The organism is Candidatus Halobonum tyrrellensis G22 (genome assembly GCF_000495475.1).
Lineage (GTDB): Archaea > Halobacteriota > Halobacteria > Halobacteriales > Haloferacaceae > Halobonum > Halobonum tyrrellense.
In genome coordinates this window covers 1-52,450 of the sequence record NZ_ASGZ01000027.1, presented here as the reverse complement: position 1 = coordinate 52,450, position 52,450 = coordinate 1, and the positions used below count along the sequence as shown (strand labels likewise).

The 52,450-nt window shown below is 71.3% G+C and carries 51 protein-coding genes, 2 tRNA genes and 2 pseudogenes; 30 read left to right on the top strand and 25 right to left on the bottom strand.

From position 1 onward, the window contains the following. Nucleotides 1–559, bottom strand: a pseudogene (locus K933_RS08050) (polymer-forming cytoskeletal protein); the annotation flags it as partial. Between the two features lie 104 nt (nt 560–663). After that, entirely contained in the window at nt 664–1,275 is a 612-nt protein-coding gene (locus K933_RS08045; protein ID WP_023394209.1) for a hypothetical protein, read from the bottom strand. A gap of 80 nt (nt 1,276–1,355) precedes the next feature. Here K933_RS08045 and K933_RS08040 point away from each other — a divergent pair, with 80 nt between their 5' ends. After that, nucleotides 1,356–2,354: a replication factor C small subunit gene (locus tag K933_RS08040; RefSeq protein ID WP_023394208.1), complete on the top strand. Its 999-nt coding sequence runs from the start codon at nt 1,356–1,358 to the stop codon at nt 2,352–2,354. Between the two features lie 97 nt (nt 2,355–2,451). Here the strand turns inward: K933_RS08040 and K933_RS08035 are convergent, their stop codons facing one another. Further along, entirely contained in the window at nt 2,452–3,417 is a 966-nt protein-coding gene (locus tag K933_RS08035) for a cation diffusion facilitator family transporter (protein ID WP_023394207.1), read from the bottom strand. Between the two features lie 200 nt (nt 3,418–3,617). On the opposite strand from K933_RS08035, the gene K933_RS08030 reads away from it, so the two are divergent. Beyond that, nucleotides 3,618–4,142 (top strand): metallophosphoesterase, encoded by a 525-nt coding sequence (locus tag K933_RS08030; protein WP_023394206.1) that lies wholly within the window; start codon nt 3,618–3,620, stop codon nt 4,140–4,142. A 252-nt stretch (nt 4,143–4,394) separates the two neighbouring features. Here the strand turns inward: K933_RS08030 and K933_RS08025 are convergent, their stop codons facing one another. Then, nucleotides 4,395–5,129, bottom strand: coding sequence for an ArsR/SmtB family transcription factor (locus K933_RS08025; RefSeq protein WP_023394205.1), 735 nt, complete (start codon nt 5,127–5,129; stop codon nt 4,395–4,397). A 108-nt stretch (nt 5,130–5,237) separates the two neighbouring features. On the opposite strand from K933_RS08025, the gene K933_RS18660 reads away from it, so the two are divergent. Together K933_RS18660 and K933_RS08020 are read left to right on the top strand one after the other, a co-directional pair. Continuing rightward, nucleotides 5,238–5,399: a DUF7859 family protein gene (locus tag K933_RS18660; RefSeq protein WP_200862304.1), complete on the top strand. Its 162-nt coding sequence runs from the start codon at nt 5,238–5,240 to the stop codon at nt 5,397–5,399. Between the two features lie 111 nt (nt 5,400–5,510). Further along, a complete protein-coding gene (locus tag K933_RS08020) occupies nt 5,511–6,707 on the top strand; it encodes an inorganic phosphate transporter (RefSeq protein WP_023394204.1) in 1,197 nt (398 codons plus the stop codon). 67 nt (nt 6,708–6,774) lie between these two features. Here K933_RS08020 and K933_RS08015 read toward each other — a convergent pair whose 3' ends face one another. Beyond that, entirely contained in the window at nt 6,775–8,178 is a 1,404-nt protein-coding gene (locus K933_RS08015) for a hemolysin family protein (RefSeq protein ID WP_023394203.1), read from the bottom strand. A gap of 114 nt (nt 8,179–8,292) precedes the next feature. Here K933_RS08015 and K933_RS08010 point away from each other — a divergent pair, with 114 nt between their 5' ends. Genes K933_RS08010 through K933_RS08000 form a run of 3 tightly spaced genes read left to right on the top strand, consistent with a single transcriptional unit; the run spans nt 8,293 to nt 9,726 of the window. Continuing rightward, the gene (locus tag K933_RS08010) at nt 8,293–8,601 is read left to right on the top strand and encodes a glutaredoxin family protein (RefSeq protein ID WP_023394202.1); all 309 of its coding nucleotides are present in this window, start codon (nt 8,293–8,295) and stop codon (nt 8,599–8,601) included. Beyond that, nucleotides 8,602–9,117: a redoxin domain-containing protein gene (locus K933_RS08005; RefSeq protein ID WP_023394201.1), complete on the top strand. Its 516-nt coding sequence runs from the start codon at nt 8,602–8,604 to the stop codon at nt 9,115–9,117. Nucleotides 9,118–9,123: 6 nt separating this feature from the next. Beyond that, on the top strand, nt 9,124–9,726 hold the full coding sequence (locus K933_RS08000; protein WP_023394200.1) for an L-threonylcarbamoyladenylate synthase: 603 nt from the start codon (nt 9,124–9,126) through the stop codon (nt 9,724–9,726). A gap of 1 nt (nt 9,727) precedes the next feature. On the opposite strand, the gene K933_RS07995 is transcribed toward K933_RS08000, so the two are convergent. Both K933_RS07995 and K933_RS07990 read right to left on the bottom strand, forming a co-directional pair. Then, entirely contained in the window at nt 9,728–10,438 is a 711-nt protein-coding gene (locus tag K933_RS07995; RefSeq protein WP_023394199.1) for a hypothetical protein, read from the bottom strand. Between the two features lie 197 nt (nt 10,439–10,635). Further along, nucleotides 10,636–11,238: a hypothetical protein gene (locus tag K933_RS07990; RefSeq protein ID WP_023394198.1), complete on the bottom strand. Its 603-nt coding sequence runs from the start codon at nt 11,236–11,238 to the stop codon at nt 10,636–10,638. Nucleotides 11,239–11,490: 252 nt separating this feature from the next. Between K933_RS07990 and K933_RS07985 the strand changes: the two genes are divergently transcribed. After that, a complete protein-coding gene (locus K933_RS07985) occupies nt 11,491–13,605 on the top strand; it encodes a (Fe-S)-binding protein (protein WP_023394197.1) in 2,115 nt (704 codons plus the stop codon). Nucleotides 13,606–13,644: 39 nt separating this feature from the next. On the opposite strand, the gene K933_RS07980 is transcribed toward K933_RS07985, so the two are convergent. The 7 genes from K933_RS07980 to K933_RS07950 form a co-directional block, all read right to left on the bottom strand. Beyond that, nucleotides 13,645–13,965: a 4Fe-4S dicluster domain-containing protein gene (locus K933_RS07980; RefSeq protein WP_023394196.1), complete on the bottom strand. Its 321-nt coding sequence runs from the start codon at nt 13,963–13,965 to the stop codon at nt 13,645–13,647. 153 nt (nt 13,966–14,118) lie between these two features. After that, nucleotides 14,119–14,907 carry a GHMP family kinase ATP-binding protein gene (locus K933_RS07975; protein ID WP_023394195.1) on the bottom strand — a complete coding sequence of 263 codons (789 nt, stop codon included), beginning with the start codon at nt 14,905–14,907 and terminating at the stop codon, nt 14,119–14,121. Nucleotides 14,908–14,989: 82 nt separating this feature from the next. Further along, nucleotides 14,990–15,679 carry a hypothetical protein gene (locus K933_RS07970; protein ID WP_023394194.1) on the bottom strand — a complete coding sequence of 230 codons (690 nt, stop codon included), beginning with the start codon at nt 15,677–15,679 and terminating at the stop codon, nt 14,990–14,992. 68 nt (nt 15,680–15,747) lie between these two features. Further along, on the bottom strand, nt 15,748–16,041 hold the full coding sequence (locus K933_RS07965; RefSeq protein WP_049947703.1) for a DUF7853 family protein: 294 nt from the start codon (nt 16,039–16,041) through the stop codon (nt 15,748–15,750). A 169-nt stretch (nt 16,042–16,210) separates the two neighbouring features. Continuing rightward, nucleotides 16,211–17,398: an acyl-CoA dehydrogenase family protein gene (locus tag K933_RS07960; RefSeq protein ID WP_023394192.1), complete on the bottom strand. Its 1,188-nt coding sequence runs from the start codon at nt 17,396–17,398 to the stop codon at nt 16,211–16,213. Between the two features lie 177 nt (nt 17,399–17,575). Then, nucleotides 17,576–18,292 (bottom strand): type 1 glutamine amidotransferase, encoded by a 717-nt coding sequence (locus tag K933_RS07955; RefSeq protein ID WP_023394191.1) that lies wholly within the window; start codon nt 18,290–18,292, stop codon nt 17,576–17,578. A gap of 81 nt (nt 18,293–18,373) precedes the next feature. Then, nucleotides 18,374–19,195, bottom strand: a complete 822-nt coding sequence (locus tag K933_RS07950) for an alpha/beta fold hydrolase (RefSeq protein WP_023394190.1) — start codon at nt 19,193–19,195, stop codon at nt 18,374–18,376. A gap of 596 nt (nt 19,196–19,791) precedes the next feature. Between K933_RS07950 and K933_RS07945 the strand changes: the two genes are divergently transcribed. Continuing rightward, the gene (locus K933_RS07945; protein ID WP_023394189.1) at nt 19,792–20,817 is read left to right on the top strand and encodes a threonine aldolase family protein; all 1,026 of its coding nucleotides are present in this window, start codon (nt 19,792–19,794) and stop codon (nt 20,815–20,817) included. A gap of 69 nt (nt 20,818–20,886) precedes the next feature. Here the strand turns inward: K933_RS07945 and K933_RS07940 are convergent, their stop codons facing one another. After that, nucleotides 20,887–21,396, bottom strand: a complete 510-nt coding sequence (locus tag K933_RS07940; protein ID WP_023394188.1) for a TspO/MBR family protein — start codon at nt 21,394–21,396, stop codon at nt 20,887–20,889. Between the two features lie 106 nt (nt 21,397–21,502). Beyond that, on the bottom strand, nt 21,503–24,283 hold the full coding sequence (locus K933_RS07935) for a GAF domain-containing protein (protein WP_023394187.1): 2,781 nt from the start codon (nt 24,281–24,283) through the stop codon (nt 21,503–21,505). A gap of 167 nt (nt 24,284–24,450) precedes the next feature. On the opposite strand from K933_RS07935, the gene alaS reads away from it, so the two are divergent. From alaS to K933_RS18655, 3 genes are all read left to right on the top strand, one after another. Next, entirely contained in the window at nt 24,451–27,219 is a 2,769-nt protein-coding gene (gene alaS / locus K933_RS07930; RefSeq protein WP_023394186.1) for an alanine--tRNA ligase, read from the top strand. 77 nt (nt 27,220–27,296) lie between these two features. After that, nucleotides 27,297–28,379 (top strand): aminopeptidase, encoded by a 1,083-nt coding sequence (locus K933_RS07925; RefSeq protein WP_023394185.1) that lies wholly within the window; start codon nt 27,297–27,299, stop codon nt 28,377–28,379. A gap of 126 nt (nt 28,380–28,505) precedes the next feature. Continuing rightward, nucleotides 28,506–28,658, top strand: a complete 153-nt coding sequence (locus K933_RS18655; protein ID WP_023394184.1) for a hypothetical protein — start codon at nt 28,506–28,508, stop codon at nt 28,656–28,658. A 56-nt stretch (nt 28,659–28,714) separates the two neighbouring features. Here the strand turns inward: K933_RS18655 and lrp are convergent, their stop codons facing one another. Further along, a complete protein-coding gene (gene lrp, locus K933_RS07920; RefSeq protein WP_023394183.1) occupies nt 28,715–29,179 on the bottom strand; it encodes an HTH-type transcriptional regulator Lrp in 465 nt (154 codons plus the stop codon). 126 nt (nt 29,180–29,305) lie between these two features. Between lrp and glnA the strand changes: the two genes are divergently transcribed. Then, nucleotides 29,306–30,682, top strand: coding sequence for a type I glutamate--ammonia ligase (gene glnA, locus K933_RS07915; protein ID WP_023394182.1), 1,377 nt, complete (start codon nt 29,306–29,308; stop codon nt 30,680–30,682). A gap of 257 nt (nt 30,683–30,939) precedes the next feature. Here glnA and K933_RS07910 read toward each other — a convergent pair whose 3' ends face one another. The 3 genes from K933_RS07910 to K933_RS07900 form a co-directional block, all read right to left on the bottom strand. Continuing rightward, nucleotides 30,940–32,262 (bottom strand): YihY/virulence factor BrkB family protein, encoded by a 1,323-nt coding sequence (locus K933_RS07910; protein WP_023394181.1) that lies wholly within the window; start codon nt 32,260–32,262, stop codon nt 30,940–30,942. 98 nt (nt 32,263–32,360) lie between these two features. Next, nucleotides 32,361–33,314, bottom strand: coding sequence for a YihY/virulence factor BrkB family protein (locus tag K933_RS07905; protein ID WP_023394180.1), 954 nt, complete (start codon nt 33,312–33,314; stop codon nt 32,361–32,363). 98 nt (nt 33,315–33,412) lie between these two features. Then, nucleotides 33,413–34,528: a tRNA (guanine(26)-N(2))-dimethyltransferase gene (locus K933_RS07900; protein WP_023394179.1), complete on the bottom strand. Its 1,116-nt coding sequence runs from the start codon at nt 34,526–34,528 to the stop codon at nt 33,413–33,415. 340 nt (nt 34,529–34,868) lie between these two features. Between K933_RS07900 and K933_RS07895 the strand changes: the two genes are divergently transcribed. Beyond that, entirely contained in the window at nt 34,869–35,186 is a 318-nt protein-coding gene (locus K933_RS07895; protein WP_049947705.1) for a hypothetical protein, read from the top strand. A gap of 13 nt (nt 35,187–35,199) precedes the next feature. On the opposite strand, the gene K933_RS07890 is transcribed toward K933_RS07895, so the two are convergent. Next, on the bottom strand, nt 35,200–35,883 hold the full coding sequence (locus tag K933_RS07890) for a hypothetical protein (RefSeq protein WP_049947702.1): 684 nt from the start codon (nt 35,881–35,883) through the stop codon (nt 35,200–35,202). Nucleotides 35,884–36,034: 151 nt separating this feature from the next. Between K933_RS07890 and K933_RS07885 the strand changes: the two genes are divergently transcribed. Both K933_RS07885 and K933_RS07880 read left to right on the top strand, forming a co-directional pair. After that, nucleotides 36,035–36,502 (top strand): TRAM domain-containing protein, encoded by a 468-nt coding sequence (locus tag K933_RS07885; protein WP_023394176.1) that lies wholly within the window; start codon nt 36,035–36,037, stop codon nt 36,500–36,502. An 86-nt stretch (nt 36,503–36,588) separates the two neighbouring features. Beyond that, on the top strand, nt 36,589–37,077 hold the full coding sequence (locus K933_RS07880) for a Tfx family DNA-binding protein (RefSeq protein ID WP_023394175.1): 489 nt from the start codon (nt 36,589–36,591) through the stop codon (nt 37,075–37,077). A gap of 29 nt (nt 37,078–37,106) precedes the next feature. On the opposite strand, the gene K933_RS07875 is transcribed toward K933_RS07880, so the two are convergent. After that, the gene (locus K933_RS07875; RefSeq protein ID WP_023394174.1) at nt 37,107–38,126 is read right to left on the bottom strand and encodes a mannose-1-phosphate guanylyltransferase; all 1,020 of its coding nucleotides are present in this window, start codon (nt 38,124–38,126) and stop codon (nt 37,107–37,109) included. A 102-nt stretch (nt 38,127–38,228) separates the two neighbouring features. Further along, on the bottom strand, nt 38,229–38,537 hold the full coding sequence (locus K933_RS07870; RefSeq protein WP_049947704.1) for a DUF7091 family protein: 309 nt from the start codon (nt 38,535–38,537) through the stop codon (nt 38,229–38,231). A gap of 245 nt (nt 38,538–38,782) precedes the next feature. Here K933_RS07870 and K933_RS07865 point away from each other — a divergent pair, with 245 nt between their 5' ends. The 4 genes from K933_RS07865 to K933_RS07850 all read left to right on the top strand — a co-directional run bounded on the left by K933_RS07865 (nt 38,783) and on the right by K933_RS07850 (nt 41,466). Beyond that, nucleotides 38,783–39,718 (top strand): replication factor A, encoded by a 936-nt coding sequence (locus K933_RS07865; RefSeq protein ID WP_023394172.1) that lies wholly within the window; start codon nt 38,783–38,785, stop codon nt 39,716–39,718. A gap of 1 nt (nt 39,719) precedes the next feature. After that, a complete protein-coding gene (locus K933_RS07860; protein WP_023394171.1) occupies nt 39,720–40,337 on the top strand; it encodes an RPA family protein in 618 nt (205 codons plus the stop codon). Nucleotides 40,338–40,653: 316 nt separating this feature from the next. Beyond that, the gene (locus K933_RS07855) at nt 40,654–40,956 is read left to right on the top strand and encodes a hypothetical protein (protein ID WP_023394170.1); all 303 of its coding nucleotides are present in this window, start codon (nt 40,654–40,656) and stop codon (nt 40,954–40,956) included. Between the two features lie 102 nt (nt 40,957–41,058). Then, entirely contained in the window at nt 41,059–41,466 is a 408-nt protein-coding gene (locus K933_RS07850) for a ribbon-helix-helix protein, CopG family (protein WP_023394169.1), read from the top strand. Nucleotides 41,467–41,479: 13 nt separating this feature from the next. Here the strand turns inward: K933_RS07850 and K933_RS07845 are convergent, their stop codons facing one another. Continuing rightward, entirely contained in the window at nt 41,480–41,935 is a 456-nt protein-coding gene (locus K933_RS07845; RefSeq protein ID WP_023394168.1) for a DUF5814 domain-containing protein, read from the bottom strand. A 199-nt stretch (nt 41,936–42,134) separates the two neighbouring features. Here K933_RS07845 and K933_RS07840 point away from each other — a divergent pair. Next, nucleotides 42,135–42,207 (top strand) — tRNA-His (locus K933_RS07840). Nucleotides 42,208–42,346: 139 nt separating this feature from the next. Here K933_RS07840 and K933_RS07835 read toward each other — a convergent pair. After that, nucleotides 42,347–43,525, bottom strand: coding sequence for a CBS domain-containing protein (locus K933_RS07835; protein WP_023394167.1), 1,179 nt, complete (start codon nt 43,523–43,525; stop codon nt 42,347–42,349). A 67-nt stretch (nt 43,526–43,592) separates the two neighbouring features. On the opposite strand from K933_RS07835, the gene K933_RS07830 reads away from it, so the two are divergent. From K933_RS07830 to K933_RS07790, 9 genes and pseudogenes are all read left to right on the top strand, one after another. Further along, entirely contained in the window at nt 43,593–44,051 is a 459-nt protein-coding gene (locus K933_RS07830; protein ID WP_023394166.1) for a cupin domain-containing protein, read from the top strand. Nucleotides 44,052–44,230: 179 nt separating this feature from the next. Next, nucleotides 44,231–46,282 (top strand): DEAD/DEAH box helicase, encoded by a 2,052-nt coding sequence (locus K933_RS07825; protein WP_023394165.1) that lies wholly within the window; start codon nt 44,231–44,233, stop codon nt 46,280–46,282. 51 nt (nt 46,283–46,333) lie between these two features. Next, nucleotides 46,334–48,202: an SLC13 family permease gene (locus tag K933_RS07820; protein WP_023394164.1), complete on the top strand. Its 1,869-nt coding sequence runs from the start codon at nt 46,334–46,336 to the stop codon at nt 48,200–48,202. An 89-nt stretch (nt 48,203–48,291) separates the two neighbouring features. Next, nucleotides 48,292–48,364, top strand: a tRNA-Pro gene (locus K933_RS07815). A gap of 307 nt (nt 48,365–48,671) precedes the next feature. Further along, complete coding sequence (locus K933_RS07810; protein ID WP_023394163.1) at nt 48,672–50,783, top strand: minichromosome maintenance protein MCM; 2,112 nt, start codon at nt 48,672–48,674, stop codon at nt 50,781–50,783. Between the two features lie 6 nt (nt 50,784–50,789). After that, entirely contained in the window at nt 50,790–51,059 is a 270-nt protein-coding gene (locus tag K933_RS07805; RefSeq protein ID WP_023394162.1) for a DUF7854 family protein, read from the top strand. 53 nt (nt 51,060–51,112) lie between these two features. Further along, a complete protein-coding gene (locus K933_RS18330) occupies nt 51,113–51,757 on the top strand; it encodes a DUF7504 family protein (RefSeq protein WP_023394161.1) in 645 nt (214 codons plus the stop codon). A gap of 40 nt (nt 51,758–51,797) precedes the next feature. Further along, the gene (locus K933_RS07795; RefSeq protein ID WP_023394160.1) at nt 51,798–52,136 is read left to right on the top strand and encodes a DUF7855 family protein; all 339 of its coding nucleotides are present in this window, start codon (nt 51,798–51,800) and stop codon (nt 52,134–52,136) included. After that, nucleotides 52,120–52,450: pseudogene (locus tag K933_RS07790) on the top strand (hypothetical protein); the annotation flags it as partial. The gene K933_RS07795 and the pseudogene K933_RS07790, both read left to right, overlap by 17 nt.

The window sequence follows — 52,450 nt, the reverse complement described above, 5'->3', positions numbered from 1 at the left end:
GGTCGACCAGTCGGGCGTCGTACTCCAGGTCGCCGCCGACGCGCGCGCCGGGCGCGAGCACGACCCGCCCGCCGAGGACCGTCACGCGCCCGGTCGACCCCGCGAGCCGGACCGCGCCGCCGCCGGCGTTCACGTCGCCCGTCTCGCCGTCGACGACGACCCGGCCGCCGTAGGCGGTGACCGGCCCCCGGACGGTGCCGTTCAGCCGGACGACGCCGCCGAACGCCTGCACGTCGCCGGTGACGGTCGCGCCCTCGGTCAGGACGACGCTCCCCCCGTACGCCCGGAGGTCGCCCTCGACGGTGCCCGCGACGACGGTCCGCGGACCGACCGCGACCGCCCGCCCCGCGACGGTCTCGTTCGGCCCGACCGCGACGGTCGTCAGCGGTCCCGACGGGAGCGGCGCGGCTCCCCCGGCCGGTCCGTCGGCCGTGGTGCTCCCGCCCGCGACGCCGGCGACCCCACCGCCGCCGAGTGGTGCGCCGAGCGCGAACGTCGCGAGCGACGCGAGTACCGCGAGACACGCGAGTGCGGCCGCGGTGCGACGGAGCGACGACACGGCAACGGGTTCCGGAGCGGCGAGTATAGCTCCCGCGGTCGGCCGGGGCGTTCCGGCCAGGCCCGGAAGTGGACGGACCGCCGCACGGCCCGACCGACCCGCGGTCAACAGTCGTCCCGGCCGATGGGGAACGTGGCGGACGTAACCTCGCCGACTGCCTCGACTTCGGCGGGGACCCGGACCGCGGTGGTTATCGTGTGGTCTCCCCGCCCCTCGCAGTCCACGCTCGCCTCGCCGTCGGCGAACTGGACGCCGAAGTCGAACCTCCCGCCGGACGAGCGCGCGGACCCCCGCCACTTGACGCGCTCCACCCGGAGCGCCAGGCACGCGTCGTACCGGTGTTGGAGAACGAGCAGCGACCGCGCCGACAGGTCCGTGCCGTCGACGAACGCCCGCAGTGCGTCGACGTTGGTCGCGGCCGGCGCGTAGGTGAGTGCGTCCCGGTCGCTCGACGAGGCGACCACCCACTCGACGGCGGTCCAGTCCCACGCGGGCGTGAGCGCGGACGATCGGACCACTGGATCGCCCGCCGGGTGGGTGGCCCGTGCGGTAGTCGGGTCGGGGAGACAACTCGTGTACGACTCCTCCGCGGCGTCCTCCGAGGCGGCGACGGTCGGGGAGGGCGACGCCGTCTCGCGGGCGCCGGTTCCGGCACAACCGCTCGCCGCGGCCGCCGCGACGACGCCCAGTACTCGTCGGCGCGAAAGCGGGTCCACGTCCCCTGTGGTGGCTCGCTGCACGAGTGTGTTCGGGCTGTCTCGGGGCGTTTATGCCCGCGGCTCCCCCACCCCGGGACATGAGCGAGGCCGACGCGGACGCCGAGGCGGGCGGGACGCCCGGCCGGGAAGTGTGGATCGAGAAGTACCGGCCCCAGCGGCTGGCCGACGTGGCCGGCCACGAGGACACCGTCTCGCGGCTGGAGAGCTACATCGAGCGGAACGACCTGCCGCACCTACTGTTTGCGGGACCGGCGGGCGTGGGGAAGACCACCTGCGCGGTCGCCATCGCCCGCGAGATATACGGCGACGACTGGCGGACCAACTTCCTCGAACTCAACGCCTCCGACGAGCGGGGGATCGACGTGGTGCGAGACCGGATCAAGAACTTCGCGCGCTCGTCGTTCGGCGGCTACGACTACCGCGTCATCTTCCTCGACGAGGCGGACTCGCTGACCGACGACGCCCAGTCGGCGCTCCGGCGGACGATGGAGCAGTTCTCCGACAACACGCGGTTCGTCCTCTCGTGTAACTACTCGTCGAAGATCATCGACCCCATCCAGTCGCGGTGTGCGGTGTTCCGCTTCTCGCCGCTGGCGGACGAGGCGGTCGAGACGCAGGTGCGCGAGATCGCCGCCGCCGAGGGGATCGAGGTGACCGACGACGGGGTGGATGCGCTCGTGTACGCTGCCGACGGCGACATGCGCCGGGCGATCAACTCGCTGCAGGCGGCCGCCACCACGGGCGAGACCGTCGACGAGGACGCCGTCTACACGATCACCGCGACCGCCCGGCCCGAGGAGATCCGCACGATGGTCGACGACGCCCTCGACGGCGACTTCTCGAAGGCGCGCGCGACGCTTGACGCGCTGTTGACCGAGACGGGGATGGCCGGCGGCGACGTGATCGACCAGATCCACCGCTCGGTGTGGGAGGTGGGTCTCTCCGACCGCGAGGCGGTCAGGCTGATGGAGCGGATCGGCGAGGCCGACTACCGGATCTCGGAGGGCGCCAACGAGCAGGTCCAGTTGGAGGCGCTGTTGGCGTCGCTCGCGCTCGACTCGTCGGCGGCGGAGTGAGGCAGGAATCGCCCCGCACGACGGCGACCGGGTCCCGAGCGGAACCCGGTGTAGAGGCGCGCTCTGACACGGAACGCCGCGCCGGTGCCGACGACGGCTACAGTTCGGGTTCGATATAGATGATATCGATCCGGTCGTCGACTTCGCGGAGCTTCGCCTCTATCTGGGTGATGTCCTCGTCGATCTCGCCGGTGTCGAGGTCGGTGTCGAAGCTCACGTCGGCGGTGACGAGCGCCTTCCCGGGACCGATGAACATGGTGCGGAAGCCGTCGACGTGCGTGACGCCCCGGTGGTTCTGGACGGCCCCTCGAAGCTCCGTCTCGACCGACGCCGGGAGCGACTCGCCGACGATGAGCCGCTTGTTCTCCCACGCGAGCGCGACGGCGAACCCCATCAGGAGCAGGCCGATCAGGACCGACCCGGCGGCGTCGTAGACGGGGTCGCCGGTGGCGCGTTCGAGCGCGAGCGCGACCAACGCGATGCCCGCACCGCCGAGCGCGATGGCGTCCTCGGTGAACGCGGTGAGCGTGGTCACGTCGCTGGTCTGGCGGAACGCCTCCGGGATCCCCGACCAGCCGTACTCGCGGATCTGGCGGGTCAACTCGGCGTAGGCGTTCTTGAACGCGTACGACTCGAAGAGGATGGCTCCGAGGAGTACCGCGACGTTGACCCAGAACGGCTCGACGGGGACGAGTTCGCTGAGGTTGACGCCCCCGATGATGACGGCGCCCGCCTCGCCGCCGCCGTGCCCGCTCGCGGTCAGTGCGGTGTAGCCGTGTTTGAGCGACTCCCAGCCCGCGATGCCGAACAGCAGCACCGAGACGAGAAACGAGTAGAAGAACTGTGACTTGCCGTAGCCGAACTGGTGCGACTGGCTCGGCTCCTGTCCGGACGACCGGATGCCGATCAGCAGGAACACCTGGTTGCCCGTATCGGAGATGGAGTGGTACGTCTCCGAGAGCATCGACGAACTCCCGGTCAGGAGGTAGCCGAGGAACTTGAGGATCGCGATGGCGCCGTTCGCGACGAGTGCGGCGATGACGACTGACTTACTCCCGGCCATGGCCGACGCCACTCCCGCCCGCTTCTTAACCTGCCCGGCTCGCGGTCGCTCGTGGAGCCGCGACGGCGGCGGACCGGACGCGACCGCCGCGCGACCCGCGTCGGCGCGGCCCCGCGAGCGCGCCGACTCGACGGCGCCGGGACGGGGCGGACCGGGACGACGGCCGAACGGTTGAGTAGGCGGCGCCCCACTGGTCGGGCATGCTCACCGTCGTCTCGGACACGCACGGAACCACCGACCACCGCCTCCGCGGGCGGACGCTGGAGGCGGTCCGCGAGGCCGACCGGGTCGTCCACGCGGGCGACTTCTACCGCGAGGCGGTGCTCGACGACTTCCTCGACGTGAACGACTCGCTGTACGGCGTCACGGGCAACAACGACGACGACGCGGTCCGCGCCCGCCTCCCGGCCGAGCGGGTGGTCTCGTACGCGGGCGTGGCGCTCGCGGTCCGCCACCGGAGTCGGAGCGGCGCGACCGGGCTGGCGATGTTCGGCCGCGAGCGCGACGCCGACGCGGTGGTGTTCGGTCACAGCCACGCCCCCGGGTTCGACGACACCGGACCGCTGCCGTTGCTCAACCCGGGAAGTCACGCCCAACCGCGGGGGAACCGCCCGGCGCACGCCGAACTCGAACCCTTGGAGGGGAGGACGGGGCTCTCGGGGCGGTTGGTTACACCCGACGGCGAGACGTTCGAGCGGTTCGAGATACCGGCCCGCGACGGGTGAGGCGACCGTCGCCGGACGCCCCACGGGGAAAGGGGGGGACCGTCCCGGTCGAACCGGGTGGAGCGTGGTGGAGGGCCGAAGCGTCGCGGGAACCGGTATCTGTCCCTTGCGGCGGAGGTATGATATACACGTCGTAGAGTCAAAGACGCGTTTTACCAACCGGTGGTGGTCCGTGGCCCGGCCCGGGACCCGTCGTATCGAGGGGGTACAGCCCGCGAGACGCGTCCCGTACCGCTCGGCGGGCCGCGCGCCTCACCGCCGCGCGTAGAGGTACGCGCCGACGAGTGCGAGCGTGACCAGCCCGCCGAGGAGGAACAGCGCGCCCGGGGAGGCGGCGAGCGTATCGAGGAGCGTCGGCGTGGTGGTCGCCTGCCCGGCGACGGTGTCGGCGCCGAGGTCCGCCGCCGTCTCCCGGGCGGCGGTGACGGTCGAGCGGCCGACCTCCGCCGTCGTCTCCACGTCCTGTATCGAGACGCCCTCGCCGCCCGCACCGCCGTCGCTTCCGGTCGTCGTCGCGCCGCCGGGGGCGCCGACCCCGAGCGCGAACGGGCCGCCGAGCGCCTGTTCGACGGCCGCCGCGCCGACCGTGACCGCACCGACCGCGCCCAGCAGGCGTTCGAGCGTCCCCTTCAGCCCGGTTGTGTCCTCCTCGCGGCCCGCGACCAACACGAGCGCGCGGTCGGCGGGCGCGTACACGTCCATCTCGCGACCCTTCTCGGAGTAGGCGGTGCCGGCCACCTCGACCAGCCCCGCCTCGCGCAGGCGCTTGAGGTGGTACTGCGCGTTCTGGAGGCTGGTGTCCGCGCGGTCGGCCACGTCGCTCGCCGGCCCGGGGTCGGCGTGGAGTTCCGAGAGGAGCCGACGCGCGGTCGCCGACGACAGCGCCGAGAGCACGTCGTCGGCGTCGTCGCCGTCGACCCCAATGACCCGGGGGTCGCGCTCCTCGGCGTCCCCGATGTCCGGCGTGGAGGGCAGGATGTCGGCCATCGGCGGCGGTTTCGCCCCGGCCGCCGTAAGCCTTCCCGTGGTCGCGTCCGGAGCCGCCCCGACTCGACCGACCCGAAAACCTTTGGCTCGGACCTCCGACGGCCGGGCATGGACATTCTCGACACGCTCGCGGAGGCTCTGGCCGCGAACCCCGTGCTCGCGGGCATCCTCGTGGTCCTCCTGATTCTGGTCTTCGGGGCGTACCTGTTCGTCCGCCGGATCTTCGTCAGCGCGAAGGAGGGGTACGACGCCGGCCGACAGGAGCGCTGAGGCGAGCCGAGCGGGTTCGACCGCCGGAGCCGGCAGCGACAGTCGCGGTACCGTCGCGGTTCCGTCGCGGCACAGGGACACGCACTTGTACGGGGCGGTCGACCCCGCGGTATGGTCGCCGCCGCAACCCTCGCAACCCTCGTCGTCGCGGGACTCGCTTCGCTGTTCATGGCGTGGGCCATCGGCGCGGGGTCGTCGGGGTCGACGCCGTTCGCGCCCGCGGTCGGCGCGAACGCCATCTCGGTGATGCGCGCGGGGCTGGTCGTCGGCGTGCTCGGCCTCCTCGGAGCGGTGCTCCAGGGGGCGAACGTCACGGAGGCGGTCGGAACCGCCCTCATCGACGGGGTCACCATCACCGCGACGGCCGCCATCGTCGGGCTGTTGACCGCGGCCGCGCTGGTCGCCATCGGCGTGTTCGCGGGCTACCCGATCGCCACGGCGTTCACCGTCACCGGCGCGGTCGTCGGCGTCGGTCTCGCGCTCGGCGGCACGCCCGCGTGGGGGAAGTACCGGGAGATCGTGGCCCTGTGGGTCGCCGTCCCGTTCGTCGGCGGCGGCGTGGCGTACGCCACCGCCCGCCTGCTCCGAGACGACCGCGTCCCCGAGCCGGTCGCCGTCCCCGCGCTCGGGGGGCTGGTCGCCGCCATCGTCGTCAACATCGGGTTCTCGGTGCTCGGGACCGGCGGCGAGTCGGCCTCGATCGCGGAGGCGCTCGGCGGCCGGCTGGGACTCGGCTCGGTCGGACCGGTCCCGACGGGGGTCGTGCTCGTCACGCTCGCCGCCGTCGCGCTCGTCACGGGCGCGCTCCGCTACGAGATGGGGTACGACGAGGCGGGCGGCCAGCGCCACCTCCTGCTCGCGCTCGGCGCGCTCGTCGCCTTCTCCGCGGGCGGGTCGCAGGTCGGGCTGGCGATCGGCCCGCTGGTGCCGCTGCTCGACTCGGGGCTGTCGATCCCGCTGACGGCGGTGCTCGTCGGCGGGGGGCTGGGCCTGCTCGCCGGGTCGTGGACCGGCGCGCCCCGGATGATCAAGGCGCTCGCGCAGGACTACTCCTCGCTCGGTCCCCGTCGGTCGATCGCGGCGCTGATCCCGAGTTTCATCATCGCACAGACCGCGGTCGCACTGGGCGTCCCCGTCTCGTTCAACGAGATCATCGTCTCCGCGATCATCGGCTCGGGGTACGCCGCGGGCGGCGCGGGCGTGAGCACCCGCAAGATGGTGTACACCGTCCTCGCGTGGGTCGGGTCGCTGGTGCTCGCGCTCGGGCTGGGGTACGGCCTGTTCACCGCCGTCGACGCGGTGATCTGAGGCGGGACGTCGGCGACGACCCGGGGCCACCGGTCGGCCCGACCCGCTCGCCCCCGGGGTCGGCGGGTCAGTCCTCGGCTTCGAGTTGGTCGTGGTCGCGGTCGTCCGACTCCTCGAACTCCTCGCTGTCGTCGTACGCCTCGGTGACGGTGACGCGCGCGCGCATGATCCGAGTGTTGTCGACCTCCTCGATCCGGATGGTGATCCCGTTGTACTCGATCTCCTCGCCCTCCTCGACGAGCCGGCCCGCACGGTTGAACACGAACCCGGCGAGCGTCTCGAACTCCTCGCCCTCGGGGAGGTCGATCCCGAGCAGTTCGTTGACCTCGTCGATGTTGACCTCGCCGCGCATCACCACCGTCTCGTCGTCGACGAACTCGAACGGTTCGTCCTCGTCGCCCTCGAGGATCTCGCCGACGATCTCCTCGACCATGTCCTCGAGCGTGAGGATCCCCTCCGTGGTGCCGAACTCGTCGATCACGACCACCATCTGCATGCGCGACTCCTGCATCTCCTCGAGCAGTTCGTCGGCGTTCTTCGACTCGGGGACGTGCAGCGTGGGCTGGACGACGCCCGCGAGCGTCGGCTCCCCCTCGCCGTAGTAGTAGGCGCGCACCAGGTCGCGGATGTTCACGACGCCGATGATGTTGTCGAGGTTGCCCTCGTAGACGGGGACGCGCTCGTGGTCCGACTGGACGCACGTCTCGATCGCCTCCTCGACGGTGGCGTCCTTCGGCACCGCGGTCACGTCGAGCCGGGGGGTCATCACCTCCTTCGCGATGGTGCGGTTGAACCGGAAGATCCGGTCGAGCATCTCGCGCTCCTCCTCCTCGATAACGCCCTCGCGCTCGCCGGTCTGGATCATGTCCTGGATCTCGTCGCGCGTGACGTACGAGGTCTCGATCGCCGACCGGCCGCCGGTCACCTTGTTGACCAGCCGCGTGAGGTGGTCGAACGTGACCACCAGCGGGAGGAGCAGCAGTTCAGACAGCTGAAGCGGCCGCGCGATCCGGAGCGCCCACGACTCGGTGTTCTCGACCGCGTAGCTCTTCGGCGCCGACTCGCCGAACAGCAGCACGAGCGAGGTGATCCCGAACGTGGATACCAGGACGGCGGTGCCCGCGTTGTCGACGTAGATGCCGACCAGCGCGGTCGCGAGCGACGACATCGCGATGTTGACCAGGTTGTTCCCGACGAGGATCGTGACCAGCAGGCGGTGCGGGTCGGACTTGAGCTCCTTGACCGCCTCCCCTCCCGGGAGTCCCTCCTCGACCAGGTGGTCGACCCGGTGGGCCGCGAGCGAGAACATCGCTATCTCCGACGAGGAGAAGAACGCCGACAGGCCGATCAGGACGGCGATCGCGAGACTGCCCGCGATCGCGATCGTCGTCCCGTTGATCGGAACGACGTCGAGCGCACCTCCGAGTTGCGCGGGAACGACTAGAGGGGAGTATTCCGGCGACAAACCCATGTGATACGGGGGTTTGAGTCGGCCCGGAATTAAGCGTTGTCCTCGTCGTCCCGCCGGTCCGGCGCGGGTGCCGGCGCCGAAGGGATTACCCCCCTGCTCGCCGTACGTCCGCGCATGTCCGACGACCCGGATATCACGCTGTACCGTCTTCAGGCGTGTCCGTTCTGCGAGCGCGTCGTCCGCGCACTCGACGAGCACGGGCTGTCGTACGACTCCCGGTTCGTCGAGCCGATGCACTCCGAGCGGAACGCCGTCGCGCGGATCACTAGCAAGCGGACGGTGCCCGCGATCGTCGACGAGTCGACCGGCGTCACGATGTCCGAATCGGCCAACATCGTCGAGTACGTCGAGCGGACGTACGGCGACGGCGCCGACGCCGCGTCGGAAGCCGAGTCGGGGACGGGCGCCGCCGGGGGTGCGTGAATGCCGGAGTTCGACGTGGTCGAACTCCCCGAGGCGGACCACCCCGAGGCGGGCGAGGAGGCGCCCGACTTCACCCGCCCGCTCGTGGGCGCGGAGTACTGGTCGGACGCGTCGCTCTCCGAGTTCACCGACGAGGGTCCCGTCCTCCTGGTCTGTTTCCCGATGGACGGCGCGTTCCCCGCGACGTACGTCTGGAACGAGATCAGGGACCGAGGATGGGGCGGCGACGACGCCGACCTCACGGTGCTCGGCGTCTCCATCTCGACGCCCTACGAGCACGGGACGTTCCTCGACGAGCGGGGGATGGAGTACCGACTGTTCTCCGACCCCGACGCGGGCGTCGCCGAGTCGTACGGGATCGAACACGACCTCGACGGGATGGCGGGCGTCACGGAGCACCGGCCAGCGGTGTTCCTCGTCGACGGCGACCGCACGGTGCGGTACGCGTGGGCGGCGAGCGAGTGGCCCGACTTCCCCGACTACGACGAGGTCGAGGCGGCGCTCGACGACCTGTAGGGACCGATGACCACCGACCCCGACGCCGACGCGGTCGAGCGGGCGGCCGAGGCGGTGCGTGCGGGCCGCCCGGTCGTCTACCCGACCGAGACGGTGTACGGTCTCGGCGCGGACGCGACCGACGCCGACGCGGTCGAACGGGTGTACGACGCGAAGGGCCGCCCGCGCGCGAAGCCGCTGTCGGTCGCGTTCGCCGACGCGGACGCCGCGCTCGCGGCGACCCGCGCGGGCGACCGCGCCGAGCGGTTCGTCCGCGCGTTCCTCCCTGGCCCGGTGACGGTCGTGGTCGAGCGCGGTCCCGACTTCCCCGACGTCCTCACCGCCGGCGAGGAGCGCGTCGGGGTCCGCGTCCCCGACCACGAGGTGGCGCGGGCGCTCGCGCGGGCGGCCGGCCCGGTCACGGCGACCAGCGCCAACCGGTCGGGCGCGGGGAGCGTCCGCCGGGTCGACGACCTCGACCCCCGCGTCCTGGAGGCGGTCGGAGCGGTGCTCGATACGGGCGAGACCCCCGGCGGCGAGAGCACCGTGGTCGACCCCGAACAGGGGCTGATCCACCGCGCCGGTCCCGCCGTGGACGCGGTCCGCGAGTGGCTCGCCTCGAACCCCTGACTTACAGCCCGAGCAGCGACCGCAGGCTCCGCGTCCGCACGCCGCACTCGTCGGCGTACGCACAGCGCTCGCAGTTCGACCGCGCGCCGCCGCGCAGCCGCGGCGGCGGGCCGTCGATCCCCCGCGCGGCGCGGAGCGCCCGACGGTACGCCGCGGTCTTCCGGACGCCGACGCGGACGCTCCTCACGACGCCGTGGGCGGGGTACTCCACGAGCGCGCGCGGCACCTCGCGGTCGCGCTCCCACGCGAGCGCCTTCGCGGCCGCGACCGCCCGCACCGCCTGCGGCTCCCAGACGCCCGACTCGGGCGGCGCGCCCGGCGTGACGATAGTCGGCACCGGCGGCTCCCCGTCGGTTCCGTCCCCGTCGGGTTCGAGCAGTTTGTACGCCAGCCCGTGTGCGTCCTTCCCGGCGAGGAAGACGCGCGTCCCCGCGGGGTCGGTCAGGCGGTCGTAGTCGTCGCGGTCGGCCACCCGCGCGAGCGCCGCGCGGTACTCCGTCGGCGGTCGGTCGACCGGCGCGGATTCGAGCGCCGCGTCGTCCATCGCCCGGAGGTCGGGGTAGCGGTACGCGAGGTCGACCCGCTCGCGCGCCGCGGGCGGCGGGTCGCGGTCGTCCTCGCGTCTGGCGTAGTACAGTTGACGCGGGCAGTAGGCGGCGCGGGCGAGGTCGGAGAACGCGACCGAGTCCGGGCGGGGGCGCGAACGGGACACGCGCCGGGGTGGTCGCGTCCCCGTACTTGAAGTTGAACTTGAACCCGGACCCGGCTCCGGACTCGCCCCGCCGGTCGACCACCGTCGGTCGACTCGGCGGCGGAGGGGCCACCGCGGCGGGGACCGGACGAGTGGGCGTCGCGCGAGCGGGTCGCGCGGTCCGGCCGTCGGTCGTGCGGGGCGGTCGCCCGATCGGATCAGAAGGAGACGTCGGTCTCCATGTCCTCGGTGGCCTCCTGGAGACCGTCCTCGTGGGCGTCGGCGGTGAGCCCGCCCTCCAGGTCGGCGTCGGCGAGGAGTTCGTCGAACTCGTCGCGGAAGCGGTCGTTCGCGCGCGTCGACTCCATGTCCGCCTCCACCACCTCGGTGTAGCGAGCGACGGTCGGCTCGTCGCTGTCGAGTCGCTCGGCGCGGTCGGCGAGCGGCACCTCCTCGACGTGGAGCGACCGGAGGTCGTCCAGGTCGAACGGCGCCTCGCGGTCCGACTCGCGCACCAGGTGGACGTCCATCCGCGCGTCGAACACCTCGTCTTCGTCGACGCCGAGCGCCTCCGCGATGGCGGCGTCGTCGGCGCCGTCGTAGTACAGTTCGACCACGCGTTCGAGTTCGGGGTTCGAGCGGTCGGAGGCGAACTCGTAGCGGTCGCGCATCATCCCGACCAGTTCGCGGACCCGCGCCTCGTCCCCCTCGCGGTCCTCGTCGGCCAACGACCCCGGCGACTCCTCCTGATTCTCCGTGACCGTGTCCGACCCGGTGGTCTCGACGAAGATGTCCCTGAGTTCCGCCGTCTTCTCGTCCATCTCTCGCACATCACGCGAGCGAGATACAAAAGCCTGTGGGGCGCCGCACGGCGGCTGTACCGACCGTATTCGGCGGATTCGCGAACTGACCGACGCGAGGCGAACCGCGGGTCGTCACCCGTCGAACCCGCGGCGTCCGCGGCGGCCGGTCGCGGGGGGCGTGTACCGGGCGAGCGGACCGCCGCGCCGCGGAACCCGGCGGGGCCGTAAAGCTTGCCAAGACTTAACGTCGCGCGCGGTCGGGCTACGCGCATGCAGTCCGAGGTGACCCGCGAGACGTTCTGGACGGTCGGACCGGTCGGGAAGGCCGTCTTCTACTTCCTGTCGGCGCTCGCGGTCGTCTACTTCGTCTACGGGACGTACGCCCGGTTCGCGCGGTACGCCGAGGGGGCCGACGAGCCGTTCGACCGCCTCGACGACCTGCCCGGCCGGGTCGTCGCCGCCGCGGGGACGGTCGCCTCGAACCGGGGCCAGTTCGACCGCGACCTGTACGCGGGCGTGATGCACTCGTTCGTCGTCTGGGGCTTTCTCACCCTGCTCGTCGGGACGACCATCCTCGGCGTCGACATCGACCTCTGGCGGCCCGCCGTCGGGGAGTCGTTCTTCGTCGGCGAGTTCTACCTCTCGTACTCGTTCGTGATGGACGCGATGGGGCTGTTGTTCGTCGTCGGCGTCGGGATGGCGCTCTACCGCCGGTACGCCGAACGCGAGGGGCGGCTGTGGGGGAGACACACCTCCTTCGAGGACGACGCGTTCGTCTGGACGCTGTTTCTGCTGGGCGCGGGCGGCTACCTCCTCGAAGCGGTCCGGATCGTCGGCTCCGCCGGGATGGCGAGCTACGAGCGGGTGTCGTTCGTCGGCTTCTTCCTCGCGGGACTGCTCTCGGAGGCGGGGCTCGGTCCCGCGGCGGCCGAGACGCTGTACCACTGGGGCTGGTGGAGCCACGCGCTGCTCGCGTTGGGCTTCGTCGCGTTCCTCCCGGCGGGCAAGCCGTTCCACATGATATCGAGCTTCGCCAACGTGGTCACGCGCGACGAGAAGGCGGGCGTCCGCCTCCCCGGGGTGCCCGCCGACGCCGCGCCCGACGAGATCGGTTACACCTCGCTCGACGACGTCTCGTGGCGGCACCTGCTCGACCAGGACGCCTGTACGAAGTGCGGCCGGTGTTCGTCGGTCTGTCCCGCGAAGGCGTCGGGCCGGCCGCTCGACCCCCGCGACGTGATCCTCGACTTGAAGAACTACCGGCAGGACCGGGACGCCGGGCGGACCGAGGAGGTGGACATCGTTGCGGACGGCGGCGACTCCGTCGTCGCGGCGGAGACGATGGAGTCGTGCATGTCGTGTATGGCGTGTATGGACGCCTGCCCGGTCGACATCGAACACGTGACGGAGTTCACCCACATGAACCGCCGGCTGACCGAGACGGGGCAGATGGACGAGGGCGTCCAAGAGGCGATGATGAACGCGTTCCAGAACGGCAACACGTTCGGCGAACCCGCGCGCACCCGGCCCGAGTGGACCGACGACCTGGAGTTCGAGGTGCCCGACGCGCGCGAGGAGGCGGTGGAGTACCTCTGGTACGTCGGCGAGTACCCCAGCTACGACGAGCGCAACCGACGGGTGGCGCGCTCGCTCGCCACCCTGTTCGAGCGCGCGGGCGTCTCGTACGGCATCCTCTACGAGGAGGAGCGACACGACGGCAACGACGTGCGCCGCGTCGGCGAGGAGGGACTGTTCGAGATGCTCGTCGAGGAGAACGCCGAGGCGTTCGCCGACTGCGAGTTCGAAGCGGTGGTCACCACCGACCCCCACTCGATGAACACCTTCCGCAACGAGTACCCCGAGATCAGCGAGTTCGACGCGCCGGTCCACCACTACACCGAAGTCGTCGAGGACCTGGTCCGGCGGGGACGGCTGGGTCTCGACGGGACGGAACTCGACTACACGGCGACGTACCACGACCCGTGTCACCTGGGTCGGATGAACGAAGTGTACGAGGCGCCGCGCGAACTCGTGCGCGCGACGGGCGTCCGCCTCGCGGAGATGCCGCGCAACCGCGCGGACTCCTTCTGCTGTGGCGGCGGCGGGGGCGGGCTCTGGATGGAGTTCGACGACGACCCCAAGCCCAGCGAGGAGCGCCTGCGGGAGGCGCTCGAGGACACCGACGCCGGCGGCGACGTCGAGAAGTTCGTCGTCGCGTGCCCGATGTGCGCGACGATGTACGAGGACGGCCGCAAGACCGGCGACTACGAGGCGGAGATCGAGATCGTCGACGTGGCGGAACTGCTGTGTGAGGCGCTCGACGCGAAGGGGGACACGGAGGCTGAGTCCGGGTCGGACTCCGCGTCGTCCGCGGCCGCGGACTGAGCGGCCCGCTCCGAGCGGTCCGCGCCGGCGTCGGGCGGGCTACGACCGCGAGGCGTCGACGTCGATGGCGTCGACCGGGCAGATGTCGACACAGAGCATGCAGTCGATACACTGGTCCTCGCGGGTCGGCTCCACCTTCCGGTCGCTCTCGGGGTGGCCGGGCGTGTCCACCCAGTCGAACACGTCGACCGGGCAGTCCTCCAGACACGCGCCGTCGGCGATACAGACGTCGTAGTCGACCGCGACGTGCGCGCCGTGGATGCCGAGTTTCTCCGGTCGGTCGACCGGACCCCACACGTCGAGCCCGTTCTCCTCGCCGACCCGCTCGCGATTCCCGTCGAAGTTCGGGTCGATTCCCATCGTCTGACCGTAGCCCGGGCGAGTACAAAAGCGTCGGCATCGACTCGGGGGAGCGCGTACCCGCGGACGCGGCGGTCGACTACCGCGCTCGTCGCTCGGCCCGCCCGGTCGACCGCGCCCGCCCCGGTCGGCCGCGCCCGCCGTCCCGCACCGTCACCGGAGCGCCGCGCCCTCGGTCGTGATCCGGGTGGTCTCCGGGAGGGTGTCGTCCGCGCCCACGCCGACCACCGTCTCGCCCACCATCGCCATGGTCGCGGCGCCGCCCGCCCGCTCGACCGCCGCGACCGCCTCGCGGACCCGGTCGCTCGGGAGACCGGTCCGGTCGGCGAACGTCCACGAGCAGTCGAACAGGTCCGCGAGCGGCCCGGCGGGGTCGAACTCCTCGAACGCGTCGTCGGCCGCTCGGCGGACCCGCGCCATCGCGTCCGCGTCGCCGAGCACGTCCGCCGTCCGGCGGTCGCCGTACGTCGCGTACGACACCGCGTCGGTGCGTTCGGCGCGCCCGACCCCGTCGCCGGTGTTCCAGACGAGACCGCCCCGCGCTTGGACGAACACGTCGCCGAGACCGGTCCCCGCCTCCACCTCCGCGCGGTGGGCGGCGGTCACGAGCGCCTCGCGGTCGCGGTTCGGGCCGAACTCGGCGTCGGCCGCGAGCACCGTCGCGAGCGTCGCCGCGCCGCTCGCGCCGAAGCCGGCGCCGACCGGCACCTCGGCGGACAGCGACACCGCGGCGGTCGCGTCGAGTCGGCGGAGCACGCCCTCGACCGGCGGGAACCCGGTCGGTTCGCCGTCGAGTTCGACCGTCGTCTCGGCGGCGGGTTCGACCGTCGCGGTCACGCCGTCCGCGGTGGTGAAACTCGTGCCGAGCGACCCCGCGTCGTCGGACCCCTCGCCGGGCGCGAACACCGTGGTCACGCTCCCGGGGGCGTGTGCCGTAGTCACACCTCGGCGTCGCTCCGGACGTACAAAAAACGTGATAGACCGTCCGTCGGCGCGTGGTACGACCGACCGGTCGGGTGCGGGCTCACCGGGTGCGAACCGCCGCGGCGGCGTACGCGAGCAGACAGGCCGCAACCGCCACGAGCGCGCCCAGCGGCCCGGGTCCCGGGCCCCCGGTCGCGGTGGTGCCGAGCGTCACCCCGCCCGAGTCGGCGGTGGTCGCGCCCGCGGCCGTCGCGTTCGCCGTCGTGTCCGCCGCCGTCGCGGTTCCGGTCGGCGCGTCGCCCGGGTCGTCCGCGCCGGACGGGTCGGGGGTCGGGGCGTCGGTGGGCGTGACGCGCCGCTCGACGGTCAGCGTCCCCCGGTCGACCGTGATACCGCGCGTGACGAGCGTCATCCGGTACGTCCCCGCCGGGAGCGCCCCGCCGGGCGCGCCCTCGACGCTGGCGTCGCGCAGCGTCGCGCCGGCGACGCTCACCGCCGCGCCGGCGTCGCCGCGACCCGCGGCCGCGGCGTCGAGTTCGAGCGTCGCTCCCGCGTCGCCCCCGTTCTCCACGCTCGCCGACAGGCGGAACCCGTCGGGTCCCTCCAGTCGGAACTCGACCCGGTCGACGTCGTGGAACGTGACCCCCACGTCGACGCTCCCCTCGGCGTCGACCGAGAGGTCGCGCGCGGTGAACAGCACGGCGGCGTGGCCGGCGGCGACGCCGCTCGCGGCCACGAGCAGGAGGGCGACCGCGAACGGGACCAGCGACCCGGCCCGACGGGATGGCATCGTCACGGCCGAGGCGACGGGGGCGATTAAATCCGCCGCCGCCGCAATCGCGCCTGATACGCGGGCGCTCAGAGGGCGTCGCTGGTCGTCTCGAGCGCCGCGCGGGCGGGCGGGCGGTCGCGGAGCGGCGCGTCCGCCAGGTAGCCGACGAGCGAGGCGTGGACCGCGTGGACCTCCGCCGGGGCGAACCGGTCGGCGTCGGATTCGAGCGTCCGCAGCGCGTCGAGTTCGGGGTGGCCCTCGTCGTACTCGCCCGCTTCGACCGCCTCGCGTACCCGTTCGAGGAGGGCGGCGTGGACCACCCACGACTCCTCGCGCGTGAACGCGAGCACGGCCGAGCGATCGCGGGCAGGTGCTGACACGGTGGGTAGCACACGACCGAGCTACTTAGGTGTGTGTGTCGTTCGCACGGCTGCCCGATCGGACGCCCGGCCGGCCCGAATTCCGCCACCCGTCCCGCCCGCAGGCAGGGGTACCGGTCGACCGATGGGGACTCCGATGGACCGAGCGGCCGACGGCCGCGGAGACGAACTACTCGAAGGCGGCGATACCGGTCAGGTCCTCGCCGAGGATCAGCGAGTGGATGTCGTGGGTGCCCTCGTAGGTGTACACCGTCTCCATGTTGGCCATGTGCCGCATCGGCGAGTAGTCGGTCGTGATGCCGTTGCCGCCGAGCATCTCGCGGGCGACCCGCGCCTGGTCGCGCGCCGTGCGGACGTTGTTGCGCTTGGCCATCGACACCTGCTGGGGACGGAGTCGCCCCTCCTCTTTCAACGCCGCGAGCCGGTAGGCGAGCAGTTGGGCGGTCGTGACCTGGGTGGCCATCTCCGCGAGCTTCTCCTGTTGGATCTGGAAGCGGGCGACCGGACCGCCGAACTGGTCGCGGTCGAGTTGGTACTCGCGGGCGGTCTCGAAGCAGTCGCGCGCGGCGCCCACCGCGCCCCACGCGATGCCGTACCGCGCCTGCGTGAGACACGACAGCGGCCCCTTCATCCCCTCGACGCCGGGGAGCAGGTTCGACTCGGGTACGCGCACGTCCGAGAGACCGATCTCGCCGGTCACCGACGCGCGCATCGAGAGCTTGTCGTGTATCTCGGCCGTCGTCACGCCGTCGCGGTCCGTCTCGACCAGGAACCCCCGGACGGGGGCGTCCTCGCTCCCGCCGTCCGCGTCGCCTCCGTCGTCGACCAGTCGCGCCCACACCACCGCCACGTCGGCGATGGGCGAGTTGGTGATCCACGTCTTCGACCCGTTCAACACGAACTCGTCGCCGTCCCTCCGCGCTTCCGTCTCCATCCCGCTGGGGTTCGACCCGTGGCCGGGTTCGGTCAACCCGAAACAGCCCACCGCCTCCCCGCGGCCGAGCGCGGGGAGCCACGCCTCCTTCTGCGCCTCGCTGCCGAACGCGTGGATCGGGTACATCACGAGCGCGCCCTGCACGCTCGCCATCGACCGGATCCCGGAGTCGCCCGCCTCCAACTCCTGCATCAGGATACCGTACGCGCGCTCGGAGACGTTCGGCGAGCCGTACCCCTCCAGGTTGGGCGCGTAGAAGCCGAGTTCGCCCATCTCGGCGACGAGGTCGGTCGGGAACGTCCCCGCCTCGAAGTGGTCGCCGATGTCGGGTTCGACCTCCCGTTCGACGAACTCCCGGGCCGTATCCCGGATCAGCCGTTCCTCTTCGGTCAGATCCGCCTCCAGTCCCACGTAGTCGAGCATGCGTACAGGGGGTGGTGCGACGTGAAAAGCGTTCGCGAGCATCGCCGGGTGTGACGCCCCGCGGCGACCGGGGACGGCCGCGGTCCGGCCGGTCGCGTCGGCCCACCCGGCGCCGTTCCGTCCGTCGTCGGCCCGCCCGGCGCCGTTCCGTCCGTCGTCGGCCCGCCGGCGTCCCGCTCAGACGCGCGCGCCGGTCTCGGCGTCGCTTTCGTCGCGTACGCGCCGGCAGTGGGCGGTGAAGTTATCGAACAGCCGTTTCGCCTCGCAGGCGGCGTCGAAGTTCTCGGGCGTCACGCCCGCGAGCACCGCGTCGACCCGGTCGTCGCCCACCGCCTCGCGCTTGCCGTCGGCCACCTCGCGCGCGGTCTCCATGTCGTACTCCGGGTGGAACTGGACGCCCCAGCAACTGCCCGAGCGGAACGCGTGGACGCCGTACTCGTTTCGCGCGAGCAGTTCAGCCGTCGGCGGGAGGTCGACCACCGTGTCGCCGTGGCTCGTGAACACGGTGAACTCCTCGTCGATGCCGTCGAACAGTTCGTCGTCGCCCTCCCGTTCCACCTGGGTGTAGCCGAGTTCGAAGCCGTCCATCCCCCCGACGCGCCCGCCGAGCGCCTCCGCGAGCACCTGGTGGCCGTAACAGACGCCGAGGACGGGCAGGCCGCGGTCGGCGGCGTCGCTCACCCACTCGACCAGCGGCGGGATCCACGCCTCGTCCCAGTAGACGGAGGCGCGCGAGCCGCTGATGACCACGCCGTCCCAGTCGAAGTGGTCGGGGAGGTCACCGTCGTTCACGTCGAACTCCGCGAGGTCGGCGTCGAGTTCGCGGCGGAAGTTCCGCGGCGTGTGCTCCGAGGAGTGTGCGGCGTCGAGAAGGGCGAGCCGTAGCCGTGTCATGGGCACGCATGGGCGAGACGGCGGGAAAAGGGTTTGCGCCGCCGCCAGTCCTTCCGGTGTCCCGTCCCGGCGGGCGACGGGCTACTCCCGGTCGGTCCCGAAGAACGCCAGCAGCCGGTCGTTGACCGTCGGCGCGTCGTCGACGTTCGCGAGGTGGCCCGCGCCAACCACGGGTTCGAACCGCCCGCGGGGGAGCCCCTCCGCGAGCGCCCGGCCCCGTTCGGGCGGGCAGACCGCGTCGGTGCTCCCGTGGAGCACGAGCGCCGGGTTCGTCACCTCGTAGAGCCGGTCGCTCAGGTCGACCCCGTCGAGCGCGGCCCGCGCGGCTTCCCACGACTCGCGGTCGGCGTCCTCCGCGGCGCGCCAGTCGGCGATTCGCTCGGCCACGTCGGGCTGGTCGGCGAGGAAGTCGGCCGACAGCGCGGCCGCCAGCGACGCCTCCGCCTCGTCGGCGTCGTCGGGGTCGGCCCACAGCGCGTCGGGCGCGAGCGCTCCGCCGGACGCGGCGGTCCCGACGAGCGCGAGGTCGGCGACGCGAGACGAGACGGCCGGGTCGAGCGCGGCGGTCAGCGCGACACAGCCGCCCAGGCCGACGCCGACGAGGTGGGCGGAGTCGACGCCCGCGTCCGCGAGCACCGCTTCGAGGTCGGCCGCGAGGTCCGCCGCCGACCACGGGCCGGGCGGCGCGTCCGACCGGGCGTCCGCGTCCGGGTCGCCGGTGCCGCGGGTCGCGGGCACGACGAGTTCGTACGGGCCGGCGAGCGCGGCGTGTTGCCACCCCCACTGCCAGGGGCCGTAGCCGAGTTCGCCACAGAGCGCGACGGCGTCCACGTCGTCGTCGGCGTACGCCGCCCCGTGGGTCTCGTAGTATATCCGCGCGTCTCCGTTGGTGGCGTACGGCACTCTGGTCCGGTGGTTCGTGAGACGGGGGTTTGTATTCGACGGCTCCCGGTCCGCGCGTTCTCCCGGTGAGGTGTATTCGGTAGCCGCAGTGACGACCACCTCGGAAGCCCCCGGGGCGTGGACTCGCGCGACTCGCTGTGCTCCTCGGCTCGGTCGCACTGCTCCCTCGCCTGCGGTGCTTGCGTCGCCGTGCTTCGTCCACGCCCCGGCCCCTTCCAATCCCCCCCCGACGACTCCCTACCGGGCGTCGCCGTCCGGACACCCGAACGGAACGCGTCACGCCGGGGTGTCGGCCGGCGGCGCTCGACCCGCCGACCCTCCGGGTGGGACTGAAAGGGGCCGCGCGCTCCGCGAACCCCGGCGACGCGAGCACCGCAGCGGAGTGAGCGGAGCGAACGAAGCGAGGAGCGCGGCGAGCCGCGGGAGCGGAGCGCGCGGGGGCTTTCGAGGCCACCGTCGCCGTCGTAGTCGCGGCTACTGGGGTCGTCACACGGGGTCCCGCGGTCGTCACTCCCCTCCCACTCGTACCGTCGAATAACGAGCAACATCGACCGGGGACCGCGCGATATTTCCGCCCCAGCCGCCACCCTCCGCGTATGATCGACCTCCGCTCGGACACGGTCACCACGCCGTCCGACGAGATGCGCGAGGCGGCGGCGTCCGCCGAGGTGGGCGACGACGTCTACCGCGACGACCCGACCGTGAACGAACTCGAACGCCGCGCGGCCGACCTGGCGGGGATGGACGACGCGCTGTACGTCCCCTCGGGCACGATGGGCAACCAGGCGGCGATCCGGGTCCACACCGACCGCGGGCAGGAACTGCTCTGTGACGCGCAGGCGCACGTCTACAAGTGGGAACTCGGCGGCATCCCCCAGTTGTCACAGGTACAGCCGCGCACGCTCGACTTCGGCGAGCGGTGCGTCCCCACCCCCGAGCAGGTCCGCGAGGGGTACGTCGCGGAGGACCTCCACCGGCCCGGCACGGGGCTGCTGTGTCTGGAGAACACCCACAACTCCCGCGGCGGCGTCGCCGTCCCCAAGGAACGTATCGACGCGGCGGCCGACGCCGCCCACGACCTCGGGGTGCCGGTCCACCTCGACGGCGCGCGCTTCCTCAACGCCTGCGTCGCACTCGACACCGACCCCGAGGCGATGACCGAGAGCGTCGACTCGGTGATGTTCTGCCTCTCGAAGGGGCTCGGCGCGCCCGTCGGGTCGGTGCTCGCGGGCGACCAGGCGTTCGTCGACCGCGCCCGGCGCACCAGAAAGCTGTTCGGCGGCGCGATGCGGCAGGCGGGGATAATCGCCGCGCCCGGCCTGCTCGCACTGGAGAACGTCGACCGACTCGCCGACGACCACGCCAACGCGGCGCGACTCGCCGAGGGGCTGAACGAGATCGAGGGGCTGTCGGCGTCCGACCCCGACACGAACATCGTGATGGTCGACAGCGAGGCCGCGGGACTCACGGGCGAGGAACTGTCCGCGGCCTGCAAGGAGCGCGACGTGGCGTTCTCGGCGTTCGGCGACTACACCTGCCGGCTGTGTACCAACCTCGACGTGAGCGAGGCCGACGTGGAGGCGGCGCTCGACCGGATCGAGACCGCCGTCGCGGCGGCCTGAGCGGCGGGCCGCGCCCCGCACTCCCTCTCGGCTTCGTCTCCCGTTCTCCGCTCGATCCCGTTCTCGCGGTCAGTTCAGCACCAGAAACCGGTAGTTCAACACGCCCGCGAACGCGACCCACGCGAGGTACGGCACCACCAGCAGCGCCGCCCGGCGGTCGACCCGCCCGAACGCGGCGAGGGTGGCGGCGACGAGGACGAACAGCAGGCCGATGATCCCCAGCGCGACCTGCAGGTCCTGCAGCGCGAAGAACGCCGGCGTCCACGTCAGGTTGACCGCCAACTGGACGACGAACAGCGCGACGGCCGCTCGCCGGTCGCGGCCCGCGTCGGCGCGGAGGACGAGCCACAGCGCGGTCGCCTGGAGCGTGAACAGCGCGGTCCAGACGATACCGAAGACGACCGACGGCGGGTAGATGGCGGGTTTGTCGAGCGCGGCGAACCACGCGGAGTCGGGACCGGCGAGCAGCGCCGGCGCGCTGCCGACGAGGTTGACCGCGACGACGAGCGCGACCAGTCCCAGCGGGCCGTCGAGGCGGTCTGCGGGGTCGCGGGTCGCCGTCCGGGTCGGTGTGTCCATACGGGAGGTGACGCGCCCGCGTGTGATAAAATCGCTCCGCGCGTTCGCCCCGCGCGACGACCGACGGTCCGAGCCGCGCGGCGCGGGGCGGACCGGTGTGCGCCCGCTACCCGCTCGTCTCGAACTCGAAGCGCGCGCCGCCCGCCCCGCCGTCGGTCACGCGGACGGTCCAGCCGTGCGCCTCGGCGATGCGCCGGACGATGGGGAGACCGAACCCGGTCCCGCCGTCGGTGGTGGTGTGGCCAGCGTCGAACACCCGCTCGCACTCGGCGTCGGGGATGCCGGGGCCGTCGTCGGTGACGGCGAACCCCCGTCCGGTCGCCGCCACGCGGACCGACACGCCGTCGCCGCCGTGTTCGACCGCGTTGCGGAACAGGTTCTCGAACAGTTCGCGCAGCCGTTCGGGGTCCGACGACACCGTCACCCCCTCGGCGGCCGACGCGTCGAGGCGCGCGTCGGCGGTCTCGACGCTGTTCCACGCGCCCTCGGCGGCCCAGTCGAGCGCCACCGGCTCGGGGTCGCCGACCACCCGACCCTCCCGCGCGAGCGCGAGCAGGTCGTCGACCAGGGTGCGCATCCGGTCGATGGCATCGTCTATCGTCCGGAAGTGCTCGGGGTCGCCGGTCTCGCGCGCGAGTTCGAGGTAGCCGTCGGCGATGGACAGCGGGTTGCGGAGGTCGTGGCTCACCACCGACGCGAACTCGTCGAGCCGCTCGTTCTGCCGCTCCAACTCGCGTTCGCGCTCCTTACGCGCGGTGATGTCGGAGTAGATTGCGTAGCCGCCGACGTTGGTCTCGTCGCCCGTCAGCGGCACGACGAACACGAGGAAGTCGCGCTCGCCGTCGGCGGTGAGCCGGCGGACCTCCCGGCGGACCGTCTCGCCGCGTTCGAGCCGGTCGTTCATCTCGGCGGCCTCCGCCTCGGCCTCGGGGTCGGCCGGCACGACCCGGTCGTCGATCCGTTCGCCGATCACCGCCTCGGCGTCGTAGCCGAACGACTCCTCGAACCTGCTGTTCACCTCGCGAACCACCGGCTCGCCGTCGACCAGTTCGAACGCGAGCGCGGCGTCGGGGACGTTCTCGAACAGCGCCGACAGCCGGTCGCGCTCCGCGCGGAGACCGTCCTGGGCGCGGACCCGTTCGATCGACACCGCGACGTGCGCCATCAGCAGTTCCGCGCGGTTGACGTCGTCGTCGTCGAACGCGCCGGGGTCGGTCCCGACCGCCTGGAAGACGCCGTGGTCGCCGACCGGGACGCTCAGACCCGACCGGTACTCCGCGCGCGCCGGGTCGGCGTCGGCCGACTCCTCGACCCGGTCGATCAGCACCGACTCGCCCGTGCGGGCGGTCCTGCCGGCGACCCCCTCCGAGACGTGCATCGGCCGGGCGCCGTCGGGGTGGCTGCCGGCGGACGCACCGACGGGCACCAGCGTCTCCCCCTCGTGGAACATGAGCACACACTTGTCGAACTCCAGGACGCCCTCGGCGGCGCCGACCGCGCGCTCGACCACCTCGGCTTCGGTGTCGGCGGTGGCGATGTCGGCGGCGGCGGCGTGGAGCCGCTCGACGACGCCGCGCGACTCGCGGAGCGCCGCCTCCGAGCGGACCCGCTCGCGGGTCGCGTCGACACAGGAGACCAGAAGCTCAGCGAGTCCGACGTCGGACTCGTCGAACGCCTCCGGCTCGGCCGACAGCACCTGGAACACCGCGTCGTCGCCCACCGGGACGCTGATCGCCGACCGTGTCTCCGGGTGTTCGGGCCGCGCGTCGGGGTCGGTGCGGGTGTCGGTCACGAGCCGCGGCTCCCCCTCCTCGAACGTCCGCCAGAGGACGCCCCGCTTGGACACCCGCTCGGGCACGTCGTCGTCGGTCCCGGCGACGGGGACGAACGCCTCGCCCGTCCACCGCAGGAGGTACGACCGGTCGAAGTCGAGCACGCGCGCGGCGATTTCGACCGTCCGTTCGAACAGGTCGGACTCCGTGTCGGCGTCGATCAGCCGGGGGATCGACTCGTGGAGCCGGGTCACCTTCGTCTCGCGGCGCCGGAGGTCCGCCTCGGCGCACAGCCGGCCGTACGCCTGCGCGACGTGCGTCGCCAGCAGCGCCGCGAGTTCGCGGTCGCGCTCGTCGAACGCGTGCGTCCGCGTCGACGCCGCGTGGAACACGCCGTACTCGCCGACCGGGACGCTGACGAACGACCGGATCTCGTCGTGGGGGTCGTCGACGTCGACCGCCGGGTCGTCACACGCCTCCACGTCGGTCACGAGTATCGGCTCGCCCCGCCGGTACGTCTCGCCCGTGACGCCGTAGTCGAGCGGTAGCCGGTCGGGGTACGCCTCCGCGCGCCCCTGTTTTATCACGGCGGCGAACGCGTCGCCCTCGCGGACCCCGACCCAGTTGTGGTCGAACGACAGCACCCGCCGGATCACGCCGGCGGTCCGCTCGAACAGGTCGTCGACGCTCGGCGCGGCCGCGATCTCGGCGGCGCCGTCGTGGAGGCTGGTGACGCGACGGCGCGCCTCGCGGAGTTGGAGCCGCGTCTCGCCCGCCGCCGCCCACTCCACCTCCCGGAGCAGGCAGTCGAGCGGGTCGCCCGCGTCGGCGACGAACCCGTCGACGTACGCCGCCTCCGGCGAGTCGTCCGCGAGCGCGACCACTGGGACGCCCCGCCGTCCAAGCGCGCCGACGCTCGCGTCGTCGAGCGCCCCCGCGGCGTCACCGCACACCACCGCCGCCGTCGGCGTCACACCCTCGTCGTCGAGTTCGGCCAGCGCCTCCCGGACGCCGTCGACCCCGACGTGCCGGGTCTCCACGCCTGCGCGTGCCTCGAGCGCGTCGCCGACCGGGTTGGGCGGGCCGACGACGAGTAGCGTGTGAACGGCAGTCATATCGGTATCGTCTCTGCCGGAGTGTCCGCTCAACTACGTATAAACTCCCCTCCCCGATTATCGCTCCGCGAATCGGGTGCGGGCGGCGCTCGCGGCGGTTCACGGCCGTCCCGCCGGGGCGACGCGCCCCGGAACCCTTTTGGACGGCGACCGGGCATCACTCCCTAATGAGCGACCTCAGCGCGGAGTACCGCCTCGAGTACTTCGAGGAGGAGGGGTTCCACAGGCGGGAGTGTTCCGCCTGTGGGGACCACTTCTGGACGCGGGACCCCGAGCGCGAACTGTGCGGCGAGCCGCCCTGTGAGGACTACTCGTTCATCGACGACCCCGGGTTCGCGGAGTCGTACACGCTGACCGAGATGCGCGAGGCGTTCCTCTCGTACTTCGAGGCGAACGGCCACGAGCGGATCGAGCCGTACCCGGTGGCCGCGAACCGCTGGCGCGACGACGTGTTGCTCACGCAGGCGTCCATCTACGACTTCCAGCCGCTGGTCACGTCGGGCGAGACGCCGCCGCCCGCCAACCCGCTGTGCATCTCCCAGCCGTGCATCCGGATGCAGGACATCGACAACGTGGGCAAGACCGGCAGACACACGATGGCGTTCGAGATGATGGCCCACCACGCGTTCAACGCCCGCGAGGAGGTGGGCGACGAGTACGCCTACTCCGGCGAGGTGTACTGGAAGGACGAGACCGTCCGCTACTGCGACGGCCTCTTCGAGTCGATGGGCGCGGATCTGGAGGAGATCACGTACATCGAGGACCCGTGGGTCGGCGGCGGCAACGCCGGTCCCGCCATCGAGGTGATCTACAAGGGCGCCGAACTCGCCACGCTCGTGTTCATGTCGATGGAGCAGGACGACGACGGCGAGTTCGAGATGAAGGACGGCAACCGCTACTCGAAGATGGACACGTACATCGTCGACACGGGCTACGGGCTCGAGCGGTGGACCTGGATGAGCCAGGGCACCCCGACGGTGTACGAGGCCGTCTACCCCGACGCGATCGACTTCCTCAAGGAGAACGCGGGGGTCGAACTCACCGACGACGAGGCGGAACTCGTCCACCGCGCCTCCAAACTCGCCGGCCACCTCGACATCGACGAGGCGGAGGACGTCGAGGCCGCCCGCGACAACATCGCGGACAAACTCGGCGTGGAGACCGAGCGGCTCACCTCGCTGCTCCGTCCGCTGGAGGACATCTACGCCATCGCCGACCACTGCCGGACGCTCGCGTACATGTTCGGCGACGAGATCGTCCCCTCGAACGTCGGGACGGGCTACCTCGCGCGGATGGTGCTCCGGCGGACCAAACGCCTCGTCGACAACGTCGGCGTCGACGCGCCGCTGGACGAACTCGTCGACATGCAAGCCGAGCGGCTGGGCTACGAGAACCGCGACACGATCCGCGACATCGTGCGCACGGAGGTGGAGAAGTACCGCAAGACGCTCGACCGCGGCGCCCGGAAGGTCGAGGGGCTCGCCGACGAGTACGCCGGCACGGGCGACCCCATCCCGGTCGACGACCTGATCGAACTGTACGACAGCCACGGCATCCAGCCCGACATGGTCCGCGAGATAGCCGAGGAGCGCGGCGCGACCGTCGAGGTGCCCGACGACTTCTACGGGCTGGTGGCGTCGCGACACGACTCGGCGGCCGGGTTCGGCGGCGCGGCGGAGGCGGACGAGCGGCTGGCCGACCTGCCCGAGACGGAGCGGCTCTACTACGACGACGCCGAGCGCACCGAGTTCGAGGCGGTCGTCCTCGACGTGTTCGACCGCGAGGAGGGGTACGACGTGGTGTTAGACCAGACGATGTTCTACCCCGAGGGCGGGGGCCAACCCGCCGACCGCGGGACGCTCTCGACCGACGACACGACCGTCGAGGTGGAGGACGTCCAGAGCCACGACGGCGTCGTCGTCCACCGGACCGACGCCGACCCCGGCAAGGGGGAGTTCGTCCGCGGACAGGTCGACGCCGAGCGGCGGTGGCGGCTGATGCGACACCACACCGCGACCCACATCGTCGGCGCGGCCGCCCGCGAGGTGCTCGGCGAGCACGTCCGGCAGGCGGGCGCCCAGAAGGGGCTCGACTCCTCGCGGCTCGACGTGAGCCACTACGAGCGGGTCGGACGCGAGCAGGTCAAGGAGATAGAGCGGGTGGCCAACGACCTGGTGCGCCGGAACGTCCCGGTGAAGTCGGCGTGGCCCGACCGCCACGAGGCCCAGGAGGCGCACGGCTTCGACCTGTATCAAGGGGGTATCCCGCCGGGCGAGCGCATCCGGACCGTCACCGTCGGCGAGGAGGTCCAGGCGTGTGGCGGCACCCACGTCTCCCGAACCGGCGACATCGGGACGATCAAGGTGCTCAAGACGGAACCGGTGCAGGACGGCGTCGAGCGCATCGTGTTCGCCGCGGGCGAGGCGGCCGTCGACGCCACCCACCGCACCGAGGACGCGCTGTACGACGCCGCGGCGACGCTCGACGTCGACCCCGACGACGTGCCCGAAACCGCAGAGCGGTTCTTCGGCGAGTGGAAGGAGCGCGGCAAGACCATCGACCGCCTGAAGGACGAACTCGCGGAACTGCGCGCGCAGGCGGGCGGCGAGGAGGTGGAGCTCGACGGCACCACCGCGGTTGTCCGGCGGATGGACGCCGACGCCGACCAGTTGCGCGCGACCGCCAACGCCCTCGTCGACGAGGGGAAGGTGGCGGTGCTCGGCTCGGGCGCGGACGGCTCCGCGACGGTGGTGGTGGCGGTCCCCGACGGCGTCGGCGTCAACGCCGGCGAGGTGGTGAGCGAACTCGCGGGCCGCGTCGGCGGCGGCGGCGGCGGCCCGCCCGACTTCGCGCAGGGCGGCGGCCCGGACGTGGACGCGCTCGACGACGCGCTCGACGACGCGCCCGACGTGCTCCAGGCCGTCTTGAACGCCTGAGACCCCGGCGGCGTCCGACCGACCGCTCGGGCCGCGGTTCCGAAAACCGTAATCCGTCGGCGCGGGACCGTGAGACGATGGACCCCAGAGTACGGGAACACGCCGAGACGATCGTCGACCACTCGGTCGACCTGCAACCGGGCGACGACCTCGTGGTGTTGCTGCCGGCGGAGGCGGAGGACCTCGCGGTCGCCGTCCACGAACTCGCGGGCGACCGCGGGGCGAACCCGGTGTACCTCAACAACTCCGACCGCGCCGAACGGGCGTTCCTCCGCGCGCGCGACGACGAGTTCGAGACGCCCGACCACGAACTCGCGCTCTACGAGAACGCCGACGCGGTCGTGATCGCCCGCGGCGGAGCGAACGCCACGGAGAAGGCGGACATCGACCCCGCGACGACCGCCGCGCACAACCGCGCGACCCGGCCGGTCCAGCGCGAACGCCTCTCGAAGCGGTGGTGTCTCACCCAGTACCCCACCGCGGGGCACGCCCAACTCGCGGGCATGAGCACCGAGGCGTACGAGAACTTCGTCTACGACGCCGTCTCGCTCGACTGGGAGGCGCAAGGTGAGTTCCAAGAGCAGATGGTCGACGTCGTCGACGACGCCGACGAGATCCGCATCCGCTCGGGCGAGGGGACCGACGTGACGATGTCGGTCGCGGGCAACACCGCCGTCAACGACACCGGCGAGAAGAACCTCCCCGGCGGCGAGGTGTTCACCGCGCCCGTCCGCGACAGCGTCGAGGGCGAGGTCCACTTCGACATGCCGCTCTACCGGCAGGGCCGCGAGATCGAGGACGTGCGCGTCCGCTTCGAGGCGGGCCGCGTGGAGTCGTACTCCGCGGCGCGCAACGAGGCAGTCCTCGACGGCGTGTTCGACACCGACGAGAGCGCCCGCTACCTGGGCGAACTCGGGATCGGCATGAACCGCGCCATCGACCGGTTCACGTACAACATGCTGTTCGACGAGAAGATGGGCGACACGGTCCACATGGCGGTCGGGAGCGCCTACCCCGAGTGCGTCGGCGAGGGCAACGAGGTGAACGAGAGCGCCGAACACGTCGACATGATCGTCGACATGTCCGAGGCGTCGACCATCGAGGTGGACGGCGAGGTGGTCCAGCGGGACGGGACGTTCGTCTTCGAGGACGGGGCGTAACCCGCCGAACGCGGCCGCGCGGAGCCCACCGGGCGACCGAACCGGCCCGAAAGGCCGTTACACTAATACGTTTCCCTCGTAATTCCCTCCGGGAGCTTTATGACCGTGTAACCGTGTGTCACGCTCGTGCCGAAGGTCACCTGTCCGGACTGCGGCCGCCACATCGGGATGCACGAACTCGAAGCGAAGACGACGGCGCAGTCAGGCGGCTTCTCGACGCGCTATCGCTGTCCGTTCTGCCGGACGGACATGGACGACGTCACCGACCACCTGGCGTAGCGGCGCGCCGGTTCTCCGGCGCTCATCCCCCCGCCGACCGCAGTCTCGCCCTCGACTCACTCCTCCTCGTCGACGTCGAGTTCGAACTGGGCGTTCTCGACGACGGTGTTGAGCACGACCGAGGTGTTGGTCTCGCGGATGTCGACGTCCGACAGCAGTCCCTTGATCCCGTCGTTCATGTCGTCGGTGTCGAGGAACTTCCCGATCGCTATCACGTCGTAGTCGCCCGTCACCTCGTAGACGGACACCATCTGTTTTTGCTCCTCCAGACGGTCGGTGATCTCGGGCAGGGCGTCGCCCTCCACCTTCAACTGGACGATGGCGGTCACGTCGTACCCCAGGCGGTCGTAGTTGACCCGCGGGGTGTACCCCTGGACGACGCCCTCCGACTCCAGGTCACGGAGGTGGTTGGAGACGGTGGTCACGGAGACGTCGAGCTCTTCGGCGAGACTGCGGAGGCTCGCGCGTCCGTTTCCGAGCAGGGCGTTGACGAGTTGGGCGTCGAGATTTTCGTACGTCATTACACGCCGGCACTACCTCCACCCATTATAATTTAACGAATGTCCACTCACTCTCACCCGAGCGGACGCTTGCACGTACCGACAAGGATTTTATAGTGGATGTGTATCGGACAGTCGTTCGAGAACATGACAGACGACACGGTGACACCCGATGGCGGGCTAAGCGAAGAGGAGCAGCGTGTGATCGACCAGATCGAGGAGAAGGGGATCGACTTCCTCCGACTCCAGTTCACCGACATTCTCGGGACGGTCAAGAACGTCTCGGTTCCGGCGACGCAGGCGGAGAAGGCGTTCACCGAGGGTATCTACTTCGACGGGTCGTCGATCGACGGCTTCGTCCGGATCCAGGAGTCGGACATGCGGCTCAAACCCGACCCCGAGACGTTCGCGGTCCTGCCGTGGCGGACGCGCGAGGAGGGCGGCGGCGCCGCGCGCCTCATCTGTGACGTGATGGACACGTCGACCGGCGAACCGTTCGAGGGCGACCCGCGGGGCGTGCTCAAGAGCGTCCTCGACCGCGCCGAGGAGATGGGCTTCGAGGTCAACGCCGCGCCCGAACCCGAGTTCTTCCTGTTCGAGGAGGACGAGGACGGCCGCGCCACCACGAAGACCAACGACGCGGGCGGCTACTTCGACCTCGCGCCGAAGGACCTCGCGAGCGACGTCCGCCGCGACATCATCTACGGCCTCGAGGACATGGGCTTCGACATCGAGGCCAGCCACCACGAGGTGGCCCAGGGGCAACACGAGATCAACTTCGAGTACGACGACGCGCTCTCGACGGCGGACAACGTCGGCACCTTCCGGACGGTCGTCCGCGCGATCGCGGCCCAACACGACCTCCACGCGACGTTCATGCCCAAGCCGATCGCCCGGATCAACGGGTCGGGCATGCACACCCACATCTCGCTGTCGACCGAGGACGGCGAGAACGCGTTCCACGACGAGGACGACGAGTTCAACCTGAGCGAGACCGCCAAACAGTTCATCGCGGGGATCCTCGAACACGCGCCCGCGATCGCGGCCGTCACCAACCCGACCGTCAACTCCTACAAGCGGCTGGTGCCCGGCTACGAGGCGCCCGTCTACGTCGCGTGGTCCGACCGCAACCGCTCGGCGCTGATCCGCAAGCCCGCCGCGCGGATCCCGGCGGCCTCCCGGATCGAGGCGCGCTTCCCCGACCCCTCGTGTAACCCGTACCTCGCGTTCGCGGCGCTGATCACCGCCGGTCTCGACGGCATCGAGCAGGGGCTGGAGTGTGACGACCCCGTCCGCGAGAACATCTACGAGTTCGACGAACAGAAGCGCGAGGAGTACGGCATCACCACCCTGCCGTCGAACCTCGGCGAGGCGATCGACGAGTTCGAGTCGGACGAGGCGGTCCAGGAGGCGCTCGGCGACCACATCAGCGAGAAGTTCGTCGAGGCCAAGACGGCCGAGTACGACGAGTACCGCGTCGAGGTCTCCGACTGGGAACTCGACCAGTACCTCGAGACGTACTGAGTTCGGCGCGACCGGTCGGGACCCGCCTTCCGTCCTCTCGTCCTCCCGGCTTCGCATTTTTCACCCGCGTCGACGAGCGACCGGTCGGTCCTCGGTCGACTCCGCCCGCGCCGACTCCGCGAGTGGTGCCGAACGCGGTCTCCGGGTCGGCTCTCGCCTCCGTCGCGTGGACGTCGAGGAGATACAGGTCGGTCCGCCGGCACGTCGGGAGGCGGTGAGCGCGCCGGCGGGAACGCCGACCCGCGGTGTCCGCGTCGTTACTGCCCGCGGCGCTTGCGGACCGCGTCGATGGCCTTGCCGGGCACGTCGATCAGGTTGAGACCGATGCCCGCGAGGACGAACAGGACGTACAGTCCCAGCGTCGAGAGGAACAGGATGAGCATCGCGCCGATGGCGAACCAGCCGTCGAGCCACGCGAACGCGCCGAGCGTGAGGACGACGCCGTACAGCAACACGAGGTAGGGACCCCAGCCGCGGGCGTGTCCGCGGCGCATCCGCGAGCGGACGTACCGCTTCAGTTCGTCTTCGAGCGCGGGCTTCTCGACGGTCCGGTCGTCGATGTCGTCGAGGTCCGCCCGCAGTTCGGCGACCTGCCGGTCCAGTTCGGAGAGATCCGGCGCGGGGCCGTCCTCGCGTTCGTCCTCGCTCATGTGTTGACGCGCATACGCGGCGAGCCCTTTACCGTGCCGGTCTCGGGCGGCGCCGCCGCGTCCGTCGGTCGCCGGCCGGCCGCCGAGACCGGGTGCGCCCGCGTCGAAGCCGACGCCCTTGTCGTCGGCGAGGGTGACGTTCACGACCACCCCGACGAGGACGACGATGGCGCCGAAGTAGAGCCACGTCACCAGAAGCAGGACCGCACCGACCACGCCGTACAGTTCGACCTGGCCACCCCCGCTCGCGCTCTGGTAGTTGACGTACGCCTGAAACCCCGCCTGCAGCAGCGTCCACCCGACGCCGGCGAACATCGCCCCCGGCAGTACCTCGCGGACGCTCACCCGGGGCTCGGGGAAGAAGTAGTACATCGGGAGGAACGCCGCGCTCAACACGGCCGGCAGGACGAGCACGCCGAGGAGTTCGAGTACCACGTCGAGGTTGAGCGCCGCGAGCACGCTCCCCATCACCACCATCGCGAGGAAGCTCGCGCCGATGGAGACGGCGACCACGAGCGAGTCCTTGATCTGGTCGACGATGGAGGCGGACTCGACCGCGCCGTATATCTTGACGAACGCGGTGTCGATGCCGCGGAACACCTTGAGCGTCCCCCACAGCGTCAACAGGAGGCTGATGACCGTCGCCCCCTCCCACCCGCCGCTCTGGAGCGTGTTGATCAACAGCGCCTGGCCGGTCTCGGTGAGGACGTCGTCGCTCGCGGCGAGCACGACGGTGGCGAGTTGTTCGCCGCCGACGGCGGTGGCGACGACGAGCGCGAGCACCGCCGCGGGAAACAGCGAGACGAACGCGTAGTAGGCGACGGCGGCCGCGAGGAACGTCACGTCCTGGTCGCTCGTCTCGGAGACGACCCGCCGCACGAGTCCGATGGCGTTCCCGACCCGACCGGCGTCGGCGGACTGCGATGACACGCCGGACCGTTCGCCGGAGTCGACCAAGAATCCACTGGCACCCCGAGTATCGGTCGCCGACCGCGCCGACCCGCGGCGGCCGAGTCGGCCGCCCGGGGCTACTCGCCGCCGATCCGGCCCGCGGCGACGGCGTTGAGCGCGGCGCCGACGAGCAACAGTACGTGTGCGACGTAGAACCACAGCAGGAGGAGCGCCAGCCCGCCGAGCACGCCGTAGATGCCGACAGCGGCGTCGCTGGCGGCGTACAGCCCGAACCCGGCGCCCGCGACCGCCCACCCGGTCGCGGTGAACACCGTCCCCGGGAGCGTCTCGCGCCACGTCGTCTTCACCGCGGGTAGCCCGTGGTACAGCGGCCACAGCGTCGCCACCGAGAGCGCGAACACGCCCGCCGGGACGGCGACGTGCGCGAGCGAGGTGTTCGCGTTGGCGTACACCGACAGCGTGCCGCCGGCGATGAGCACCGCGGCGACGCCGAGCGACCCCACCAGGAAGGCGTACACCGCGTCGGTGGCCTTGTTGAGCGCCCCCCGCTCCTCGGCGCCGTACACCGCGGCGAACGCACGGTCGAACCCGCGGAACAGTTGGACCGCGGCGAAACACATCAGCCCGACCGACACCACCAGGATGCCGCGGCGCCGGGAGACGTCCGTCAGCGCGTCGCGGAGGAACGTCCGGCCGACCGGCGTGAGCACGTCGCCGGCGACCGCGACCGCGTTCCGCGCGACCACCTCCCCGCTGAGTTCGAACAGCGCGACGAAGGCGAACACCACCGCGGGGAGCACCGCGACGATGCTGTGGTACGCCAGGCTCCCGGCGATGAACGTCACGTCCGCCCGGCGGACCGCGACGTACATCCGCTTGAGCGTGCCCGCCCCGTGCAGGTCGTCCGCGTCGTCGCTCGACGGGACGCCGACCGAGGTCCGACCCGGGTCGACCCCGCCGCTCGCGGCGTCGGCCCGGCTCCCGTGCTCCCCGGGGTCGCCCTCGGCGGCGTCCGCGCGGTCGCTCGGGGGGTCGTCGCGCACGAGTTCGGACGTCCCGTCGTTCGACACGGGGACGCTGTAGGGACGGAGACGAAAGAACGTCGCGGCCGCTCGCCATCCCTTACTTACCGGGTGGGTCCCGACTAACCCCTCGTCGGGTCGACCCCTCACCCCAAGTCGGCGGTCGCGTCGCGACAGTCCGCGACGCTCGCGTCGGTCTTGAACGCGGTGCCCGAGTAGTGTGCGCGGCTGGCGTCGAAGCCGGCGTCGCGGAGCGCGGCGACGAACTCGTCCATGCCCGCGGCGGGCCGACCCCAGAGCTTGGTGAGCCGGTGTTGGTCGTAGTGGGTCGGCGTGTCGAGTTCCGTCTCCACCGTCTCCAGCGTGTCCCGCGCGCGCTTCGCCTCGCCCATGTCGTCGGTCACCCGCTCGCGGACCGCGGCCGCGAACTCGGGGTCGGCGACCGGGCCGAGCCACAGCGGTCCCGCGGTCACCACGCGGTCGGAGCCGCAGGCGGGACAGGCGCCGGGCGGGTCGGCGACCAACCCGTACTCGTGGCTCCGTTCGAGACAGTCCTGGCAGTGGTAGACGTGGCCGAGTTCCTCCACCGCCCGGTTCGCGCGGGAGGCGCTCGCGTCGAGTTCGAGGTACGTCCGGACGTAGTGCCGGGAGACGTGCGAGAGCACCGGCGTGGCGGCCTTGTCGCGGGCGGCGGCGCGGCGGACTAGCGCCGACAGCAGGACCCGCAGCCCCATCTCGGGGTGGTACTCGGTGTTGCGGGGGACCGCCGAGTAGCGCCGGACGCCGCTGTCGAAGTGGGCGCCGCACAGCGGCGCGGTGTCGGTCGCAGTCACACAGAGGAGGTTACGCGTGCCCGCGACGGCGGCGTCGGCGAACGGCATCGGCGAGCCGTACGGGTCGACGTCGACCACGTCGAAGAAGGACTCGTGGAGCAGCGCGTTCGCGTCGCGTTCGACCGCCTCGCCGTCGTACGGCGCGAGGTTCCGGGCCGCGAGTTCCACCGCGTCGGGGTCGACGTCGGCGCAGGTGACGTCGAACCCCTCGGCGGCCGCGCGCGTCCCGCGGACGCCCGAGGCGGCCATCGCGTCGAGGTACGTCTCCGCGCGCGGCTCGCGGTCGGGGTACGCCCGGAGGACGGCGACGGTCACGTCGCGGTTCAACTCCATCTCGGGGTTGTAGAACACCTCGCTGCCGCTGCCCTCGCTGGCGCCGTCGCGCGCGCTCTCCACCTCGACGGTCACGCCGCCCTCCTCGACCTGCATCGTTCTGCTACACGGTGGGGCGCTGGCGCGGTTAAGCGCCGTGGAATCGACCGGTCGTCGACCCCGGCGGTCGGACCGCCGACCGGACGCCGGGCCGACAGTGTGTGGACCGAAGCGTTTTGCCCGGGGACAGCGAAGTGAAAGTGTGACTCACGGAGAGGGGGACGCCGTCGACGCCGGGGGCGGGCGAGCGGCCGGTGACACCGCGAACGCCGACGCCAATGCCGTCGGGGCGGGCGATGCCGACGCCGCCGACGCCGATGCCGCCGGGGCGGGCGACGCCGGGGGCGACGGGTCCGCCCGGGACGCTCCCGACGCCGCCGAGGACTGGCGGGCGGCGCTGTCGGCGGCGGGCGAACTCACCCCGGCGGTCGTCGAGGCGGTCGTCTCCACGCACGGCGCGCGCGGCCGGCGTGCCATCGAGGCCGTCTCCGAGGAACGGGTCAAGCAGTACCGCGACTTCACCGTGGTGGTGGGCCACCGCGCCGAACACGTCGTCGAGGACGGCGGCTGCGACTGCGAGGACGCGGCGTACAACCTCGACCCGTCGGACCCCGACGAGCGCTGCTGGCACGCGCTCGCGGTCGACGTCGCGGAGGCGCTCGACCGGGTCGACCACCACGACATGTGGTACTCCGAGGTCCACGAGTTCCTCTGACCTCGACCGCGGCTCAGAAGGCGCTCGTCTCGACGGTGAGCGCGTAGTACGTCCCCGGCGCGAGCACGAGCGCGACGGCGGCGAGCACGTACGCCAGCGGCGACTCGGCCGCCGAGAGCCCGGCGACGAGCGCGACGGCCGCGAGCAGCAGCCCCGCCGCGACGCCCGCGAGTTTGGTCGTCCGGTCGGTGCGGACGCCGTGCTCGTGGGCGTACAGCGCGCCCGCGAGCGCGACCAGCAGCCCCGCCGCGGGACCGAACACGGAGCCGGCGACGGCGCCCGCGAACACGAGTCCGCCGCCGCCGAGCGCGCTCCCGGCGAGGACCGCGCGGGCGCGGCCCGGGGCGGCCCTCGCGCCGTAGCGGGCGGCGTACGCGACCGGCGGGAGCGCGACCACCAGGCCGAAGAACAGCCCCCGGAGGGCCGCGGCGAGGGGGGCGTCGGTCGCGCGCACGAGGGTGTCGGCGACGACCGCCGCGGCCGCGAGCGCGCCGGCCGCGCCGACCGCACGCGGCGGGAGCACCGTCGTCGGGTCGTCGTCGTAGCGGACGGCGTACAGCGCGAACGGGTAGAGGAGGACGACCGCGGCGAGCAGCGACCGGGAGACGTCGCGGGTCGCCCACAGCGCGAAGCCGCCGAGCGAGACGGCGAGGAACACCCCGGTCACCAGCGCCAGTTCCGGCACCCGTCGGTTCACGCTCCGGGTTCGGACGGCCCGGCGTTAACGCCGTCGCTCGGGCGGGTCGCCCGTCGCCCGCTCCGCGGCCGAGCGGCGGGCCGAGACCCCGTACGGCCGCCCGACGGGCGTAGACGGAAGCGTTTAGGCGGGTGGTGGCTAGTCTCGACGTATGCCGGACTGTCCACTCGCGGACGAGTGCCCCCGATTCTCCGAGCGGATCCAGGGGATGGGCTGTCAACACTACGGCGACCGCGGCGGCGCGGAGTGGTGTAACAGCTACGACATGCCCATCTCGGACCTGAAACAGCAGCCGGTCAAGCCCGGCGAGGAAGTCGTCGTCGACGTCGAGGACATCCACGAGAGCGGCGCGGGCGTCGGCCGGACCGACGACGGGTTCATCGTGATGATCGACGGCCTGCTCCCGCCGACGCGCGCGCGGGTGCGCATCGACCAGGTGAAACAGAACCACGCGAAGGCGGTCGAGGTGGTCGAGAAGCTCCCGATGGACGACGACGAGGACGCCGACGCGACCGACGCGGACGGACCCGAGGTTGCCGAGGAGGGCGAGACACGGAGCAACCGCGACAGGAGAGAGGAGGAGCGGCTGGGTTCGCGCGACAACTTCTGGGGTTCGTAACCCCGGAGCGACGGCGCGAACGCGCACGGACAGTCCGAACTGTGGGGGCGTTGCGGGTTTTTGTCGCCGGCACTCACACGTCGACCATGACCGACCCGGAGGGGGATCCGGACGCCGTCGACGCCGACGTGGACGACCTGCTCGACCGCGCGGGGTTCGACCCCGACCGAAGCGTCCTGACCCGCAGGCAAGCGGAGGTGCTCGCGCTCCGCGAGGAGGGCGCCCGGCAGGCCGACGTCGCGGCCCGCCTCGGCACCTCGCGTGCGAACGTCTCCAGCGTCGAGGCGAGCGCCCGCCGGAACGTCGAGCGGGCGCGCGAGACGGTCGCGTTCGCGGAGGCGCTCGCCGCGCCGGTCCGCGTCGAGATAGAGGCGGGGACCGACCTCTACGACGTGCCCGAACGGGTGTACGACGCCTGCGACGAGGTGGGGGTGAAGGTGAGCCGCGCCGCGCCCGGCCTGATGAAACTCGTGAGCGACGAGGCCGGCGACGCCGTCCGGGGGCGGGAGGTGGTCGACGCGCTCCTCGTCGGCGTCACCCGGTCCGGCGGGGTCCGCGTCCGCCGGTCGGAGTAGCGTAGCGGCAGATACGAGCGCTCGGCCGGTCAGAACCGGTCGTCGGCCTTCAGTCGGTCGGCCACCTCGCGGACCCGGCCGGCCTCCCCGTTCGGCACGACGAGCACCCGGTCGTCGTACGCGACCACGCAGAGGTCGGAGACGCCGACGAGCGAGACGTGTCTCCCGTCGCTCGCGACGACGTTGTCGCGGGCGTCGAGCGTCAGCGTCTCCGCGCCGTCGACGACGGTGCCGTCGTCGTCCGGATCGAGGGTGCGCGCGAGCGCGTCCCACGTCCCGAGGTCGTCCCACGCGAACCCGACGGGGACGACCACCGCGTCGGCGGTGCGCTCCATCACCGCGTAGTCGACGCTGGTCGCCTCGACCGCCGCGAACCCCGCCGCGGGGTCGGGGTCGTCGCGTTCGAGCGCCTCGACCAGCGGGCCGAGCGGCGTGTCGCGGGCGGCCGCGAACAGCGCCGACGGCGTCCACGCGAACATCCCCGCGTTCCAGTAGTAGCCCGCGTCGACGTACTCCGCGGCGGTCCGCTCGTCGGGCTTCTCGTGGAACGCCGAGAGGGTGCGGTAGTCGCCGTGGTCGGCGCCGGGTTCGACGTAGCCGTAGCCCGTGTCCGGCCGGGTGGGTTCGACGCCGAACGCGACCAGCCGGCCGGTGTCGGCGGCGACGCGCGCGCCGCGCGCCATCGCGGCGCCGAAGGCGGCGGCGTCGGGGACGTGGTGGTCGGCGGGGAGACAGACGACGACCGGGTCGCGGTCGACGAGTTCGCGCGCGCGGTGGGTGGCGTACACCACGGCGGGACCGGTGTCCTTCCCCTCGGGTTCGGCGACGACCGTCGCGTCGGGGGCGTGGTCGGCCGCCTCCGCGCGGAACCGCTCGCGCGTGACGACCAGCGTCTCGTCGGCGAACCCGGTTCGGTCGACGGTGCGCGACAGCAGCGACTCGTCGCCGCCGAGCGGGAGGAACTGCTTGGGCCGGTCGCTCCGGGAGGCGGGGTAGAGCCGGGAGCCGGTGCCGCCGGCGAGGACGGCGGCGACCACGGGTCGGTCCATGGCGGGGCGTCGTCACCGCCCAACAAAAAGCCCCACGCGAGGCGGCTCCGGGCCGCGGGCGGGACGCCGTCGGCGGCGACGCGCGCCGCGCGGTCCGCCCGACTACCAGGTCTGGACGGCGCCCTCGCGGACGTCCTCGGCGCAGCCCTCGCAGTCGGGGTGGCCCGCCTCGAAACAGGCGGGGCGGCCCTCGGGGTCGACGAGGACCGCCCGCCGGTCGACGTGACGGCGGCAGACGACCCGCGCGCGCCCCTCGTCGTCGGTCGGCAGGTCGAACGCCGCGGGGTCGCCCTCGCCGACGCCGCGTTCGCCCGCGTCGCGCCCCTCCTCGTACGCCTCCTTGCTCCGGGCGTACTCCCGGCCGACCTTGCGCGCCTGCTGGCGGAGGACGCGGCGGAACCGGTCGCTCAGCGTCATACCCGCGTCTGGGTGCGCGGGCGGCATAGGTCCGTTGCCTCCCCGGCGTCCGGCGTGCCCTCCCCTCGCTCGCCCCACCCGAGACGACCGCACGCGGGCGGCGACGGCCCCCCGGATACGGCGTCGAGCCGGCGTCGGGGCGCGGGTTTCACTTTCACCCCGCCACCGGAGATTTAAATACTATCGGGCACCAACCGTCGTACGCCTCCCACCGGAAACAGATCGGAGGCAGCACAACCATGGCAGATTTGCGCACCCACGCGGAAGAGATACGCGAGCAGTTTTCAGACCACCTCGACCTGACGGTCGACGACGTGGAGGAGCGACTCGAGACGCTCGTCGACGAGTACCGCGTTCCGGTCGACGAGGCGCGGCGGAGCGTCGTCAACGCCTACCTCGACGAGGCGGGCCTCGAACGCGACGAACTCGGCGGCGGCGCCGGCGGCAACGAGCAGGTGCTCCTCGGCGAGATCGACGAGGACGAACAGTGGGTCGACCTCCGGGTGAAGGTCGTCGACCTCTGGGACCCCGGCCACGAGTCGATCGCACAGGTCGGTCTGGTCGGCGACGAGTCGGGCACGATGAAGTTCGTCGCGTTCACGACGAGCGACCTGTCCGAACTCGACGAGGGGACGAGCTACGCCCTCTCGAACGTCGTCACCGACGAGTACCAGGGCAACTTCTCGGTGAAGCTCAACCGGACGACCAGCATCACCGAACTCGACGAGGAGGTCGAGGTCGGCGACGACGCCGACGAGGTCGAGGGCGCGCTGGTCGACATCCAGTCGGGCTCCGGGCTGATCAAGCGGTGTCCCGAGGAGGGCTGTACGCGCGTCCTCCAGAACGGTCGGTGTAGCGAGCACGGCCAGGTCGACGGCGAGTTCGACCTCCGGATCAAGGCGGTGCTCGACGACGGCGAGGCGGTCCACGAGGTCATCTTCGACGAGGACGCCACCACGGAACTGACGGACATCTCGCTCGACGAGGCCAAGGAGATGGCCCAGGAGGCGCTCGACACCACCGTCGTCGGCGAGGAGATGGCCGACCGCGTCGTCGGCCGCTACTACCGCGTCCGGGGACCGACCCTCGGCCGGTACGTCCTGGTCGACGAGTTCGAGCAGTTGTCCGGGCCGGCGGATGCGGAAGCCGTGCTGATCAAAGCGAGGTCGATGTGATATGAGCCAGCAGAACATCCCCTCCCGCGAGGTCGCACGCCGCGTCTTCGCCGGCGAGTTCAACGACGGCAGTTACACGTTCCAGGAGTCGGACGACGAGCGCGCGCCGCTGTACCTCCTGCTCCCGACGGGCGAGCGCGCGAACCGCGTGTTCCTCGTGGGCACGCTCACCGAGAAGGAGGACGTCGGCGAGGACAGCGAGTACTGGCGCGGCCGCATCGTGGACCCCACGGGCACGTTCTTCGTCTACGCCGGCCAGTACCAGCCCGAGGCGGCGAGCGCGCTGCGGGAACTCGAACCGCCCGCGTACGTCGCGGTGGTCGGCAAGCCGCGGACGTACGAGACCGACGACGGCAGCGTGAACGTCTCGGTCCGGCCGGAGTCGATCACCACGGTCGACGCCGCGACGCGCGACCGCTGGGTGGTCGAGACGGCCGAGCGGACGCTCGACCGCGTCGAGCGGTTCGACGACGAGGGCAACGAGTACGCCCGGATGGCCCGCGAGCGGTACGACCTCCCCGTCGAGTCGTACACCGACGCGGCGGTCTCGGCGCTCGAATCGCTCGACGAGAACGACGAACTCGCGAGCGGGAGCGAGGAGCCGACGCCGCAGGCGTAGGCGTAGCCCGACCCGCGGTCCGGAAGCGGGCGGGTGGTCGCCCTACCCGGCGCGCCGTCCGTCCGCGCGCCCGTCACCCGACGGGACGAGCTACTACGAGAGGCATCGCCGTCCGACCGAACAGCCCCGCTGTGCGCGAAACGCGCCGGTGTGCCAGCACCGACGCGGGGCGGACCCGCTCGAAGGAGCGCAGATACGAGTCCAATGCACGCTCACCGCGTACCCACACAAGAAGCTACCGACGCGACGACCGACCGAGTACCGTCCGACGCGACCGACCCGACCGACTCGACCGACGATCCGCCGGAGGCGACCCATGCCGAGTGAGGGGAACTCGCCGAGCGCCGGGTGGCGCGAGGTGTACGACGCGATGGGGACCGACCCGAACGCGACCGACGGCGGGGGGGACCGTCTCCGCGCCGACGGCGGGCGCGAGGACCACCGGGAGACGAACGGTGACGGTGGCCGGCGCGCGGGTCGCGACCCCGAGCGGTGTCCCGACTGCAAGACCCGGATCGGAACCGGCGCGGACGACCTCTGCTGTGAGGCCCACGCCGAGCGCGTCCGCGCCGCGCGGGCCGCCGGCGACCCCGGTTCGCGCGGCTCGCGCGCGGACTGACCCGTCGGCTCGCGGCGTCGGCCGGGCGACCGCCCGGTCGGGCCGCGCGCCCCTCCCCACCGTCTGACGAACCGTTAAGTGACGCGACCGCCGGGTTCCCGCATGGGCAACAAGAACAAGACGGTCTCCTTCCGCGTCAACGAGGACGCCTTCGACGCGCTCCGGGAGATCGCGGACGAGCGGGACCTGTCGCTGTCGGCGGTGTTCCGCGACTACGTCGACGCGCTCGTCGCCCACGACGGCCAGGTCGAGGTCGTCCCCGAGAACCGCGTCGATGAGGGCGACGACGGGGAGTCGTTCCCGCCGACCGTCGAGGTGCCCAAGAGCTTCGTCCGCGAACACGAGCGGCTGGAACTCGAAGCCGAGCACCTCCGCGAGCAACTCGACGAGTACAAGGCGTTCGTCACGCTCCTCCAGGACCGACTGGAGGACGAGGAGGGCGCCGAGGACGTGGTGTTCCTCGAGGACCTCGACGGCGGTCCCGACGACGAGCCGTACCAACTCGGGTAGCTTCTCGCGTCGGTCAGCCCGCCAGCGCCCGCCGCGCCCGCCGCGCCTTCTCGGCCATCTCCTCGTCGTGTTCGACGTCCGCGAGCGACTCGACGGCTTCGAGCGTGCGCACCGCGTCGTCGAGGAAGGAGAGCACGTCGCCGGGGTAGGCGTACAGCATGTAGTCGTCGCCCATCACGTCGACGATGGCGTCCGGACCCATCCCCTGCGCGCGGAGTTCGAGCAGGTACGTCACGAACTTGCGCTCGGGGTGACCGCAGTAGGGGGCGTCGTCGCAGCCGCAGTCGATGAAGTCCTCCGCGAACTCGAGCACCCGGTCGCGGGTCGCCTCGTCGAGTTCCGCCAGCCCGTCGCCCGTGAACACCAGGTCGAGCGTCGCCCCCTTGAACGCGCCCTTCGGTACGTTGGTGTCCAACTGGGCGGCGATCTGCCGGTGGTTCTTGAGGTAGATCTTGTCCGTGATGGCCACAGGTGGCGGATTTACGCGCCTGGGCGAGAAAAGCCCGGCGGTCGCGCGCGTGCCGGAGTCGCGCGCTCGACCGCACGCGGCGGCGCTTCCGGTCCCGTCGGCGCGCCCGGGCGGACGGGGGTAGGGGTGGTGGTGAGTCGCACGCTAGCCCCCGAGTCGTAACGTATTTGGGCCGGAACGCGATACACTCTGGTGCGTGTCCGGGTTGGGGTAGTGGACCATCCTTCAGCCTTGTGGAGGCTGAGACGCGGGTTCGATTCTCGCACCTGGACCTTCTTCGACTCCTTTCGCGGTTCGTGACCTCCCCAGCGAGCAGCCCGCGGACTCCGCGTCCGCGCGCTCGCGGCGTCTCGCGTTCGGGAAGCGACGCACCGAGGAACGCCTCGACGCAGTCCGGGTCGTCGGCGGCGGCTACCGCCCGTCGAGGGTGGGCAGCGCGTCGTCGCCGCGGAGGCCGCCGAGTGAGGGGGCGGTGCCGCCCGACTGGATGACGTTGAACGCGGTCATCAGGTCGGTCCGCGAGACCAGTCCGACGAGGTCCCCCTCGGCGTCGATGACGGCCAGTCGGCCGACGCCGCGCTCCTGCATCAGTTCGAGCGCGTCGATCGCGTCGGCGTCGGGCGTCACGCTCGCGATGTCGGTCGCCATCACGTCTGCGACGGTGTACGCGTCCCGTTCCACCTCGCGGACGCCCTGTGCGTCCTCCAGCGTGACCATCCCGACGAGCGACCCGCGGTCGATCACCGGGTAGCCGGTGTGGCGGTCGGAGAACATCCGCGCGAGGAGATCCGCGACCGACGTGTCGGGGTCGACCGTCACCAGTTCCGAGCGGGGGGTCATGATGTCGCCGACGATGACGCCCTCGAAGGCGGCCTTGAGCACCGTCTGTTGGGCCTCGCCCGCGCCCGCGATGTAGATGAAGAACGCCAGCCCGATGGTGAGGAAGTCGCCGCTGAGCAGGCCGTACAGCCCGAGCAGGAACGCGAACACCTTCCCCACCTCGGCGGCGAGTTGGGTCGCGCGGGCGTGAGTGCGGTTGCGCGCGAGCAGCGCGCGGAGGACGCGCCCGCCGTCCATCGGGAACCCCGGCAGGAGGTTGAACCCGCCGAGGACGACGTTCATCACGCCGAGGTAGCCGACGACGAACGTCGCCGACGGGGGGAGCGGGAAGCCGAGGGCGACGAACGCGAGTACGCCGAGCGCGAACGACACCGCGGGACCGGCGATAGCGATCACGAGCTCCTGTTTCCAGTCCTCGGGGAGTTCCTCGAAGCTCGCGACGCCGCCGAACAGCCAGAGGGTGATCGAGTCGATGTCGTAGCCGTAGTGCATCGCGGTCAGCGAGTGGCCGAACTCGTGGAGGAGCACCGAGACGAACAGCCCGACCGCCGCCGCGACCCCGAGTGCGAGCGGGAGCGACCCCGCCGTCAGCGCGTCGGCGTCGAGCGAGACGCCGAACAGCCCGAGAATCTCGACGAACTGGCCGACCTGCTGGCTGATGAGCCACGCGAACAGCGGGAGTACGAGCAGGAACGTCCAGTTCAACTGAACCGGGATGCCCGCCACCCTGCCCAACGTGATGCCTCGCATGCTCCGGGATAGCGGTCCGGTCGGTATAAACCCGGTCGTTAAGGTATCCCGTACCGAACCCGGTGCCGTGAGCGACCCCGAACCCGACTCCGAGTCCGGTCGCGACTCCGGTCCGCGGCCGGTCGTCAAGCGCGCCGAGGATATCGAGTACGAACCCGTGGGCGCCGCCGACGGCATGTCGAAGGGCGTCCTGTTGGACGAGTCCGACGGCGCGCCGACCTTCGCGGTCCGCCGGTTCACGCTCGAACCCGGCGCGACGGCGCCGAAACACACCAACGAGGTGGAACACGAGCAGTACGTCCTCGAAGGCGAGTACACGGTCGGCATCTCCGAGGCGTCTGCGACGCCTCGCGAAGACGGCGAAGCCGTCGAGGGCGGCGAGGAGTACACGGTGTCGGCCGGCGACTCGCTGCTCATCCCGGCGGGCGTCGTCCACTGGTACCGCAACGAGGGCGACCAGCGGGGGGCGTTCATCTGCTGTGTGCCCAACGGCGACGACGCGATCCGGGTCGTCGACGACGAGTAGGTCGACGCGTCCGGTGCGTCCGGCGCGGGCGGTCCGGTCGCATCCGGGACCGTTCCGTCTCCGACCGGGCGGGAGCCGACTCCGACTCCGCGACGCCGAGACCTCCCGTGCGGGCCGTACACGCACCGCACGCGAGGCGAACGGCTGAAATAGGGCGTTCCCCTACTGTGGGCAACGACGTGTCCGAACAACTCCCGCAGGTCGAGACCCTGTTCCTCCACGAACGCGACGGCGAGTACACCGTCGTGGTCACGCGTGACGGACAGCGCGTGCTCCGCGGCGTTCTCGAACTGAAGGAGACGGACGCCGGTCCCCGCCCGCGGCGGTTCCGCGTGAAGCGCGACTCGGGCGAGGAGCCGCGCCAGCCCGACGTGTTCGTCGACCTGGCGCGCAACGCCGAGCGGATCCGCATCTCCGAACAGACCGACACGGGCGCGCGCGACCGACTCACAGAGATGCTCGACGGCTACCAACTCGACGCCAAGCAGGTCCGAACCTGCCGCTACTGCGCGAACGCGGGGCGCTACTCGCCGGTGACGAGCGACACCGCGGTGAAGGCCGACCGCGACTACATCTGTCAATCGTGTGCGAAGCGGGAACTCGAACGCGAACTGTCGTTCAAGGGGCAGTTCACCGGCGCCGCCCAAGACCGGTTGGAGGACCTGCTGTTCGAGGTCCAGGACCTCGAGCGGATCACCAACCTCCTGCAGGGCAACCTCGACCCCGACCTGACGAAGTTCGACACCATCTCCGCGACCGTCGAGGACGTCGACCCCGTCCGGACCGACGAGTTGGACCTCCACCCCGCGTTGGCGGAGCGCGTGACGGGCCGGTTCGACACACTCCTCCCGGTTCAGTCGCTGTCCGTGCGCAACGGCCTGTTCGCCGACGGCGGCGGCGCGGGCGACGACCAGTTGGTCGTGAGCGCGACGGCGACGGGGAAGACGCTCGTGGGCGAACTCGCGGGCGTGAACAACGCGCTCAACGGCGACGGGAAGATGCTGTTCCTCGTTCCCCTGGTCGCGCTCGCCAACCAGAAACACGAGGACTTCGAGGAGCGCTACGGCGACGTCCTCGACGTGACCATCCGGGTGGGCGCCTCGCGGATCAACGACGACGGCAACCGGTTCGACCCGAACGCCGACGTGATCGTCGGCACGTACGAGGGTATCGACCACGCCCTCCGGACGGGCAAGGACATGGGCGACATCGGCACCGTCGTCATCGACGAGGTCCACACGTTAAAGGAGGGCGAGCGGGGCCACCGGCTCGACGGGATGATCAGCCGGCTGAAACACTACACCGAGGAGCGAAACTCCCCCGCTCAGTGGGTGTACCTCTCGGCGACGGTCGGCAACCCCGAGTGGCTGGCCGGGCAGTTGGGCGCGACGCTGATCGAGTTCGAGGAGCGGCCCGTCCCCATCGAGCGTCACGTCACGTTCGCGGACGACCGCGAGAAGCTGACGATCGAAAACCGGCTGGTCAAACGGGAGTTCGACACGAAGTCCTCGAAGGGGTACCGGGGGCAGACGATCATCTTCACCAACTCCCGCAGGCGGTGTCACGAGATCTCCCGGAAACTGGAGTACGACTCCGCGCCGTACCACGCGGGACTCGACTACCGCCGCCGGAAGACGGTCGAACGGCAGTTCGGCGACCAGGAACTGGCGGCGGTCGTGACGACGGCGGCGCTCGCGGCGGGGGTGGACTTCCCCGCCTCGCAGGTCGTCTTCGACACGCTCGCGATGGGGATCGAGTGGCTCTCCGTCCAGGAGTTCGAGCAGATGCTCGGGCGGGCGGGCCGCCCCGACTACCACGACGAGGGGACGGTGTACATGCTCGTCGAACCGGACTGCTCGTACCACAACTCGATGGAGATGACCGAAGACGAGGTGGCGTTCAAACTGCTGAAGGGGGAGATGGAGGACGTGACCACCGTCTACGACGAGTCGGCCGCCGCCGAGGAGACGCTCGCCAACATCGTGGTCGCGGGCAAGCGCGCGAAGGCGCTCAACGACCGGATGCTCGGCGACGTCCCCACCACCCACGCGGTCGGGAAGCTGCTGGAGTGGGGGTTCATCGACGGCCTCTCGCCGACGCCGCTCGGCCGCGCGGTGACGAGACACTTCCTCGCGCCCGACGACGCGTTCCGGATCCTCGACGGGATCCGCGCGGGCGACGAACCGTACGACATCGTCGGCGACCTCGAACTCGCCGACGAGGAACTGTAACTCCCGTCGCGTCCCGGACCCTTTTTGCCGACCGGCGGCGTCCCACCCGCCGTGCCACTGACGCCGGAGATCGGCTTCGTCTTTCTCGTGGTCCTCGCGGCGTTGGTCCTCTTCGTGACCGAACCGGTGCCGGTGGACATCACCGCCCTCGGGGTGTTGGTCGCGCTGTTGACGGTCGGCCCGGTGTCGGCGTCGCTCGCCGAGTGGGGGCTGATCGCGAGCGGACTGACGCTCGTGACGACCGAGCAGGGGCTCTCCGGGTTCGCCAACACCGCGACGCTGACCGTGCTGGCGATGTTCGTCCTGAGCGAGGGCGTTCGGATGACCGGGATCGTCCAGCGGCTGGGGGCCGTCCTCTCGCGGGTGACGCGGGGCGACGAGGCCAGGCAGTTGGGCGCGACCGTCGGGCTGGTGGGACCCATCTCGGGGTTCATCAACAACACCGCGGCGGTCGCCATCCTCCTGCCGATGGTGACCGACCTCGCCGAACGCGGCGGCACCTCGCCCTCGAAGCTCCTCTTACCGTTGAGCTACGCGTCGATGTTCGGCGGGACGCTCACGCTGATCGGCACGTCGACCAACATCCTCGCGTCGGACCTGTACGCGCGGCTGGCGCCCGACGCGGTGGCGCGACAGTTCACCATGTTCGAGTTCCTCCCGCTCGGGGTCGTCCTGCTCGTGGTGGGGTCGGCGTACCTGTTCACCGTCGGTCGGTATCTCACGCCCGAGCGGATCAAGCCGCGGACGGACCTCACCGAGGAGTTCGGGATGGCGGAGTACCTCACCGAGGTGGTGGTCCGCGAGGACTCCCCGCTGGTGGGCCAACGGGTCGAGACGGCGCTCGTCGAGACGGAGTTCGACGTGGACATCGTCCAACTCGTCCGCGACAGGCGGGTGTTCCTCGAACCGCTCGGCCCGAAACAGATCCAGCCGGGCGACGTGTTCGCGGTGCGGACCGACCGCGACACGCTGCTCGACCTGATCGACGTCGAGGGGCTGGACCTGGTGCCCGAGGTGACCGTCGACGAGGACGAACTCGAAGCCGCGGAGGGCGGGCAGAACCTCGTCGAGGTGGTGATCGCGCCGGGGTCGTCGCTGGTGGGCGAGTCGCTCACCTCCGCGAGTTTCAGACAGCGGTACGACGCGACGGTGCTCGCGTTCCGCCGCGGGGGGGAGCTGATCCGCCAGCGGATGGACGAGATCCCGCTGCAGGTGGGCGACACGCTGCTCGTGCAGGCGAGCACCGACAGCCTCGAACGCCTCGACGCCAACCGGAACTTCATCGTCGCGGGCGAGATAGAGACGCACGACTACCGCGAGTCGCGGACCGCCGTCGCCGTGGGCATCGTCGCGGCGGTGGTCGCGCTCGCGGCCGTCGACGTGATGCCGATCGTGGTCTCCGCGCTCGCGGGGTCGCTCGCGATGGTCGCGACGGGCTGTCTCAAACCGACCGAGGTGTACGACGCAGTCCAGTGGGACGTGATCTTCCTGCTCGCGGGCGTCATCCCGCTCGGGATCGCCTTGGAGGAGTCGGGCGCGGCCGCCCTGCTCGCGGACGGCGTCGTCGCCGCCTCGCAGTTCGACGCGGTGTCGCCGCTGGTGCTCGTGGGGGTGTTCTACGTGGTGACGGCGCTGTTGACGAACGTCGTCTCGAACAACGCGAGCGTCGTGCTCATGATCCCGGTCGCGATCCAGACCGCGGCGACGCTCGGCGCGAACCCGCTGTCGTTCGCGATGGCGGTCACGTTCGCGGCGAGTACCGCGTTCATGACGCCCGTCGGCTACCAGACGAACCTGTTCGTCTACGGTCCCGGCGGCTACAAGTTCACCGACTACGTCCGGGTGGGCGGGCCGCTACAGGCCGTGTTCGCGGTGGTGACGACCGTCGGCGTGAGCGTGTTCTTCCCGCTCGGGCTGTGAGCGCCCTGCGCACCGTCGAAGTGGGGACGGGTACGGCCGACCCGCGGGAGCGAAACGCTTTACCCCGTTTCGAGCCGACGTGTACGTACGGGACCGTGGGTTAGCCTGGTATACTTCGGGCCTTGGGTGCCCGTGACCCCGGTTCGAATCCGGGCGGTCCCATCCTGTCGCTGCGAACGTCATCGCGAGTAGCGCCGGCCGGAGCGGATTCGAAGCAGGGAGTGAAGCGAGCAACGCGAGCGGAACGACCGCGGTTCGAATCCGGGCGGTCCCACTTTTCGCGCGAGTCGCCGCGATCACCGTCTCGCCCGCGAACGGCGAACGCCGTGAGCCGTGAGCACCGCGAGCGTGGGGGTGACTCAGCGGGTGCGGCGAGCGTCGACCCGCCCGCGGCCGGCGGCGCGACGCGTCCGATCAGTTCCGCTCCGGGGGCGAAGTTCTTACCCGGTGGGGCGGCAACACTCCACCAATGAGTCAAGCGGAGCGGGGGGAACTCGACGAGTTCCTGAGCTTCTTCCGCGACTACTGCGCCGACGACATCGCGACGCTCGCCCAGCACTATCCGAAGGAGAAGCGCTCGCTGTACGTCGACTACGACGACGTGTACAACTTCGAACCCGATCTGGCGGAGCGCTACCTCAGCCGGCCGGGGGAGATGCAGGAGGTGGCCGAGGAGGCGCTTCGCACCTACGACCTGCCGGTCGACATCTCGCTGGGGCAGGCGCACGTCCGCCTCCGGAACCTCCCGCGGGAGAACACGATCGACATCCGCGCCGTCCGCGTCAGCGACGACCACATCGGGTCGCTGGTCGCGGTCCAGGGGATCGTCCGGAAGGCGACGGACGTCCGGCCGAAGATCGTCGAGGCGGCGTTCGAGTGTCAGCGCTGCGGGACGATGACGTACATCCCGCAGAACGACTCGGGGTTCCAGGAGCCACACGAGTGTCAGGGCTGTGAGCGACAGGGACCGTTCCGAGTGAACAACAACGAGTCGCAGTTCATCGACTCCCAGCAGCTCCGGGTACAGGAGTCGCCCGAGGGGCTCCGCGGCGGCGAGACGCCCCAGTCGATCGACGTGAACCTCGAAGACGACATCTGCGGGCGGGTGACTCCCGGCGACCACGTGACCGTCGTGGGGAGACTAGAGATGGAGCAGGTGGTCTCGGGCCAAGAGAAGACCACCGTGTTCGACCCGTACATGGAGGGGGTGTCGCTGACCATCGAGGACGAGGAGTTCGAGGACATGGACATCACCGAGGCGGACAAAAAGGAGATCATCGAACTCTCCAACCACGACGGCATCTACGAGGAGATGGTCGGCTCCGTCGCGCCGTCCATCTACGGCTACGAGCAGGAGAAACTCGCGATGATCCTCCAGTTGTTCTCGGGCGTGACCAAACACCTCCCCGACGGCTCGCGGATCCGCGGCGACCTCCACATGCTGCTGATCGGGGACCCCGGTACCGGGAAGTCGCAGATGCTCTCGTACATCAGAAACATCGCGCCGCGGTCGGTGTACACCTCGGGGAAGGGGTCGTCGTCGGCGGGGCTGACCGCGGCGGCGGTGCGGGACGACTTCGGCGACGGCCAGCAGTGGACGCTGGAGGCGGGGGCGCTGGTGCTCGCGGACAAGGGGATCGCGGCGGTCGACGAGTTGGACAAGATGCGCCCGGAGGACCGCTCGGCGATGCACGAGGCGCTCGAACAGCAACAGATCTCGGTGTCGAAGGCCGGGATCAACGCGACGCTGAAGTCGCGGTGTTCGCTGCTCGGCGCCGCGAACCCCAAGTACGGCCGGTTCGACCAGTACGAGCCGATCGGCGAGCAGATCGACCTCGAACCCGCGCTGATCTCGCGGTTCGACCTGATCTTCACGGTCACCGACCAGCCCGACCCCGACCACGACGCCCAACTCGCCGACCACATCCTGACGACGAACTACGCGGGCGAACTCAACACTCAGCGGGAGGAGCTACCGGCCTCGAACTTCAGCCGCGACGAGGTGGAGGACGTGACCGAGGAGGTGGAGCCGACGATCGACCCCGAACTCCTCCGGAAGTACATCGCGTACGCCAAACGCAACTGCTACCCCACGATGACGGACGAGGCCAAACAGGCGATCCGCGACTTCTACGTCGACCTGCGCGCGCGCGGCGCCGACGAGGACGCGCCCGTCCCGGTCACCGCCCGGAAACTGGAGGCGCTGGTGCGGCTCTCGGAGGCGAGCGCGCGGGTGCGGCTCTCCGACTACGTCGAGGAGGAGGACGCCGAACGGGTGATCGAGATCGTCCAGTCGTGTCTCCAGGACATCGGGGTCGACCCCGAGACGGGCCAGTTCGACGCGGACGTGGTCGAGACCGGCACGTCGAAGAGCCAGCGCGACCGGATCAAGAGCCTCCGGGAACTGATAACCACCATCGCCGACGAGTACGACGACGAACCCGGCGCGCCGGTCGACCAGATCATCGAGCGCGCCGACCAGGTCGGGATGGACGGCGGCAAAGCCGAACAGGAACTGGAGAAGCTCCGGACCCGCGGCGAGATCTACGAGCCGCAGGGTGGCTACGTACGGACGACGTAGTCGCCGATGGACCGAATCTCAGCCATCCGGAACGTCGAGGACGCCCTCCGGAAGTTCGAGGAGGGGGAGGCCGACCTCGCGGCGACCGAGCGCCGGGTCGGCACCGTCCTCCGGACGTTCGCCACGGAGTTCGAGACGGACGACCGCCGCGCGTACCGCGGCGTGGGCGGGCCGGGCGACGGCACCGTCGTCGTCGCCCCCTCGCCGACGGCGGCGCGCGAGCGGATCGCGGCGCTGTCGGACGGCGAACCCGACGATATCGAACCGATAATCTGATGCAAAGCTATTTACCTGGTAACAACGAGGTATCGTCAGAGGCGGAACTTCACTTGAGCGTACACGAACACGAGGCGGCTGCCAGCACCGAGTTCGACGACGCGTCGAGCGTGCTGTTGCTCTCGACCGCCATGTCTACCGAGGGGGACCGAGCATGTGCCGACCTGTTGTTGCCCAGCGAGGCGGACGACCAGAACGCGCTGTGGATCGCGTACACGAAGTCGCCGGACGCGCAGGTGCGGCGCTACCGTTCGCGGACCGACGCGCGGCCGCGGAACATCGGCATCATCAGCGTCGACAACGGCGCGCGGTCGGCGGCGGCGATGGTAGGCGGCGACGAGTCGTCCGGGCCGGCCGGGCCGGCCGGCACGGGCGGTCCCACCGAGACGGTGACGAACCCGAACGACCTGACCGGGCTGGGCATCCGCATCACCGAGTACCTCTCGGAGTGGGACGACACCGACGGGCGGACGGTCGTCTGTTTCGACTCGCTCACCGCCCTCCTCCAGTACGTCGACTTGGGGACCGCCTACGAGTTCCTCCACGTCCTCTCCGGGCGGTTCGACGCCCTCGGCGCGTTCGCGCACTTCCACATGGACCCGTCGGCGCACGACGCCCAGACCGTCGAGACGATCACGTCGCTGTTCGACGCCGTCGTCGAGGTCGACGGCGACGAGCGGACGGTCCGCGCGCGGTGACGACGGCCGCGACAGTGACCCGCGACCCTTCCTGACGACGATGCTCCTGGTCGTAACCTACTCGCAGGCGGCGCGAACCACGCTCCGGAACGTCTGTCGCGCCCACGAGACGGTCGTCGCCCGTCGGTTCGGGCGGGCGGCGCTACTGGAGGCGACCGAACTGGGCGCGTTCCTCGCGCTCCGCCTGCGGTCGAAACACGGCACCGACGTACAGGTCGAGCGGACCGCGCCGTTCAACGAGTTCGCGGCCGTCCGCCCCGCGGTCCGCGAGGCCGCCGAGGCGTACGAGTCGCGCGAGTCGCCGAGCACGCCGTACCCCAAGTTCGCGGCCGGGACCGACCACCCCGACGCGGACGCGATGCGTGAGACGGAGCTGTGAGCCGGGCGTGACCGCCCGGGGGACGAGCCCCGGCCGGCCGCGCGGACCGCGCGCGGTCGACCTGCGCCGACTCGACGTCACCCCCGAGGCGGTCGCCGCGGCGCTCGGACTCCCCGAGACGGACCCGCTGGCCGTCGTCGACGACGACCCGGCCGGACTCCGGCGCCTCCTCGCGGCGGCCGCGCGGAGCCGTGGCCACGAGTCGGCGGCCGCCGACCGCATCGCCGACCTGGAGGCGGAACTCGACGCGCTCGGTACCGACCGAGCGGACGCGACAGGCGGCGCGGACGCAACCGACGGGGCGGGGCTGGCCG

Excerpts from the sequence above, each read along its gene's own strand:
- K933_RS07795 (WP_023394160.1), top strand. The coding sequence starts at position 51,798 with ATGCTCCTGGTCGTAACCTACTCGCAGGCGGCGCGAACCACGCTCCGG.
- K933_RS07985 (WP_023394197.1), top strand. The coding sequence starts at position 11,491 with ATGCAGTCCGAGGTGACCCGCGAGACGTTCTGGACGGTCGGACCGGTC.
- glnA (WP_023394182.1), top strand. The coding sequence starts at position 29,306 with ATGACAGACGACACGGTGACACCCGATGGCGGGCTAAGCGAAGAGGAG.
- K933_RS07860 (WP_023394171.1), top strand. The coding sequence starts at position 39,720 with ATGAGCCAGCAGAACATCCCCTCCCGCGAGGTCGCACGCCGCGTCTTC.
- K933_RS18660 (WP_200862304.1), top strand. The coding sequence starts at position 5,238 with ATGGACATTCTCGACACGCTCGCGGAGGCTCTGGCCGCGAACCCCGTG.
- K933_RS07955 (WP_023394191.1), bottom strand. The coding sequence starts at position 18,292 with ATGACACGGCTACGGCTCGCCCTTCTCGACGCCGCACACTCCTCGGAG.
- K933_RS07865 (WP_023394172.1), top strand. The coding sequence starts at position 38,783 with ATGGCAGATTTGCGCACCCACGCGGAAGAGATACGCGAGCAGTTTTCA.
- K933_RS07980 (WP_023394196.1), bottom strand. The coding sequence starts at position 13,965 with ATGGGAATCGACCCGAACTTCGACGGGAATCGCGAGCGGGTCGGCGAG.
- K933_RS07970 (WP_023394194.1), bottom strand. The coding sequence starts at position 15,679 with ATGCCATCCCGTCGGGCCGGGTCGCTGGTCCCGTTCGCGGTCGCCCTC.
- K933_RS08040 (WP_023394208.1), top strand. The coding sequence starts at position 1,356 with ATGAGCGAGGCCGACGCGGACGCCGAGGCGGGCGGGACGCCCGGCCGG.
- K933_RS07810 (WP_023394163.1), top strand. The coding sequence starts at position 48,672 with ATGAGTCAAGCGGAGCGGGGGGAACTCGACGAGTTCCTGAGCTTCTTC.
- K933_RS07900 (WP_023394179.1), bottom strand. The coding sequence starts at position 34,528 with ATGCAGGTCGAGGAGGGCGGCGTGACCGTCGAGGTGGAGAGCGCGCGC.
- K933_RS07875 (WP_023394174.1), bottom strand. The coding sequence starts at position 38,126 with ATGGACCGACCCGTGGTCGCCGCCGTCCTCGCCGGCGGCACCGGCTCC.
- K933_RS08000 (WP_023394200.1), top strand. The coding sequence starts at position 9,124 with ATGACCACCGACCCCGACGCCGACGCGGTCGAGCGGGCGGCCGAGGCG.
- K933_RS07945 (WP_023394189.1), top strand. The coding sequence starts at position 19,792 with ATGATCGACCTCCGCTCGGACACGGTCACCACGCCGTCCGACGAGATG.
- K933_RS07805 (WP_023394162.1), top strand. The coding sequence starts at position 50,790 with ATGGACCGAATCTCAGCCATCCGGAACGTCGAGGACGCCCTCCGGAAG.
- K933_RS08030 (WP_023394206.1), top strand. The coding sequence starts at position 3,618 with ATGCTCACCGTCGTCTCGGACACGCACGGAACCACCGACCACCGCCTC.
- K933_RS07855 (WP_023394170.1), top strand. The coding sequence starts at position 40,654 with ATGCCGAGTGAGGGGAACTCGCCGAGCGCCGGGTGGCGCGAGGTGTAC.
- K933_RS07885 (WP_023394176.1), top strand. The coding sequence starts at position 36,035 with ATGCCGGACTGTCCACTCGCGGACGAGTGCCCCCGATTCTCCGAGCGG.
- K933_RS08005 (WP_023394201.1), top strand. The coding sequence starts at position 8,602 with ATGCCGGAGTTCGACGTGGTCGAACTCCCCGAGGCGGACCACCCCGAG.
- K933_RS08025 (WP_023394205.1), bottom strand. The coding sequence starts at position 5,129 with ATGGCCGACATCCTGCCCTCCACGCCGGACATCGGGGACGCCGAGGAG.
- K933_RS07925 (WP_023394185.1), top strand. The coding sequence starts at position 27,297 with ATGGACCCCAGAGTACGGGAACACGCCGAGACGATCGTCGACCACTCG.
- K933_RS08015 (WP_023394203.1), bottom strand. The coding sequence starts at position 8,178 with ATGGGTTTGTCGCCGGAATACTCCCCTCTAGTCGTTCCCGCGCAACTC.
- K933_RS08035 (WP_023394207.1), bottom strand. The coding sequence starts at position 3,417 with ATGGCCGGGAGTAAGTCAGTCGTCATCGCCGCACTCGTCGCGAACGGC.
- K933_RS07960 (WP_023394192.1), bottom strand. The coding sequence starts at position 17,398 with ATGCTCGACTACGTGGGACTGGAGGCGGATCTGACCGAAGAGGAACGG.
- K933_RS07850 (WP_023394169.1), top strand. The coding sequence starts at position 41,059 with ATGGGCAACAAGAACAAGACGGTCTCCTTCCGCGTCAACGAGGACGCC.
- K933_RS07935 (WP_023394187.1), bottom strand. The coding sequence starts at position 24,283 with ATGACTGCCGTTCACACGCTACTCGTCGTCGGCCCGCCCAACCCGGTC.
- lrp (WP_023394183.1), bottom strand. The coding sequence starts at position 29,179 with ATGACGTACGAAAATCTCGACGCCCAACTCGTCAACGCCCTGCTCGGA.
- K933_RS07880 (WP_023394175.1), top strand. The coding sequence starts at position 36,589 with ATGACCGACCCGGAGGGGGATCCGGACGCCGTCGACGCCGACGTGGAC.
- K933_RS07835 (WP_023394167.1), bottom strand. The coding sequence starts at position 43,525 with ATGCGAGGCATCACGTTGGGCAGGGTGGCGGGCATCCCGGTTCAGTTG.
- K933_RS07990 (WP_023394198.1), bottom strand. The coding sequence starts at position 11,238 with ATGGACGAGAAGACGGCGGAACTCAGGGACATCTTCGTCGAGACCACC.
- alaS (WP_023394186.1), top strand. The coding sequence starts at position 24,451 with ATGAGCGACCTCAGCGCGGAGTACCGCCTCGAGTACTTCGAGGAGGAG.
- K933_RS08010 (WP_023394202.1), top strand. The coding sequence starts at position 8,293 with ATGTCCGACGACCCGGATATCACGCTGTACCGTCTTCAGGCGTGTCCG.
- K933_RS08020 (WP_023394204.1), top strand. The coding sequence starts at position 5,511 with ATGGTCGCCGCCGCAACCCTCGCAACCCTCGTCGTCGCGGGACTCGCT.
- K933_RS07940 (WP_023394188.1), bottom strand. The coding sequence starts at position 21,396 with ATGGACACACCGACCCGGACGGCGACCCGCGACCCCGCAGACCGCCTC.